Annotated in this window: 42 protein-coding genes and 1 pseudogene; 21 read left to right on the top strand and 22 right to left on the bottom strand. The window is 70.3% G+C overall.

All coding sequences use genetic code 11. The features are described 5' to 3' along the window. Positions 1-861 precede the first annotated feature (861 nt). Both FV227_RS14620 and rnd read right to left on the bottom strand, forming a co-directional pair. Positions 862-1,152: a hypothetical protein gene (locus FV227_RS14620; RefSeq protein WP_147728089.1), complete on the bottom strand. Its 291-nt coding sequence runs from the start codon at positions 1,150-1,152 to the stop codon at positions 862-864. Between the two features lie 127 nt (positions 1,153-1,279). After that, the gene (gene rnd / locus FV227_RS14615; protein ID WP_147728090.1) at positions 1,280-2,434 is read right to left on the bottom strand and encodes a ribonuclease D; all 1,155 of its coding nucleotides are present in this window, start codon (positions 2,432-2,434) and stop codon (positions 1,280-1,282) included. Positions 2,435-2,664: 230 nt separating this feature from the next. Between rnd and aspS the strand changes: the two genes are divergently transcribed. The 4 genes from aspS to FV227_RS14595 all read left to right on the top strand — a co-directional run bounded on the left by aspS (position 2,665) and on the right by FV227_RS14595 (position 6,828). Further along, positions 2,665-4,479 (top strand): aspartate--tRNA ligase, encoded by a 1,815-nt coding sequence (aspS, locus tag FV227_RS14610; RefSeq protein WP_147859286.1) that lies wholly within the window; start codon positions 2,665-2,667, stop codon positions 4,477-4,479. 68 nt (positions 4,480-4,547) lie between these two features. Next, positions 4,548-5,417 carry a glycosyltransferase family 2 protein gene (locus FV227_RS14605; protein WP_147859285.1) on the top strand — a complete coding sequence of 290 codons (870 nt, stop codon included), beginning with the start codon at positions 4,548-4,550 and terminating at the stop codon, positions 5,415-5,417. Next, positions 5,414-6,493, top strand: a complete 1,080-nt coding sequence (locus tag FV227_RS14600; protein ID WP_147859284.1) for an acyltransferase — start codon at positions 5,414-5,416, stop codon at positions 6,491-6,493. Before FV227_RS14605 ends, FV227_RS14600 begins: the two co-directional genes overlap by 4 nt. Next, positions 6,490-6,828: a hypothetical protein gene (locus tag FV227_RS14595; RefSeq protein ID WP_147859283.1), complete on the top strand. Its 339-nt coding sequence runs from the start codon at positions 6,490-6,492 to the stop codon at positions 6,826-6,828. The genes FV227_RS14600 and FV227_RS14595 overlap by 4 nt, the downstream gene beginning before the upstream one ends. Here the strand turns inward: FV227_RS14595 and FV227_RS14590 are convergent. Beyond that, on the bottom strand, positions 6,798-7,049 hold the full coding sequence (locus FV227_RS14590) for a DUF3297 family protein (protein WP_147726094.1): 252 nt from the start codon (positions 7,047-7,049) through the stop codon (positions 6,798-6,800). The two genes, FV227_RS14595 and FV227_RS14590, sit on opposite strands and share 31 nt — an antisense overlap. A gap of 53 nt (positions 7,050-7,102) precedes the next feature. Next, positions 7,103-7,723: a CatB-related O-acetyltransferase gene (locus FV227_RS14585; RefSeq protein ID WP_187274811.1), complete on the bottom strand. Its 621-nt coding sequence runs from the start codon at positions 7,721-7,723 to the stop codon at positions 7,103-7,105. Between the two features lie 54 nt (positions 7,724-7,777). Here FV227_RS14585 and FV227_RS14580 point away from each other — a divergent pair, with 54 nt between their 5' ends. Continuing rightward, entirely contained in the window at positions 7,778-10,108 is a 2,331-nt protein-coding gene (locus FV227_RS14580) for an NADP-dependent malic enzyme (RefSeq protein ID WP_147726093.1), read from the top strand. A gap of 65 nt (positions 10,109-10,173) precedes the next feature. Then, a complete protein-coding gene (locus FV227_RS14575) occupies positions 10,174-11,619 on the top strand; it encodes an acetamidase/formamidase family protein (RefSeq protein ID WP_147859290.1) in 1,446 nt (481 codons plus the stop codon). A 42-nt stretch (positions 11,620-11,661) separates the two neighbouring features. Here the strand turns inward: FV227_RS14575 and ppx are convergent, their stop codons facing one another. From ppx to FV227_RS14555, 4 genes are all read right to left on the bottom strand, one after another. Beyond that, positions 11,662-13,203: an exopolyphosphatase gene (ppx, locus tag FV227_RS14570; RefSeq protein ID WP_147859282.1), complete on the bottom strand. Its 1,542-nt coding sequence runs from the start codon at positions 13,201-13,203 to the stop codon at positions 11,662-11,664. Between the two features lie 109 nt (positions 13,204-13,312). Next, positions 13,313-15,673, bottom strand: a complete 2,361-nt coding sequence (locus FV227_RS14565) for an RNA degradosome polyphosphate kinase (RefSeq protein ID WP_147859289.1) — start codon at positions 15,671-15,673, stop codon at positions 13,313-13,315. Between the two features lie 145 nt (positions 15,674-15,818). Then, positions 15,819-16,529: a hypothetical protein gene (locus tag FV227_RS14560; RefSeq protein ID WP_147841664.1), complete on the bottom strand. Its 711-nt coding sequence runs from the start codon at positions 16,527-16,529 to the stop codon at positions 15,819-15,821. A gap of 47 nt (positions 16,530-16,576) precedes the next feature. Next, positions 16,577-17,668, bottom strand: a complete 1,092-nt coding sequence (locus FV227_RS14555; RefSeq protein WP_147859281.1) for an AI-2E family transporter — start codon at positions 17,666-17,668, stop codon at positions 16,577-16,579. A gap of 181 nt (positions 17,669-17,849) precedes the next feature. Between FV227_RS14555 and purM the strand changes: the two genes are divergently transcribed. Both purM and purN read left to right on the top strand, forming a co-directional pair. Then, on the top strand, positions 17,850-18,917 hold the full coding sequence (purM, locus tag FV227_RS14550) for a phosphoribosylformylglycinamidine cyclo-ligase (RefSeq protein WP_147859280.1): 1,068 nt from the start codon (positions 17,850-17,852) through the stop codon (positions 18,915-18,917). Then, entirely contained in the window at positions 18,917-19,573 is a 657-nt protein-coding gene (gene purN, locus FV227_RS14545; RefSeq protein ID WP_147859279.1) for a phosphoribosylglycinamide formyltransferase, read from the top strand. The genes purM and purN overlap by 1 nt, the downstream gene beginning before the upstream one ends. A gap of 56 nt (positions 19,574-19,629) precedes the next feature. Here purN and FV227_RS14540 read toward each other — a convergent pair whose 3' ends face one another. Further along, positions 19,630-19,992, bottom strand: coding sequence for a hypothetical protein (locus FV227_RS14540; protein ID WP_147726087.1), 363 nt, complete (start codon positions 19,990-19,992; stop codon positions 19,630-19,632). A gap of 178 nt (positions 19,993-20,170) precedes the next feature. After that, entirely contained in the window at positions 20,171-20,593 is a 423-nt protein-coding gene (gene ndk, locus FV227_RS14535) for a nucleoside-diphosphate kinase (protein ID WP_147726086.1), read from the bottom strand. A gap of 230 nt (positions 20,594-20,823) precedes the next feature. Here ndk and FV227_RS14530 point away from each other — a divergent pair, with 230 nt between their 5' ends. Further along, the gene (locus FV227_RS14530; RefSeq protein ID WP_147726085.1) at positions 20,824-21,330 is read left to right on the top strand and encodes a DUF2147 domain-containing protein; all 507 of its coding nucleotides are present in this window, start codon (positions 20,824-20,826) and stop codon (positions 21,328-21,330) included. Between the two features lie 64 nt (positions 21,331-21,394). Here FV227_RS14530 and FV227_RS14525 read toward each other — a convergent pair whose 3' ends face one another. Continuing rightward, on the bottom strand, positions 21,395-22,030 hold the full coding sequence (locus tag FV227_RS14525; protein ID WP_147726084.1) for a glutathione S-transferase N-terminal domain-containing protein: 636 nt from the start codon (positions 22,028-22,030) through the stop codon (positions 21,395-21,397). A 243-nt stretch (positions 22,031-22,273) separates the two neighbouring features. Between FV227_RS14525 and FV227_RS14520 the strand changes: the two genes are divergently transcribed. The 6 genes from FV227_RS14520 to FV227_RS14495 all read left to right on the top strand — a co-directional run bounded on the left by FV227_RS14520 (position 22,274) and on the right by FV227_RS14495 (position 26,982). Continuing rightward, the gene (locus FV227_RS14520) at positions 22,274-22,573 is read left to right on the top strand and encodes a hypothetical protein (protein WP_147859278.1); all 300 of its coding nucleotides are present in this window, start codon (positions 22,274-22,276) and stop codon (positions 22,571-22,573) included. A gap of 59 nt (positions 22,574-22,632) precedes the next feature. Then, the gene (locus tag FV227_RS14515; RefSeq protein ID WP_147729875.1) at positions 22,633-23,073 is read left to right on the top strand and encodes a DUF4345 domain-containing protein; all 441 of its coding nucleotides are present in this window, start codon (positions 22,633-22,635) and stop codon (positions 23,071-23,073) included. Next, a complete protein-coding gene (locus FV227_RS14510; RefSeq protein WP_147859277.1) occupies positions 23,070-25,103 on the top strand; it encodes an FUSC family protein in 2,034 nt (677 codons plus the stop codon). Before FV227_RS14515 ends, FV227_RS14510 begins: the two co-directional genes overlap by 4 nt. A 25-nt stretch (positions 25,104-25,128) precedes the next feature. Next, complete coding sequence (locus tag FV227_RS14505; RefSeq protein WP_147729829.1) at positions 25,129-25,323, top strand: DUF1656 domain-containing protein; 195 nt, start codon at positions 25,129-25,131, stop codon at positions 25,321-25,323. After that, on the top strand, positions 25,323-26,381 hold the full coding sequence (locus FV227_RS14500; RefSeq protein WP_147859276.1) for an HlyD family secretion protein: 1,059 nt from the start codon (positions 25,323-25,325) through the stop codon (positions 26,379-26,381). The genes FV227_RS14505 and FV227_RS14500 overlap by 1 nt, the downstream gene beginning before the upstream one ends. 103 nt (positions 26,382-26,484) lie before the next feature. Continuing rightward, a complete protein-coding gene (locus FV227_RS14495; RefSeq protein ID WP_147859275.1) occupies positions 26,485-26,982 on the top strand; it encodes a DUF3280 domain-containing protein in 498 nt (165 codons plus the stop codon). A gap of 447 nt (positions 26,983-27,429) precedes the next feature. Here FV227_RS14495 and gatB read toward each other — a convergent pair whose 3' ends face one another. The 5 genes from gatB to FV227_RS14470 all read right to left on the bottom strand — a co-directional run bounded on the left by gatB (position 27,430) and on the right by FV227_RS14470 (position 31,467). Next, positions 27,430-28,902: an Asp-tRNA(Asn)/Glu-tRNA(Gln) amidotransferase subunit GatB gene (gene gatB, locus FV227_RS14490; RefSeq protein WP_147859274.1), complete on the bottom strand. Its 1,473-nt coding sequence runs from the start codon at positions 28,900-28,902 to the stop codon at positions 27,430-27,432. A gap of 64 nt (positions 28,903-28,966) precedes the next feature. Next, entirely contained in the window at positions 28,967-29,269 is a 303-nt protein-coding gene (locus FV227_RS14485; RefSeq protein WP_147859273.1) for a hypothetical protein, read from the bottom strand. Continuing rightward, positions 29,266-30,756, bottom strand: a complete 1,491-nt coding sequence (gene gatA / locus FV227_RS14480) for an Asp-tRNA(Asn)/Glu-tRNA(Gln) amidotransferase subunit GatA (protein ID WP_147859272.1) — start codon at positions 30,754-30,756, stop codon at positions 29,266-29,268. Before gatA ends, FV227_RS14485 begins: the two co-directional genes overlap by 4 nt. A gap of 97 nt (positions 30,757-30,853) precedes the next feature. Next, complete coding sequence (gene gatC / locus FV227_RS14475) at positions 30,854-31,141, bottom strand: Asp-tRNA(Asn)/Glu-tRNA(Gln) amidotransferase subunit GatC (RefSeq protein WP_147727679.1); 288 nt, start codon at positions 31,139-31,141, stop codon at positions 30,854-30,856. Positions 31,142-31,275: 134 nt separating this feature from the next. Next, positions 31,276-31,467, bottom strand: coding sequence for a hypothetical protein (locus FV227_RS14470; RefSeq protein ID WP_147859271.1), 192 nt, complete (start codon positions 31,465-31,467; stop codon positions 31,276-31,278). A gap of 117 nt (positions 31,468-31,584) precedes the next feature. Here FV227_RS14470 and FV227_RS14465 point away from each other — a divergent pair, with 117 nt between their 5' ends. Next, entirely contained in the window at positions 31,585-32,166 is a 582-nt protein-coding gene (locus FV227_RS14465; protein WP_147859288.1) for an SMI1/KNR4 family protein, read from the top strand. Positions 32,167-32,188: 22 nt separating this feature from the next. Then, positions 32,189-32,680 carry a Holliday junction resolvase RuvX gene (gene ruvX / locus FV227_RS14460; protein ID WP_147727677.1) on the top strand — a complete coding sequence of 164 codons (492 nt, stop codon included), beginning with the start codon at positions 32,189-32,191 and terminating at the stop codon, positions 32,678-32,680. Between the two features lie 29 nt (positions 32,681-32,709). Here ruvX and dprA read toward each other — a convergent pair whose 3' ends face one another. The 4 genes from dprA to FV227_RS14440 are packed head-to-tail and all read right to left on the bottom strand — an operon-like array spanning position 32,710 to position 36,802. Then, positions 32,710-33,888 (bottom strand): DNA-processing protein DprA, encoded by a 1,179-nt coding sequence (gene dprA, locus FV227_RS14455; RefSeq protein ID WP_147859270.1) that lies wholly within the window; start codon positions 33,886-33,888, stop codon positions 32,710-32,712. Between the two features lie 21 nt (positions 33,889-33,909). Next, a complete protein-coding gene (plsY, locus tag FV227_RS14450; RefSeq protein WP_147859269.1) occupies positions 33,910-34,542 on the bottom strand; it encodes a glycerol-3-phosphate 1-O-acyltransferase PlsY in 633 nt (210 codons plus the stop codon). Then, a complete protein-coding gene (locus FV227_RS14445) occupies positions 34,539-35,849 on the bottom strand; it encodes a dihydroorotase (RefSeq protein ID WP_147859287.1) in 1,311 nt (436 codons plus the stop codon). Before FV227_RS14445 ends, plsY begins: the two co-directional genes overlap by 4 nt. 5 nt (positions 35,850-35,854) lie before the next feature. Continuing rightward, a complete protein-coding gene (locus FV227_RS14440) occupies positions 35,855-36,802 on the bottom strand; it encodes an aspartate carbamoyltransferase catalytic subunit (RefSeq protein ID WP_147859268.1) in 948 nt (315 codons plus the stop codon). Between the two features lie 143 nt (positions 36,803-36,945). Between FV227_RS14440 and FV227_RS14435 the strand changes: the two genes are divergently transcribed. The 3 genes from FV227_RS14435 to topA all read left to right on the top strand — a co-directional run bounded on the left by FV227_RS14435 (position 36,946) and on the right by topA (position 41,676). After that, a complete protein-coding gene (locus tag FV227_RS14435) occupies positions 36,946-37,800 on the top strand; it encodes a cytochrome b/b6 domain-containing protein (RefSeq protein ID WP_243983517.1) in 855 nt (284 codons plus the stop codon). Next, a complete protein-coding gene (locus FV227_RS14430; RefSeq protein ID WP_147859267.1) occupies positions 37,797-38,708 on the top strand; it encodes a molybdopterin-binding protein in 912 nt (303 codons plus the stop codon). Before FV227_RS14435 ends, FV227_RS14430 begins: the two co-directional genes overlap by 4 nt. A gap of 205 nt (positions 38,709-38,913) precedes the next feature. Continuing rightward, positions 38,914-41,676 (top strand): type I DNA topoisomerase, encoded by a 2,763-nt coding sequence (gene topA / locus FV227_RS14425; RefSeq protein WP_147859266.1) that lies wholly within the window; start codon positions 38,914-38,916, stop codon positions 41,674-41,676. Positions 41,677-41,727: 51 nt separating this feature from the next. Here the strand turns inward: topA and FV227_RS14420 are convergent, their stop codons facing one another. Further along, the gene (locus FV227_RS14420; RefSeq protein ID WP_147729298.1) at positions 41,728-41,913 is read right to left on the bottom strand and encodes a hypothetical protein; all 186 of its coding nucleotides are present in this window, start codon (positions 41,911-41,913) and stop codon (positions 41,728-41,730) included. A gap of 278 nt (positions 41,914-42,191) precedes the next feature. Between FV227_RS14420 and parE the strand changes: the two genes are divergently transcribed. Beyond that, entirely contained in the window at positions 42,192-44,312 is a 2,121-nt protein-coding gene (gene parE / locus FV227_RS14415; RefSeq protein ID WP_147729297.1) for a DNA topoisomerase IV subunit B, read from the top strand. A gap of 155 nt (positions 44,313-44,467) precedes the next feature. Here the strand turns inward: parE and FV227_RS14410 are convergent. After that, a pseudogene (locus FV227_RS14410) lies at positions 44,468-44,706 on the bottom strand (porin family protein); the annotation flags it as partial.

Genomic DNA, 44,706 nt, shown 5'->3' with positions numbered 1-44,706 from the left:
CTTGACGTTGCCCGCGTTGATCTGGTCGAGCTTCGAATAGCGCGTGTTGGCGTAGTCGACCGTCTGCAGCACCTGCTCGGCCGGGTTCGCCAGATGCTTCATCAGATCGTCGTTCGCGATCGCCGGGGCGGCAACCGCAAGGCTCGCGCCAAGCGCGAGAAGATGAACCGCTCTCATGTGTGTTCCTCCGACAAGTCTTGATGCCTTCCGGACACGACGCAGACCGCGTCGAGAAGACCTGACCTGACTCTTTGCGACAGGGATCGATTTGCTTCGGTAGCGGGCAGGAAATCGACGACTTTGGGTCGCCGAGCCAGAGGCCGCCATCCCTGAGGCGGCCCCCTCGAAACCGAAGCTTGAACGAACTCTAAGAGATTTTTGAGCCTCGTCAACTCGGTTCGAGCGCCTCCGATAGGGTTGTGCGCAAGTCGCCGCACCTTCGCGGGAAGACCAGCGTCGTTGACGCGCCGCAAAAACTTATTGTGCATCGCACAAAACGGCGTCGTACCGAGGTGTTGTGCTTCGGCATGAGCGGCAAACACATGCGCCGTTTGCAGCTTGAGCTTCGGCATTCGCGTTTTTCATGCGTTCGGTGCACGGTGCGCTGCCGCTTCGCGCGGCATGACGCGGCATCGCCTTGGCAATGGGCAGATGCGCTGCAAAATCCGGTCGCGACACCGCTGAGGATGCTTCGCGGTCAAGCTTCGGTGATTTCCTGCCGCTTCTGCGCGCTCTGGTCGCATGAAACCGCCGTCGGCGACTCAGAACGGCATTTTTCTGCGCCGAGCGATGTCGAGAATCGCCGTCTCAACGGTGATCATCCGGGAAGGAGGATTGCCTCGCGAGCCGGCCGCGACGATCTCAGGCGAGGGTCCCGACGGCGCCGGTGCTCTCGAACTCGGCGGCGTCGCCGACGAGGTCGGTGAGCGAGATCGCGAGGGTCCGGCCGGTCTTCAGGCGCAGGGTGGAGTCCGGGATCAGCCAGATCGGGCGCAGGCCGGCATGGCTTCCGTGAAGGCTGCCATGGGCCGTGACGACGGATGCCCGCCGTTCCACGATCACCCGGTAGCGGACGCGGACGGTTCCGCAGCCCTCCGCCGAGACGGTGCCCCGCCCGGTCAGCGTCTGGAGGACTTCGTTGGGTTCGTGCATCGGATGCGACGTGGGGCCCTGGGACGTTTCGGCAATCGCATTGCCATTTAGTCCCGGTCCGTCCCTGTGTCACGGGTTCGCCTGCGATGGTCTCGCGTCGATGACCGGATGCCGGCCGATCGCCGGTTCAGGCCAGCGACCGCACCACGATGCGCCCGCCCTCGGCGGAGAGCGCGAGGCGACCGTGCTTCAGGTCGAGCGCCTTGCTGCCGAAGAGCTCGCGGCGCCAGCCCTGGAGAAGCGGCACGTCGGCCGCGTCGTCGTCGGCCACCGCTTCAAGATCGTCCACCGTGGCGATGATCTTCGGCGCGACGCCCTCGGTCTCGCACACCGCCTTCAGAAGCACCTTCAGCAACTCGACCAGCGCCCCGTTGCCGCCGCTGCGGCCGCGGCCGCGCTCGGGCAGCGCGATCTCGCCGACGTCGCGGGCGAACCCGCGCTCGACGGCGGCGAGGATGTCGGTGCCGGTGCGCGAGCGCTCGAAGCCCGCCGGGATCGAGCGCAACCGGCCGAGTGCCTCGACGCTGCGCGGCGCCGAGGTCGCGACGTCGATCACCGCCTCGTCCTTCAGGATGCGCCCGCGCGGCACGTTGCGCGTCTGCGCCTCGCGCTCGCGCCAGGCCGCGACCTCCATCAGCACCGCGATCTCGCGCGGCTTGCGCATCCGCCCCGACAGGCGGCGCCAGGCCTGAGCCGGGTCGGCGCGATAGGTGTCGGGCGAGGTCAGCACCGCCATCTCCTCGTCGAGCCACTGCCCGCGGTCGTCGCGCACGAGGTCGGCGACCAGCTTCTCGTACACGGTCACCAGATGGGTGACGTCCGACAGGGCGTAGGAGAGCTGCGCGTCCGAGAGCGGGCGCCGCGACCAGTCGGTGAAGCGCGAGGACTTGTCGATCTTCGCCTTGGCCACATCGTTGACCAGCTGCTCGTAGGACACCGAGTCGCCGTAGCCGCAGACCATCGCCGCGACCTGGGTGTCGAAGAACGGCTGCGGCAGCAGCCCGCCCATCAGCCAGATGATCTCGAGATCCTGGCGGGCGGAATGGAACACCTTCACCACGCCCTCGTCCGCCATCAGGTCGACGAAGGGCTGGAGGTCGATGCCGTCCGCCAGCGGATCGACCAGCACGCCGGTCCCGTCCGGCGCCGCCATCTGGATCAGGCAGAGCTTGGGGTAATAGGTCGTCTCGCGCATGAACTCCGTGTCCACGGTGACGAAGCTCTGCGCGGCGAGGCGGTCGCAGGCGTCGCGGAGCGCCTGCGTCGTACTGATCAGATCCATGCCCCCGGCTATATCGGAGGTTTCTTGTAAAGGGGAGCCGGATGCGCCGGCATCCCCATCGATCCTCAGGTTCGACGTCCCCGAGGACCTGCGCCGTCTTCGCTGGGCCCGCGGTTCCGCCGGGCATCCGCGACGGCGAGGCTCGGCACCCGGCCGCCCGGTCCCGCGGCGCGCCTTGACTTCGCCCCCCTCGCGTGAATGGTGCCGCGCTTCCATTCCAAGGTTTTGCGATGCACTGTTACCGGACCCATACCTGCGGGGCGCTGCGCCCATCCGATGTCGGCGCATCCGTCCGCCTCTCCGGCTGGTGCCACCGCATCCGCGACCATGGCGGCGTGCTCTTCATCGACCTGCGCGACCATTACGGGCTGACGCAGTGCGTGGTCGATTCGGATTCGCCGGCCTTCAAGGCGGCCAACACCGTGCGCTCGGAATGGGTCGTGCGCCTCGACGGGCGCGTCCGCACCCGGCCGGCCGGGACCGAGAACGCCGAGCTGCCGACCGGCGCGGTCGAGGTCTACATCGACGAGCTCGAGGTGCTGGGCGCGGCCGCCGAGCTGCCGCTGCCGGTCTTCGGCGACCTCGAGTACCCCGAGGAGACCCGCCTGCGGTACCGCTTCCTCGACCTGCGCCGCGAGAAGCTGCACGCCAACATCATGAAGCGCGGCGCGATCGTCGACTCGCTGCGTCGGCGCATGCGCGAGGGCGGGTTCTTCGAGTTTCAGACGCCGATCCTCACGGCATCGAGCCCCGAGGGCGCACGCGACTACCTCGTCCCCTCCCGCGTCCATCCCGGGAAATTCTACGCGCTGCCGCAGGCGCCGCAGCAGTTCAAGCAGCTGACGATGATCGCCGGCTTCGACCGCTACTTCCAGATCGCGCCTTGCTTCCGCGACGAGGATGCGCGCGCCGACCGCTCGCCGGGCGAGTTCTACCAGCTCGACATCGAGATGAGCTTCGTCACCCAGGAGGACGTGTTCCAGGCGGTCGAGCCGGTTCTGCACGGGGTGTTCAAGGAGTTCGCCGGCGACAAGCGCGTCACCGACGTGTTTCCGCGCATCACCTACGCCGACGCGATGCTGAAGTACGGCGTCGACAAGCCCGACCTGCGCAACCCGCTGCTCATCGCCGACGTCACGGCCGAGTTCGCCGAGGACGCGGTCGAGTTCAAGGCGTTCAAGGGCGTGATCAAGTCCGGCGGCGTGGTCCGCGCGATCCCGGCGACGGGCGCGGCGACGCAGCCGCGCTCGTTCTTCGACAAGCTCAACGACTTCGCCCGCGCCGAGGGCGCGCCCGGGCTCGGCTACGTGGTGTTCGAGGAGGTCGACGGCGCCCTCACGGGCAAGGGCCCGATCGCCAAGTTCATCCCCGCGCCGATCCTGGCGCGGATCGCCGAGAAGACCGGGACGAAGGCGGGCGACGCGGTCTTCTTTTCCGCCGGCACCGAGGCGAAGGCCGCGGCGCTCGCCGGCAAGGCGCGCATCCGCATCGGCGACGACCTCGGCCTGTCCGACAAGGACCAATTCGCGTTCTGCTGGATCACCGACTTCCCGATGTTCGAGTGGAACGAGGACGAGAAGCACATCGACTTCTCGCACAATCCGTTCTCGATGCCGAACTTCGACCACGACGCCTTCCTGGCCCTCGGCGAGGGCGACGACGCCAAGATCCTCGACATCAAGGCATTCCAGTACGACATCGTCTGCAACGGCATCGAGCTGTCGTCGGGCGCGATCCGGAACCACAAGCCCGAGATCATGGAGAAGGCGTTCGCGATCGCGGGCTACGGGCGCGACGTGCTCGAAGCCAAGTTCGGCGGCATGCTCAACGCGCTGCGCCTCGGCGCCCCGCCGCACGGCGGCATCGCGCCGGGTGTCGACCGCATCGTGATGCTGCTCTGCGAGGAGCCGAACATCCGCGAGGTGGTGCTGTTCCCGATGAACCAGCGCGCCGAGGACCTGATGATGGGCGCGCCGTCCGAGGCGACCCCGAAGCAGCTTCGCGAGCTGCACATCCGCCTGAACCTGCCTGAGAAGAAGGCGTGACCCCACGCGTCCTTCCCTCCCCCCGCAGAGGGGGGAGGGAAAAGCGGTCGCCACGGGGAGTCCGTTAAGTGCCCAGCCTCGTCGCCGTCGTCGTCGCGCATGACAGCGCCGAGGCTCTGCCGGCCTGCCTGTCGGCGCTCGCGGCCGAGCATGTGCCGGCGATCGTCGTCGACAATGCGAGCCGCGACCGATCGGCGGAGATCGCGGAGGCGGCCGGCGCGCAGGTGGTCCGCAACGCTCGGAACGAGGGCTACGGCCGCGCCAACACCCTCGGCGTCCGCGTTGCCGCGCAGGCCCGCTACGTGCTGATCCTCAACCCCGACGTGATCCTGCGGCCGGGCGCGGCCGACGCCCTGCTCGCCGCCGCCGAGCGCTGGCCGGAGGCCGGATTGTTCGCGCCGCGCATCGTCGAGCCGGACGGCCGGTTCTTCTACCAGCCGCGCTCCCTGCTGGCGCCGTACCTCACCAACCCGCGCGGGCGCCGCGACCTGCCCGCGGGCGATGCCTGCGCGCCGTTCCTGTCCGGCGCGTGCGTGATGATCGAGCGGACGTTCTTCCTGGCGCTCGGCGGCTTCGACGAGCGGATCTTCCTGTTCTACGAGGACGACGACCTCTGTCGCCGCATCGCCGATGCGGGCCGCGCCCTCGTCCACGTGCACGGCGCCGAGGTCCTGCACGGGCGCGGGCGTTCCTCGGCGCCGGAGCGCGGCCGGGTGTTCCGCACCCGCTGGCACCAGGCGTGGTCGCGCGCCTACGTCGCCCGCAAGTACGGGCTCGCCGACCCCATCCTGCCGGGGCTCGCGGCCAACGCGCTCAAGGCCTGCCTGTCCCTGCTGGTCCTGCGGCGTGCCGGCGTCGAGCGCTACGGCGGCTCGGCCGCGGGCGCCTGGGCCGCGCTGCGGGGCCGGTCCGCGCTGGCCCGCGAGGGCCTCGAATGACCCGCGCCGCGACGGTGGCGGACGCGCTGGCCCGCCCGCACAACGGCTTCTCCGGCCTTCGCCTGGCACTCGCGCTGGCGGTGGTGGTCTCGCATGCCTTCAGCGTCACCAGCGGCAACGCCCTCGACGAGCCGCTGGCGCGGGCGACCGGCTTCACTCTCGGCGAGCACGCGGTGAACGGCTTCTTCGCGGTGTCGGGCTTCCTCGTGACGATGAGCTTCGACCGGCGCGGCCTCGTCGACTACCTCATCGCACGGACCCTGCGCATCCTGCCGGGGCTCGTCGCCGCGACGCTGCTGGTCGCCCTCGTCCTCGGCGCCGCGATGAGCACGCTGCCGCTCGGCGAGTATCTGCGCGATGGCGGCGTCTGGCGCTTCGTGCGTGGCACGCTGACCACCTTCAAGAGCAACGCGTCGCTGCCGGGCGTCTTTCCCGACAACCCGTATCGCAGCCCGCTCGGCACGGTCTGGACCCTGAAATACGAGACCCTGTGCTATCTGGGCGTCGTCGCCACCGGCCTCGTCGGCGCGTTGCGGACGCGCTTGGTGGTGCCGCTGATCGCCGCCGGCTTCGCGATCGCGCTCCTGATCGCGGATGCGAGGCATCCCGACCTGCCGAAGGGCCTTGAGACGGCGTTGCGGCTGCCGCTGATCTTCGCGATCGGCGCGGCGCTCTACGCCGGAAGGGCATCCGTGCGCCTCTCGGTCGTCCCGCTCGCGATCCTGGCGCTGGCCTGCCTCCTGGCGCGCCACACCCCGCTCTACCGCACGCTGCTGTTCACAGCGGAAGGCTACGGCGCAATCTGGCTCGGGCTGTCGCCCTGGCTGGCGCGCAAGGCCTTCGACCCGGCCGCGGACCTCTCCTACGGGATCTATCTCTACGGCTGGCCGGTGCAGCAGAGCCTCCATGCTTCGTGGCCCGGTGCTTCCCCGGCGCTGCTGCTGATCCCGGCGCTCGCGCTGACGATCCCGGTGGCCGCGGCCTCGTGGTACGCCATCGAGCGGCCGGCACTGCGGCTGAAGACGCGGACCCTGGGACGCCGCGCCCTCGGCACCATCGAGCCGGCCGGTCCGTGACCGGCTCGGGCGCACGCGCCCTGCCCCCGGCCGCGGCGCTCGCGCACGCGGCGCGGCTTCTCGCCGAGCACGGTTTCCGGGTGACCGCGCGCAACGAGCGCGGTGACAGCCTGTACCTCCAACGCGCGGGATGCGGCTTCGCCCTGCGGCTCTCGAACCACGCGCGGACGGCCAAGCAGCGGCAACGCCGCACCGACGTGCTGGCGAGCCTCGTGGTCCGGGATGCGCGCAGCCCGGAGCAGGTCGCGGCCCTGGTCGCGGGTACCCTGCGCGATTTCGACCTGGCGCGCGGCCGGCGCGAGGCTCAGGCTTCGGGTGCGGCGTCGCGGAAGTAGGGCTCGACCGTGCCCTTGAGCTTCACCGTCATCGGGTTGCCGGCGCGGTCCAGGGTCTTGCCGGCGCTGAGGCGGACCCAGCCCTCGCTGACGCAATATTCCTCGACGTTGGTCTTCTCGACGCCCTTGAAGCGGATGCCGATGCCGCGCTCCAGAATGGTTTCGTCGTAGAACGGGCTGTTCGGGTTCACGGCGAGGCGGTCGGGGGGCGTCTGGGACATCGGTCGGACCTTCGGGCGGGCGCTCAAGTGCGATCGGCCCGCGCGTAAGGGATTCAGGCAGGCGGTGCAACGGCGCGGGCGGCGGCGATCAGCTCGGGGATGCGCCCGCTCTGCAGCAGCGGCACCAGCGTCGCCACCGCCGCATGCGGCAGGTCCCACCAGGCGCAGGCGACGAGGTCCGCCACCGTCGCCGCGTCGAAGCGGGTGCGCACGACCCGGGCCGGGTTGCCGGCGACGATTGCGTAGGGCGGCACGTCGCGCGTGACCACGGCGTGCGCCGCCACCACCGCGCCGTGCCCGACCGTGACCCCGGACAGGATCAGGCAGCCCGAGCCGAGCCAGACGTCGTGCCCGATCGATACGTCCCCGCGCGAGGCGTGGTACCCGGCCGGCGCGTCCGCATCCGGCCACAGCCCGCGCATTGCGGCGAAGGGATAGGTCGAGGCCCAGTCGAGGCGATGGTCGCCGCCGAGCAGGATCTCGACCTTGTCGGCGATGGAACAATAGCGGCCGATCGTCAGCCTCCGCCCGGATTCGGCGAATCGCACCTTCGGGCGACCGTACGAATAGGCACCGATGGAGAATCCGTGGGCGCGCACCAGCTTTTCCAAGTGGATCCGCGTCTCGTTGTTCGGGTTGCGCCCGCTGCGCAGCCGGTGCAACAGGGCCTTCATGCGAGGGCGTTCGGCGCCACACGACGTACGCGCCTGATCGAGGGAGAATGGGCCATGGGCGACAACATGTCCGAGGATCTCAAGTCAGGGGCTCTCGTCTATCACCGCCTCCCGCGCCCCGGAAAGCTCGAGATCCAGGCGACCAAGCCGCTCGGCAACCAGCGCGACCTGGCGCTGGCCTACTCGCCCGGCGTCGCCGCCGCCTGCGAGGCGATCGCGGCCGACCCGCAGGAGGCCGCGACCCTCACCATCCGCCAGAACCTCGTCGCCGTGCTCACCAACGGCACCGCCGTGCTCGGCCTCGGCAACATCGGCCCGCTCGCCTCGAAGCCGGTGATGGAGGGCAAGGCGGTCCTGTTCAAGAAGTTCGCCGGCATCGACGTGTTCGACATCGAGGTCGACCAGCTCGACGTCGCCAAGCTCGTCGACGTGGTGTGCTCGCTGGAGCCGACCTTCGGCGGCATCAACCTGGAGGACATCAAGGCGCCGGAATGCTTCGAGGTCGAGGAGCAGTGCCGCGCCCGGATGAACATCCCGGTCTTCCACGACGACCAGCACGGCACCGCGATCATCGTGGCGGCGGCCGTGCTCAACGCGCTCGAGCTCGCCGGCAAGCAGCTGTCGGACGTCCGCATCGTCACCTCGGGCGCCGGCGCGGCGGCCCTGGCCTGCCTCAACCTGCTGGTCTCGCTCGGCGCGACCCGTGAGAACATCACGGTCACCGACATCAAGGGCGTGGTCTACAAGGGCCGCACCGAGCTGATGGACCGATGGAAGGACGTCTACGCCCAGGAAACAGAGGCGCGGACGCTGGCCGAGGTCATCCCCGGCGCCGACGTGTTCATCGGCCTCTCGGCCGGCGGCGTGCTCAAGCCCGAATACCTCGAGAAGATGGCCGAGAAGCCGCTGATCATGGCGCTGGCCAACCCCTATCCCGAGATCATGCCCGACCTGGCACAGGAGAAGCGCCCCGACGCGATGATCTGCACCGGGCGCTCGGACTTCCCGAACCAGGTCAACAACGTCCTGTGCTTCCCCTACATCTTCCGCGGCGCGCTCGACGTCGGCGCGCGCAGCATCAACGAGGAGATGAAGAAGGCGGCGGTGAAGGCCATCGCCGCGCTCGCCCGCGAGACCCCCTCCGACGTGGTGGCCCGCGCCTATGGCGGCGAGGCCCGACCGTTCGGGCCGCGCTCGCTGATCCCGAGCCCGTTCGATCCGCGGCTGATCCTGCGCATCGCGCCGGCCGTCGCCCAGGCGGCGATGGATTCCGGCGTCGCCGGCCGCCCGGTCGAGAACATCGCGGCCTACGCCGAATCCCTCGATCGGTTCGTCCACCGCTCCGGCTTCATCATGAAGCCGCTGTTCTCCAAGGCGAAGGAGAATCCCAAGCGCGTGATCTACGCCGAGGGCGAGGACGAGCGCGTGCTGCGCGCGGTCCAGGCCATCGTCGAGGACGGCGTCGCCAAGCCGATCCTCGTCGGCCGCCCGCGGGTGGTCGAGACCCGGCTCAAGCGCTTCGGCCTTTCGATCCAGGAGGGCCGCGACTTCGAGCTGATCGATCCCGAGGACGATCCGCGCTACCGCTCCTACGTCCAGACCTACCTCGACATCGCCGGGCGCCGCGGCATCACGCCGGATGCGGCCCGCACGCTGGTGCGCACCAACACCACGATCATCGGCGCCATCGCCGTGCGCCGCGGCGAGGCCGACGCGCTGATCTGCGGGCTCGAAGGCCGGTTCGAGACGCGCCTGCGCATCATCCGCGACATCATCGGGCTGTCGCCCGGCGTGACGCAATGCGCCGCGATGAGCCTGATCGTCACGAAGAAGGGCGCCTACTTCCTCGCCGACACGCATGTGCGCCAGGATCCGAGCGCGGAGGAGATCGCCGAGCTCGCCGTCGCCTGCGCCGGGCACGTCACGCGCTTCGGCATCACCCCGAAGATCGCGCTGCTTAGCCATTCCGACTTCGGCCAGTCCGACACGCCCTCGGCGATGAAGATGCGGGCAGCTCTGGGCCTGATCAACGACCGTGCGCCCGAGCTTCAGGTCGACGGCGAGATGCAGGCCGATTCCGCGCTGTCCGAGATCGTCCGCGATCGGGTGCTGCCGGGCTCGCGCCTGAAGGGCGCGGCCAACGTGCTGATCTTCCCGAACCTGGACGCGGCCAACATCGCCTACCAGTTCGCCAAGGTGCTCGCCGACGCCCTCCCGGTCGGCCCGCTGCTGATCGGCCCGGCCAAGCCCGCCCACATCCTGACGCCGTCGGTCACGGCGCGCGGCATCGTCAACGTGACGACCGCGGCGGTGGTCGAGGCCCAGGCGGGCGGCGGCCAGATGCTCGACTCGGCCGAGCCCGGCGCGGGCATGCTGTCGGAGTAGCGGCCCGGGACTCTGGCCGTGTCCTTGCATTTCCCGATCCGAGTGGGATGCCGGGGGTCGAGACGATGTGCCAGGGCGACGATCCGAACTGCGCGGCGTTCGCAGAGCACCGCCGCCGCTTCCTCGGCGATCTCGCGCCCGAGCGACGCGCCTTCCTGAAGAGCGGCTTCGTCGCCACGGGCGGCGCTGCCGCGCTCGCGGCCGGCGGCTTGTCCCTGGTCACGCCCGCGCTCGCCCAGACCAGCGCGGCGCGCGGACCGCGGCAGGCGACGCACCAGGTGCTGCTGGCCAACGCCGACACGGTGCACTGGGGCTACTTCAGCAAGAACCTGAAGCCGCAGGTCGAGATCGCGTCGGGCGACTTCGTCACGATCGAGACCCTCACGCACCAGGCCAGCGACGATGCCGAGCGGATGATCCAGGGCGATCCGGGTGCCGAGAGCGTCTATCTGTGGACCAAGGACAAGAAGGGCGTCGCGCGGCGCGGGGCGGGCCCGGAGGATGCCAAGCTCGGGCCGGGCGGCGGTCTCGGCGTCCACATCTGCACCGGCCCGGTGGCGATCCGCGGAGCCGAGCCGGGCGACGTGCTGGAGGTCCGCATCCTCGACGTCGCGCCGCGGCCCTGTGCCAACCCGAAGTTCAAGGGCCTGGCGTTCGGCAGCAACGCCGCCGCCTGGTGGGGCTACCACTACAAGGACCTCATCACCGGCGACCGGCCGCGCGAGGTGGTGACGATCTACGAGGTCGACGCCACCGGCACGCGCGACTGGGCGAAGGCGGTCTACAGCTTCCGCTGGCCCGGCGTGACCGACCCGAACGGGATCGCGCACCCGACGATCGACTATCCGGGGCTGCTGGTCGATCACACCAAGACCGAGCGCAACTTCGACGTCCTGAAGGGCATCCGCGTGCCGATCCGCCCCCATTTCGGGACGATGGGCCTGGCGCCGGCCGAAGCCGACATGGTGAACTCGATCCCGCCGAGCTACACCGGCGGCAACATCGACAACTGGCGCATCGGCAAGGGGGCGACGATGTACTATCCGGTCGCCGTGCCGGGTGCGCTGTTCTCGGTCGGCGATCCGCATGCTAGCCAGGGCGATTCGGAACTCTGCGGCACCGCGATCGAGTGCTCGCTCACCGGCACGTTCCAGTTCGTGCTGCACAAGAAGCAGGACCTGCCCGGCACCGCGCTCGAGAGCCTCGACTTCCCGATGATCGAGACGCGCGACGAGTGGGTCCTCTCGGGCTTCAGCTATCCGAACTACCTCAAGGACCTCGGGCCGGCCGCGCAGGACGCGATCTTCCAGAAGTCCTCGATCGACCTCGCGATGCGCGACGCCTTCCGCAAGATGCGGCAGTTCCTGATGCACGCGAAGGGACTGACCGAGGACGAGGCGATCTCGCTGATGTCGATCGCGGTTGATTTCGGCATCACGCAGGTGGTCGACGGCAACTGGGGCGTCCACGCCATCGTGAAGAAGGCGATCTTCGCCGAGCGAACGGCTTGAGCCCCGACCGGAGCGCCACGCTCCGGTCCCGTACCCGGATTGTCACCCGACGCGGACGCGCCCTTCCAGGCCGGCGATGCGGGCGAGGCCCCGGACCCGGTTGAGCAGGCGGTCGCCGTTCAGCGCGTCCCATTCGGGCGGCAGGCTCAGGACGACGCGGCCGTCCTCGATGCTGAGCGGCATGCGGCGGAGCGCGCCTTCCATGCCGGCGGTCATCGGGAAGGCGACGCGCAGCAGCGCGCCGATGAGGCGGGCGCGCTCGAACAGGCGCGGGCCCGCGAGCACCCGCAGCATGGGGGTCGCCTTCTCCGGGGCGACGCCCTCGTGGCGGAAGTAGATCGCCAGGGCGAGGAAGCCGCGGCCGGGATGGTCGATGCCGACGAAGGCCGCGTTCTGGATGATCGCGATGCTCTGCTCGCCGCGGTAGTCGGGATGCGCCCGCCAGCCGATGTCGGACAGGAGGCAGGCGGCGTGGCGCAGCCGGCGCTCGTCGGCGGTCTCCGGCCCGTCCAGCGCCGCCACGAACCGATCGGTCCAGGCGATCAGCTCGTCGGCGTGGCGCGGCGAACGCGCGCGCAGCTGATTCAGCTCGGCGCAGGAGGCGAGCAGCGGATCGAGCGCCCGGGTCTCGCGGTCGACCTGCTCGTAGAGCAGGCCCTCGCGCACGCCGGAGGCCGAGATCGCGACCTCGCGCGGGCGGCCGACGCGGATGATCTCCTCCAGCACCACCGCGCCGTAGGCCAGGAGCGGTCGCCGCGCCTCGGAGATCGCCTCGACGTCCTGCAGCGTCGCGGCGTCGGATTGCTCGACGACCTGGAGGAAGCTCAGCTCGTCCGTCGGCTCGACGCTGTAGCCGTGCATCACGTGGACGGGATATTGCCGCGCGGCCTGGTGCAGGCGGGCGAGCGCCCGCCAGGTGCCGCCGACCGCGTAGAAGGTGCGGCCGCGCAGGGTCTCGAGCTGCGGCGCGGCCTTCTTCATGTGCTCGCGCACGATCTTGCCGGCCTTCTTCAGCGAGCCGCCGGAGAGGTCCTGCAGCGCGAGGCCGCCGAGCGGCATCGTCACGCCCTGCCCGACCACGGCGCCGCGCACGTCGACGAGTTCCAGCGAGCCGCCGCCGAGGTCGCCGACGACGCCGTCCGGCGCATGGAAGCCCGAGACCACGCCGAGCGCCGACAGCTCGGCCTCGCGCCGCCCCGACAACAGCTCGATGCGCGTGCCGCAGGCCGCCTCGGCGGCCTCGAGGAAGGCGGGCCCGTTGGAGGCGTCGCGGGCCGCGGCGGTGGCGAGCACGAACAGGCGCGAAACCCGCATGGTCTCGCACAGCACCCGGAAGCGGGCGAGCGCGGCGAGCGCCCGGCGCACCGCCTCGTCGTTGAGGCGGCCGGTGGTGAGGACGTTGCGGCCGAGCCCGCACAGGACCTTCTCGTTGTAGAGCGGCGTCGGGGCCCGGCTCAGGCCGTCATAGGCGACGAGGCGGACCGAGTTCGAGCCGATGTCGATGATCGCGACGGGCGCGTTGACCAAGGCCGGCTCCCGGTCGGCGGAATGGGCGAGCGTGAGGTTGGCGCGATGGGGACCCAAGCAACGACCTCGCTGTATGATACCGATCGGCTCGTCGAACGCACGTCTGGATGACCCGGCGGCGCGATCCGCACCGCCCGATCCGTGTATCCGGCCGGGGGCCGGACGATCAGCCCCGCTGCGCGCGACGGCTGAGAGCCCGCGGGCTCGACTTCTTCGACGACTTGCCGCGACCGGACAGGCTCGGGTTCGTCATGAAGTACTTGTGCGCGTTGAACGGTTCCTCGCCCTCGGCGGGGTGGATGCGCTCGGCGCCGCCCGATGCCAGTACACGCCAGCTCTGGCGGTTGTCGAGAAGGTTGGCCAGCATGATCTGGTCGAGAACCTGTTGATGGACCGTCGGGTTGCTGATCGGCAGCAGCGACTCGACGCGGCGGTCCAGGTTGCGGCTCATCAGGTCGGCCGAGGAGATGTAGACCGTCGCCTTCGGGTGCGGCAGCCCGACGCCGTTGCCGAAGGCGTAGATGCGCCCGTGCTCGAGGAAGCGCCCGACGATCGACTTCACGCGGATCGTCTCGGACAGGCCCGGCACGCCCGGCCGCAGGCAGCAGATGCCGCGGACCACGCAGTCGATCTGCACGCCCTCCTGCGAGGCATCGTAGAGCGCGTCGATGATCTGCGCGTCGACCAGCGAGTTGCACTTGATCCAGATCGCGGCCGGCCGGCCCGCCCTGGCGTGGGCCGCCTCCGCCTCGATGTCGGCCAGCAGCCGCGCCTTGGCGGTCAGGGGCGAGACCGACATCCGCTCCAGCTGCGCCGGCTCGGCGTAGCCGGTGATGAAGTTGAAGATCCGCGAGACGTCGCGCGCCACCGCCGGGTCGGCGGTGAAGAACGACAGGTCGGTGTAGATGCGGGCGGTGATCGGGTGATAGTTGCCGGTGCCGACGTGGCAGTAGGTCACGAGCTTGTCGCCCTCGCGCCGCACCACCATCGACAGCTTGGCGTGGGTCTTCAGCTCGACGAAGCCGAACACCACCTGCGCGCCGGCCTTCTCGAGGTTGCGCGCCCAGCGGATGTTGGCCTCCTCGTCGAAGCGCGCCTTCAGCTCGACCAGCGCGGTGACCGACTTGCCGAGCTCGGCGGCCTCGGCGAGCGCCGCGACGATCGGCGAGTTCGACGAGGTGCGGTAGAGCGTCTGCTTGATCGCGACGACGTTCGGGTCGCGGGCGGCCTGGGCCAGGAACTGCACCACCGAATCGAACGATTCGTAAGGGTGGTGGACGCAGAAATCCTTCTGGCGGATCGCCGCGAACACGTCACCGCCGCTCTCGCGGATGCGCTCGGGGAAGCGCGGATTGTACGGCTTGAACTTGAGGTCGGGCCGGTCGATCCCGACGATCTGCGACAGCTCGTTGAGCGCCAGCATGCCCTCGACGATGAACACCGCGTCCGCGCCGATCTCGAGCTCGTCGCAGACGAAGCTGCGCAGGTCCTCCGGCATGCCGGACTCGACCTCGAGGCGGATGACGATGCCGCGGCGGCGCTGCTTCAGCGCGGTCTCGAAATGCAGGACGAGGTCCTCCGCCTCCTCCTCGATCTCGAGGTCCGAATCCCGGATCACCCGGAAGGCGCCCTGCCCCTTCACCAGGTAGCCCGGGAACAGGCGCCCGGTGAACAGCACGATCACCTGCTCGATGGCGATGAAGCGCGCGACCGTGTCGTCCTCGATCGCCGGAAGCCGCACGAAGCGGTCGAGCACGCCCGGCATGCGGATCAGCGCGCGCAGCACGCGGCCGTCGCGCGGACGCATCAGCATCAGCGCGATGGTGGTGCCGAGGTTCGGGATGAACGGGAACGGGTGGGCCGGGTCGATCGCTAGCGGCGTCAGCACCGGGAAGACGTGGTTGAGGAAGTACTCCTCCAGCCACGCGGCGTGCTCCGGGCGCAGCGCGTCGGGCTCGACCAGGGCGACGACGCCGTCGAGCTCCTCGCGCAGCTCGCGCCAGCGCGCCTGCTGGTCCTCCGCGAGCTTCGACACGCCGGTGCCGATGCGCGCGAACTGCTCGGACGGCGACAGCCCGTCCTGCGACGGCAGCGTCAGCCCGGCGCGGACCTGATCGTGCAGGCCGGCGACGCGGACCATGAAGAACTCGTCGAGGTTGTTGGCCGAGATCGAGAGGAAGCGCAGCTTCTCCAGCAGCGGATGCGACGGGTTCGCGGCCTCTTCGAGGACGCGCCGGTTGAACTGCAGCCACGACAGCTCGCGGTTGACGAAGCGCTCCGGCGAAAGCCGCAGGGCGCGGCCGGCCTCGAGGATCGTCTCGCGCGCGGCCTTGTCGTCGTCGGCCGCCGGCGGCTCGGGGATCTCGGCGGTGGTCGGCCACTCGTCGGCGGCGGCCTCGGATGCTGAGGGACGGCGCGAGGTCCGTGCGGATGCCGCCGCCCGGCGCGGCGCGCGCTTCGGCGCCGCGTCGTCTCCGGCTTCGGTGACGTCGTCCGCACGATCGAGGGCGTCCACGTTCGATTCGATGTCCGACAACCCTGCCACTCCTCACCTGCCGCCTGTCGCGGCGTCCCTAACATGGGTGCTCTGCCGGAATGCGACACTGCCGTGACGGTCGGCGACGGGCGAGCCCGTTCCTCGGCGATGGCCGGCGGCGTCCGACCGATCGCGATCAGTCGTCCTCGTCGTCGCCGCCATCCGCGATCCCGAGGCGTTCGAGGACGGCGAGCGCCAGCGGCCGCGTGATGCGGCGGCCGCGGCCGAGGGCGTCGCGGTCGAGCTCGGTCACCACCTCGCGGGCGCGCCCGAGGGAGCGGTCGATGCGCAGGGCGACGGCGTCGATCACCCGAAGATCGACCACGAGCTGCCGATCGACGAACAGCTTGACGATGACGGCGCGCAGCAGCGCGTCGTCGGGCTCGCGGATCGCGACGCCCGGCGCCAGCCTCAGGCGCGAGCGCAGGTCGGCCACCGTCAGGCCGATCTGGTCGATCACCGCGCCGCTGGTCAGCAGCACCGGGCATTTTCGCTCGCGGGCGAGGTTGAGCAGGTGGAACAGGGCGGCCTCGTCGCGGCCCGGGCGGTCGATGTCCTCGATCACCAGGGCGCCGTTCGAGATGCAGTGGGTCACGGTCTCCGCCGTGACCTCGGCCGCCGGCACGGTCCAGGCATGGGCCCGCGTCGCCCAGATCGAGGCGAGATGGCTCTTGCCGCTGCCCGGCGGGCCGGTGAGCACGAGCACGGTGTCCGGCCAATCGGGCCAGGCCTCGATCGACGCGTAGGCGGCCTCGTTGGCCGTGCCGACCAGGAAATCCTCGCGGCCGTAGCGCGGATCGAGCGGCAGGTCGAAGGCCAGTTGCTTCGGGGGGGCGTTCTCGCGCATGCGGCGCCCAGGGTGACCGTGCCGGCCCGACAGTCAAGCGCCAAGGCTCAAGGCCGCGGCACCTCGATCAGCGCCGGCTGCTCGGCGTGGTAGAGCCGGCTCTGCAGGTAGCGCGACAGGGCGAAGCGCACGACGACGCCGATCGAGGCCGCAACCGGCACTGCGAGCAGCAGCCCGAGGAAGCCGAACAGCGAGCCGAAGGCGAGCAGCGCGAACATCAGCCAGACCGGATGCAGGCCGACGGATTCGCCGACGAGTTTGGGCGCGATCACGTTGCCCTCGAGGAACTGCCCGACGAGGAACACGCCCACCGTCAGCCCGAGATGCAGCCAGTCCGAGCCCGGCCAGAACTGCACCAGCGCGACGCCGACCGAGAGCAGGAAGCCGGTGAGCGTGCCGACATACGGGATGAAGGTGAGGAAGCCGGCGATCAGCCCGATCAGCACGCCGAAGTTCAGCCCGACGAGCCAGAGGACGACCGCGTAGAAGGTGCCGAGGATCAGGCAGACCAGCGTCTGGCCGCGGACGAAGCCGATGATCGCGCGATCGATCTGCGCGGCGAGCCGGCGCACCGTCGTGCGGTGGCGCGGCGGCACCCAGGTGTCGAGCGTCGCGATCATCCGGTCCCAGTCGACGAGGATGTAGAACGCGACCACCGGCGTCACCACCAGCAGCGAGATCACCGAGATCACGGCCTGCGAGCCGGACCAGATCGACTTGAGGAAGGCGAGCAGCCACGCGCCGCCCTGCGTCGCGAGGGTCCCGACGGAGGATTGCAGCTCGTTGACCACGTCGGCGCCGCCGAGCCGCTGCAGCACCGGGCCGGCCCGCTCGGCGATGATGCCCTGCAGCCGCCCGATCATGCCGGGCAGGCTGTTGATCAGCGCCGCGACCTGGTTGGCGGCGAGCGGCACCAGGATCAGCAGCGACACGATCAGGCCGGCGACGAACATCGCCAGGATCAGCAGGCTCGCCGTCAGCCGACCGAGGCCGAGGCGCTCGAGCCGGTCGGCCAGCGGATCGAGCAGGTAGGCGAGCGCGATGCCGGCCACGAAGGGCAGCATCACCTCCCGCAGCAGGTAGACCACGATGCCGAGGCCGACGAGCGCCGCCAGACCGATCACAGCCCTGCCGCGCATCGACGCCCTCCCCTGCGAACTCGCGTGGGACAGTGGGAAGGCGGTTCCGAACGGTCAAGGCGGCCGCCGGTGCCTGCCCTGCCGTGGAGCGGCCGCGGCGCGTCATTTTCTTGTGGCCTGACGGGTTCGGTCGGCGCGAATCTCAGCTAAAGCAGCCCCGGACCACAGGAACGGGACGCCGATGACGGCCGAGACCACGAACGGGCTGACCTACGCGCATGCGGGCGTCGACATCGATGCCGGCAACGCGATGGTCGAGACCATCAAGCCGCTGGTGCGCGCCACGCGCCGGCCCGGCGCCGACGCCGAGATCGGCGGGTTCGGCGGCCTGTTCGACCTCAAGGCCGCGGGCTTCAAGGACGCGATCCTGGTGGCCGCCAACGACGGCGTCGGCACCAAGGTGAAGATCGCGATCGAGACCGGTCGGCACGACACGATCGGCATCGACCTCGTGGCGATGTGCGTCAATGACATCATCGTCCAGGGCGCCGAGCCGCTGTTCTTCCTCGACTACTACGCCACCGGCAAGCTCGTGCCGGGCGTCGGCGCCGACATCGTCCGCGGCATCGCCGAGGGCTGCCGCCAGGCCGGCTGCGCCCTGATCGGCGGCGAGACCGCCGAGATGCCGGGCCTCTACGACGGCGCAGACTACGACCTCGCCGGGTTCTCGGTCGGCGCGGCCGAGCGCGGCACCCTGCTGCCGAAGCCCGGCATCCGCGCCGGCGACGCGGTGCTCGGCCTGCCCTCTTCCGGCGTGCACTCGAACGGCTTCTCGCTGGTCCGCCGCATCGTCGCGCGCACCGGCCTGGCCTGGGACGCGGCCGCGCCGTTCGCCACCGGAAGGACGCTGGGCGAGGCGTTGCTGGAGCCGACGCGGATCTACGTGAAGCCGCTGCTCGCGGTGCTGAAGGCGACCGACGGGATCAAGGCGCTCGCCCACATCACCGGCGGCGGCTTCCCGGACAACCTGCCCCGCGTCCTGCCCGACGACGTCGGCATCACGATCGACCTCGACGTGGTCCGCCCGCCGCCGGTCTTCGGCTGGCTCGCGCGGGAGGGGGGCGTCGCCGAAGCCGAGATGCTGCGCACCTTCAACTGCGGCATCGGCATGGTGCTGGTGGTCGCCGAGGACCGCGCCGGGGCGGTGATTCGGGCCCTCGCCGAGGCCGGCGAGGCACCGGTGCGGCTCGGGGCGATCACCGCCCGCGGCCCGGAGCCCGTCGCGTTCACCGGCCGCCTCGCGCTCTGATGTCGGCGGGGCCCAGAACGCGCGTCGCGATCCTGATCTCGGGCCGCGGCTCGAATATGGTCTCGCTGATCGAGGCGGCGAAGGCGCCGGATTACCCGGCCGAGATCGTGCTGGTGCTCTCGAACCGGCCGGAGGCCGGCGGCCTCGCCCATGCGCGTTCCGTCGGCATCCCGGCGCACGCGATCGACCACACCACGTTCTCGGACCGCGCGACCTTCGACGCCGCTCTCGATGCCGAGCTGCGCGCGGCCGGCGTCGAGCTGGTGTGCCTCGCCGGCTTCATGCGGATCTTCTCGGCGGGCTTCGCCGAGGCCTGGGCCGGGCGGATGATCAACATCCACCCGTCCCTGCTGCCGCTGTTCAAGGGCACGCACACCCACGCGCAGGCGCTCGCCGCCGGCGTCCGCCTCCACGGCTGCACGGTGCATTACGTGGTGCCGGAACTCGATGCCGGCCCGATCGTGGCGCAGGCGGCGGTCCCGGTGCGTTCGGGCGACGATCCCGACAGCCTCGCGGCGCGGGTGATCGTGCAGGAGCACAGGCTCTACCCGGCAGCGCTAGCGCTGGTGGCGGGGGGGCGTGCCCGGTTGGAGGGCGAGCGCGTCGTGATCGACGACGATCGCGGCGCGGCCGACGCGGCCCTGCTGAGCCTGTAGCGTTCCGCGCCTTCCCTCCCCCCGCAGAAGGGAGAGGGAAGGCCTCGTACTTGTTTCTAGACCGGCCGCTGCAGCTTGCACGAATCCAGTGCGTTCAGCGCCTTGGCGCGGGCGGAATCGTTGAAGTAGCCGGTGGCGCGGTAGGCCTCGATCTCGGACTCGTCGAGCGAGCGCATGGTCTGCTTCGCGTAGCAGCCGCAGGGGCGCTCCAGCGAGGCTTCCGGCGCGTTGGTGATGCGGGCCTGGACCACGGCGCAGGCGTGGCGCACGCGGCCTTCGAGGTTGGCCTTCGGCACCGTGCGCAGCGCCGGGTCGGGCTGGTACTGATCGAACGGCGCGGAGGACCCGCTGGCGAGGGCGGCGGTCGCGGCGAGCGAGAGCAGGCCGGCGGCGATCAGGGACAGGCGGCGGGTCGTCATGGCAGGTCCATTGGCGAGATCTGGAAATCCGACGCCGTTGGACTCTCTGGCCGCCTGCTTCGTCAATGACGGTGCGGCCACACCGCCCTCCATTCCGGGCGATGTGGCGTTCTACCGAGCCGAAGGCGTCCCCGGTGTGTTCCGGCGACCACCCTCGGGCACGTGGTTCCCGCGTTCCTCAGCCGACGATGTCGGAATCCTGGAAGAACTGCGCGATTTCCATCTTGGCGTTGTCGGCACTGTCGGAGCCGTGGACGGTGTTCTCGCCGACCGATTCCGAGAAGGTCTTGCGGATGGTGCCCTCGGCGGCCTGGGCCGGGTTCGTCGCACCCATCACCTCACGGTACTTCGCGACGGCGTTCTCGCCCTCAAGCACCTGAACCACCACCGGGCCCGAGGTCATGAAGGTCACGAGCTCGCCGAAGAACGGGCGCTCCTTGTGGATCTCGTAGAACTTCTCGGCCTGGGCCTGGCTCATCTGGATGCGGCGCTGGCCGACGATCCGCAGGCCCGCCTTCTCGATGACCGCGTTGACGGCGCCGGTGAGGTTCCGCTTGGTCGCGTCGGGCTTGAGGATGGAGAAGGTGCGCTCGGTGGCCATGGTCAGTCCGCTTCGGATAAAAATGAAAAACGCCAGCAAGCGCGTCGCGAAAAACGCTTTGGCGCCGGGCTTATAGCGAGGGCGCCGGACACCCTCAACCCGAGCCTGCCCGATGCTTGGCCATGGCAACGCTGCAACACTGCCGAAAAATCGCCCGAATGCGGTGGCTGAGTGATCTCACGAACTCCACCCGCCCCGCGCCGTCAGGCGCCAGCTTCGGAGCTACCTGCATGCGTCTCGCCCTCGCCGCCACCCTCCTCCTCGCCGGCATCGCCTCGTCCCACGCCCAGTCGAGCAAGGATCCCTCCGGCACTTGGCTGACCGAGGACGGCCGCGCGAAGATCCGCATCGACCGCTGCGGCGCCGGCCAGGCTCAGGTCTGCGGCAAGGTGGTGTGGCTCAAGGTCGCCACCACGGAAGCCGGCGCGCCGCGCACCGACATCAAGAACCCCGATCCGAAGAAGCGCTCGCGCCCCGTACTCGGCCTGCCGCTGATCGAGGGCCTGCAGCCGGACGAGGCGAAGTTCTCCGGCAGCATCTACAACATCGAGGAAGGCAAGATCTATCAGGTCAGCCTCGAGCGTGAGAACGCCTCGGAGCTGTCGGTCTCGGGCTGCCTGCTCAAGGTGCTGTGCGGCTCGCAGACCTGGACCAGGGTGCCGGACGTGAACCAGCAGGCCGCGAATGTCGGCGCCGAGCCGGCGCCGCAGAAGCCGGCCAAGCCCGCCGCCAAGTAGGCGGGACCACTCCCCTGCGGACGCCGTCGATGGCGGCGTCCGATCAGCATGCCGGCGCGCCCGATCAGATCGCGGAGAGGCCTCTCTGCACGGCGGGCCGTGCCAGGACCCGGTCGAGCCACGCCTTTACGTTCGGCAGCGCCCCGAGGTCGACGCCCTGCTTGCCGGTGAACTTCGCCCACGGCACCGTCGCCATGTCGGCGATGGAGTAGTCCCCGGCGAGGTACTCGCGATCCGCCAGCCGCCTGTCGAGCACGCCGTAGAGCCGGTTGGTCTCGGCGGTGAACCGCTCGATCGCGTAGGGGATCTTCTCCTTCGCGTAGATCTTGAAATGGTGGGTCTGGCCGAGCATCGGCCCGAAGCCGGCGCATTGCCAGAACAGCCACTCGTCGACCGCGACGCGCGCCCGCTCGTCGGCCGGATAGAAGCGGCCGGTCTTGCGCCCGAGGTATTGCAGGATCGCGCCGGATTCGAAGATCGAGACCGGCTCGCCGCCCGGCCCGTCGTGATCGACGATCGCCGGGATCTTGTTGTTGGGCGAGATTTCGAGGAACGCGGGCGCCATCTGCTCGCCCTTGGCGATATCGACCGGGACGACCCGATACGGCAGGCCGCACTCCTCCAGCATGATCGGGATCTTCCAGCCGTTCGGCGTGCTCCAGGTGTGGAGATCGATCGGTTTGCCGGTCACGGCCGCCATCGCTTGCCTTCGCTCTCAACGGATCGGCCGGCCGTCACGACGGGCCCCGTCTGCCGACGGTAGCTACCTCGGAACTCGGCGCGTACTCAAGGGCGCCCGATCACCGCTCACGTTTTCGAGAGATCACCGGGTCGCCTGTTGCCGCTCGGTCGTTCGACCTTGTCCTCGGCCAAGCTTGGCGATGTGGTGGGGCGAGGTAGCGCACGTCGCGATTCGACGTGCCGCCCCGGAGGGTCCGCCGTCATGTTCGCCCGTTTCCTCGCGATCGCCGCCTTCGCCGTTCCGCTGGCCCTCGCACAGCCGGTCCTGGCCAAGGATCCGCCCGCGGCCAAGCCGACCGAGACGCCGATGGCCGCGCCGGCCGCGCCAGCGGCCAAGCCCGACGCCGCCCCGAGCGCGGGGCAGATGGCGGCGCGCCAGCGCCAGAAGACCTGCGGCGCGCAGTGGCGGGCGCTAGCCGACGCCGAGAAGGTGTCGCAGGGTCCGAAGTGGCCGCAATACTGGAGCAAGTGCAACAAGCGCCTGAAGGGCGAGAAGGCCTGACGGATCGTCCTGCGTTCCGGCGGGTTGTGCGTTCTGGTACTCAAGCGTAACCGAACGCGATGATGACGGAACGACAGGCGCTGCAGCGCACGGTGGCGGTCGCGGCGATCGTTCCGATCGCCGCCGGATTGTATGGCGTGGTCTTCGGCATGAACGGCCTGGAGGCCGGCCTGCCCGACATCTCGGCCGACAGCCATTTCCGCTACCTGTCCGGCCTGCTCACCGGCATCGGCATCCTGTTCCTGACCTGCGTCGCCGGGATCGAGGAGAAGGGCCGGCTCTTCCGGTTCCTCACCCTCGTCGTCGTGCTCGGCGGGCTCGCGCGCCTGCTCGGCCTGTGGCTCACCGGCGTCCCGTCGCTGACGATGCTCGCGGCGCTCGGCATGGAGCTCGGCGTCACGCCGCTGCTCTGCCTGTGGCAGGCGCGGATCGCCGGGCGGGCGCGGGACGCCGCCGCGATCGTGGAGACAGGGGCCGCCCCCGGCACGCCGGCGCGATGAGCGAGGCCGCCACCGAAACCACGCCCTGGCTCGGCCGGATGGTCGACCGGCTCGACGCGATCGTGCCGAAGCCGGCCGCCTGGGCGTTCGCCCTGCGGATCTGGCTGGCGATGATGCTGGCGCTTTACGCCGCGTTCTGGTTGCAGCTCGACAGCGCGTCGTCGGCCGCCACCGGCGTGGCAATCCTGGCGCAGCCGAAGCGCGGGCAGGCGATCTCGAAGGCCGCCTACCGCTTCCTCGGCACCGTGATCGGCGGCATCGTCGCGATCGTGTTCATGGCGCTGTTCGCGCAGGACCGGGTGACGCTGCTGGTCGCGTTCGCGGTTTGGATCGGGGTCTGCGTCTTCATCGCCCAGTACCTGCAGGACACCCGCGCCTACGGCGCGATGCTGTCCGGCTACACCGTGGCGATCATCGCGCTCGCACATATCGATGCGCCCCAGACGACGTTCGACGCGGCGGTCGGGCGCCTGGCCGCGATCACGGTCGCGATCGTCACCATCACCTTCATCAACGACGCCCTCGCCTCGCCGAGCACGTGGCGAACGTTGCTGCCGACGCTGGCCTCGGCCTACACGGGCACCAGGACCTTCGCCCGCGAGGCGTTCACCTCGGGCGATCCCGGGCCGCTGCGCACCGCCGCGCTGATCCGGACGATCGCGCCGATGCGGGCGGATGCCAGCGCGATCGCCGGCGAGCTCGACGACGGCCCCTACCGGGCGGCCGGCGCCCGCAGCGCCATCGCGGCGCTCTACGTGATGGCGGCGGCGAGCCGTGCCGCGGCGAACGCGGCCGCGTCCCTGCGCCATCCGAGCTCGGCGGTCGAGGAGGCGATCGGGCTGTGCCGCGAGGTCGCGTCCGGCGGGGTCGGCGAACCGGATGCCGGCCGCCTCGACCGGATCGATGCACGCCTGCGCGACCTCGTCGACGCGGCGGTCCGCGATGGGCGCCGGCCGCTGGACGAGCTGGTGGCGCTCCAGCGCTGCCTCGACTTCGTCAACGCCGCGACTTTCGCCGACGACGGCCTGCGCGCCCTCGCCGACGGCCACGTGCCGCTGCGCGACGTCAAGCTTCCGACCCACCGCGACTTCCCCGTGGCCCTGCGCGCCGCGTTGCGGGTGGCGATCGGCTTCGGGCTCACAGCCGCCTTCATGGTCCTCTCGGGCCTGCCGCAGACCTCGTTCGCGCTGGTCCAGGTCGCTTCGACCTGCGCGCTGTCCTCGACCGCGCCCGATCCGAAGAAGTTCGCCGTCGGCGTCCTCATCGGCATGCCGCTGGCCTCGCTGTTCGCCGGCATCGTGCTGTTCGGCTTCCTCAACGGGAACCAGGGTTTCCCGCTGCTCGCGATCGCGATGATCGTGCCGGTGTTCGTCGCCTGCTTCCTGTCGCTGAACCCGTCCACCTTCGGCATCGGCTTCATCGCGCTGGTGTTCACGCCCGTGCTGATCGCGCCCGAGAACCCGCAGAGCTACGACCCGCAGACCTTCCTGATGAACGCGGTGCTGGTGATGGCCTCCGCGGTCATCCTGTTCCTCGCCGTCCGGCTGGTGCTGCCGATCTCGGCCTCGCAGCATCGCGCCTTTGCCCTCGATTCCGCCAAGCGCGCCCTGGCGGAAGCGCTGGCGGGCGAAGGCGGCGACGCGACCACGCGGACCAGCCTGAACGCCGACCGCTTGTTCCAGTTCGCCGGATACACCTCCGGCAGCCGCGCCGTGCGGCACATGGCGATGGTGCACGCCTTCGCCCTGTCGCAGCTCGAATCCGCGGCGGCGCGTGCGCACGCTCAGATGCGGCTGCTGACCGGCACCGAGGCGATGCGTGCCCCCGCTGCGAAGGGCCGCGAGGCTTTGGCGCGCGGCGATGCCTGGCGCCTGCAGGACGCGGCCCGCGACCTCCTCCGCGCCGCGGCCGATCACGAGCGCGGCACGCGCATGACGGTCGCGCGCGCGGCGACCGACCTGGTGGCCGCCGCACGCGTTATCGAGCGTCATCGGCGCTTCCTCGTGCGCCTCGACATGCCCGGTTTTTGAAACGAAGGGGTCCCGGAAGGCGACGATGCGTCACGAACTGCAAATCGGCGGGATCCTGGTCTCGCCCTTCGTCGCCTATGCGCTCGGCGCCTTCGCGATCCTGATCGCGCTACGCTTCGTCTTCGCGCGCATCCGCTTCAGCCGTTACGTCGCCAACCCGCCGCTCGCAGAGGCCGGGATCTACGTCTGCGTGCTCGCCCTCCTGATCGTGTTGCTGTGATGGCCGACGAGGACGACCCCAAGGCCTCGACGGCCGATCGCGCGGACGCGACGCGCGCCGACCCGCCGGCGCTCGCCGACGACCGCCCGGCCCGTGCCCGGCGCGGGCGCATCGGAAAGGTCTTCCGGCTCGCCGCGACCGGGGTGATCCTGCTGCTCGCGTTCCTCGCCGCGGCGGTGGTCTGGTCGTACTACGTCACCGCGCCGTGGACGCGCGACGGGCGGGTGCGGGTTCAGGTCGCCAGCATCGCGCCGCAGGTGTCGGGGCAGATCGTCGAGCTTCGCGTCGGCGACAACCAGACCGTGAAGCGCGGCGACGTTCTCTACGTGATCGATCCGTTCGACTTCGAGGTGAACGTCGCCTCGGCCGAGGCCGAGGTGAAGAACCGCGAGGCCGACCTTTCCGTCAAGAACGCCCAGTCGGCGCGGCGGCAGGCGCTGACCACGGTCTCGACCTCCGTCGAGGAGAAGCAGCAATACGCGGGCACCGCCAAGATCGCCGAGGCGGCCTTGGAGACCGCCAAGGCGCAGCTGTCGCAGGCCAAGACCAACCTCGCGCGCACCCAGGTGAAGTCCACCGTCAACGGCCGCGTGACCAACCTGCTGCTGCGCACCGGCGACTACGCCTCGACGGGCACCTCGAACATCTCGGTGATCGACACGGACTCGTTCTGGGTCGACGGGTATTTCGAGGAGACCAAGATGGAGAACATCCATGTCGGCGACCCGGCCGAGATGGCGCTGATGGGCTATTCCGGGCACCTGCGCGGCACGGTCGAGAGCATCACGCAGGGCATCTCCACCGCGAATGCGGCACCGAGCACGCAGGGCCTCCCCAACGTCGATCCGGTCTACACCTGGGTGCGGCTGGCGCAGCGGGTGCCGGTGCGGATCCGCCTCGGCCACGTGCCGCCGGGTGTTCCCCTGGTCGCCGGCATGACCGCGACGGTCGTCGTCGGCGAGGGCGGCACGCCGCCGCCGGCCTGGTTCATGAATCTGCGCCGGCGCATCACCGGCGAGCCGGCGCCGACCCGGGAGGCGGAGGCCGAGAAGCGCTGAGGCCGGCGCCGTCCGAGCCCGCCGGGCCGTGTTGCAGAAAGTTGCGGCCTGCCGCGTGTCCCTGTACCGGCGCGCCCGGATGCGCGGGCTCGCGAGGAACGCCATGACACGCCGCCCCCTGCACGTCCTCATCGCCGCCGCCGGGCTGGCGCTGGCCGCGACCGGCGCCCGGGCCGCGCCAGCCAAGGCGGCGGTGTTCGACGTCCAGTTCGCGAACCGGTCGCCCGTCGCCCCCGACGCGGCCGAGATGGGGCGCCTGAAGCGCATCGGCACCGTGTTTCGCGACCTTCTGCAGAAGAAGGGCCTGTTCACGGTGGTCTCGGCCGAGCCGGACCAGGAGGAGGTCGCCAGGAGAGCGGACCTGCGTCGCCGCAACAGCTGCGCCGTCACCGTCGCGAAAAGGCTTGGGGCCGACACCGCGATCACCGGCGAGGTCCAGAAGGTCTCGAACCTGATCCTCGACCTCGATGTCTACGTGAAGCCGGTCGCCGACGACGCGCCGAAGCAGGCCTGCAGCGTCGACCTGCGCGGCAACACCGACGAATCGTTCGATCGCGCCGTGCCCCACATGGTCGAGAACAACATGAGCGACGGGCCGTAGGACCGGTCGATCTTAAGGATCTCGCAGAGCTTGCGACGCCGACCCGATCGATGTCGCGACGCATCAAGAGGTCGCTCATCATCGTCCAGGCGATCTTTTGCGGTGCGATCGACTATTCGCACATGCGAAGACTGGAAAGAGCAGCCGAAATGCACGCTTGACGTCATGGTCTGTCGGGATCAGTCTATCTCCGTGCTTCGCCGATGGCGAAGCCGAGGCCGACCGGTGGGGTGAGCCTTCCGCCGGAGCAGGCAGGAGGAGACGAGCATGACTCCACCGCAGCGCGACGCCGCCACGACGACTTCGTGACCTGTTCGGCCCGAGGTCCAGCGGCATCAGACGGACGACGGACGGAAGCGGCCTCAGGGGCGCAGAAGCGGCCGGCACGGCTCGCCTTCGAATGCGCGAAATGCCCCGGCTCGGCCGCTTCCGCCCGGTTCTCAGATTCTACTCGATCCCGAGCTTGCTCTTGAGCAGGGCGTTTACCGCCGCCGGGTTCGCCTTGCCGCCGGTGGCCTTCATGGTCTGGCCGACGAACCAGCCGAGCAGCGTCGGCTTCTCCTTCGCCTGCTGAACCTTGTCGTGGTTCTTGGCGATGATGTCGTCGACCGCCGCCTCGATCGCGCCGGTATCGGTGACCTGCTTCATGCCGCGGGCCTCGACGACCGCGCGCGGGTCTCCGCCTTCCGTCCAGACGATCTCGAACAGGTCCTTGGCGATCTTGCCCGAGATGACGCCCTCGCCGATCAGGTCGATGATCCGGCCGAGCTGGTCGGCGGAGACCGGCGTCGCGTCGATGCCGATGCCTTCCTTGTTGAGGCGGCCGAACAGCTCGTTGATCACCCAGTTCGCGGCCGCCTTGCCGTCGCGCCCGCGCGCCACCGCCTCGTAGTAGTCGGCCGACGCCCGCTCGGCCACGAGCACGTTGGCGTCGTAGGCGCTGAGCCCGAAATCGGCGACGAAGCGCGCCTTCTTGGCGTCCGGCAGCTCGGGCAGGCCCTCGGCGAGGGCGTCGACGTAAGCCTGGTCGAACTCGAGCGGTAGCAGGTCCGGATCGGGGAAGTACCGGTAGTCGTGCGCCTCTTCCTTGGAGCGCATCGAGCGGGTCTCGCCCTTGGCCGGATCGTACAGGCGGGTCTCCTGGGAGATCGTGCCGCCATCCTCGATGATCGCGATCTGGCGCCGCGCCTCCGACTCGATCGCCTGGCCGATGAAGCGGATCGAGTTGACATTCTTGATCTCGCAGCGGGTGCCGAGCGGCTGGCCGGGACGGCGCACCGAGACGTTCACGTCGGCGCGCAAGCTGCCCTTCTCCATGTCGCCGTCGCAGGTGCCGAGGTAGCGCAGGATGGTGCGCAGCTTGGTCATGTAGGCGCGGGCCTCCTCGGAGGAGCGCAGGTCCGGCTGCGAGACGATCTCCATCAGCGCGACGCCGGAGCGGTTAAGGTCGACGAAGCTCTGGGTCGGGTTCTGGTCGTGCAGCGACTTTCCGGCATCCTGCTCGAGGTGCAGCCGCTCGATCCCGACGGTGATCGACTCGCCGTCGAGCAGGTCGACGACGACCTCGCCCTCGCCGACGATCGGGTCCTTGTACTGCGAGATCTGGTAGCCCTGCGGCAGGTCCGGGTAGAAGTAGTTCTTCCGGTCGAACACCGAGCGGTGGTTGATCCGCGCCTTCAGGCCGAGGCCGGTGCGCACCGCCTGGGCCACGCATTCCTCGTTGATCACCGGCAGCATGCCGGGCATCGCCGCATCGACCAGCGAGACGTGGTCGTTCGGCTCGGCCCCGAACTCGGTGGAAGCGCCGGAGAACAGCTTCGAGCGGCTGGTGACCTGGGCGTGGATCTCCATGCCGATCACGACCTCCCAGTCGTGCTCGGCGCCCTTGATGAGCTTCTTGGGGTTCACGGGAGCCGTCATGCTCGGACTTTCATGCAACGGGGCGCCGGGGCGCCGCGGAGTGTCGTGGCGGTGCGGGGACCGGTCAAGGCGCGTGCGGCCGCAGGATTCGCCGGGCGGTGAAGCCGAGGATCGACCACAGGATGGCCGCGCCCACCCGCACCGGGAAGAAGGTCGGCCCGTCGTGGCTGACCGGCGCCGGCCACGGGATGCCGATCGCGGTGACCGCCCAGGAGAACAGCACCGCGGCGACGAAGCCGGCGATGACCGCAACGAACAGCTTGCCGAACTGATCGGCCGACCAGCCGAGATAGAGGCAGACCGCGATCAGGAGCGGGTCGAACCCGGCCCAGATCCAGACCGTCCAGGGATAGTAGGGGACCGTCACCACCAGGCCTTCGGCAGGACCGTGCGTCCGGCGGCGCGCTCGATCACCTCGGCGGTGGCGAACAGGGTCTCCTCGTCGAAGGGGCGGCCGATGAGCTGGAGCCCGAGCGGCAGGCCCTGGCCGTCGAGGCCGGCCGGCACCGCGATGCCGGGAAGACCGGCCATGTTCACCGTCACGGTGAAGACGTCGTTGAGGTACATCTCGACCGGGTCGGCCGAGGCCTTCTCGCCGATGCCGAAGGCGGCGGACGGCGTCGCCGGCGTCAGGATCGCGTCGACACCGGCCGCGTAGGCCTCCTCGAAGTCGCGCTTGATCAGCGTGCGGATCTTCTGGGCGCGGACGTAGTAGGCGTCGTAGTAGCCGGCCGAGAGCACGTAGGTGCCGATCATGATCCGGCGCTTGACCTCGCGGCCGAACCCAGCCGCGCGGGTGTTCTCGTACATCGCGGCGATGTCCTTGCCGGGCACCCGCAGGCCGTAGCGCACGCCGTCGTAGCGGGCGAGGTTCGAGGAGGCCTCGGCCGGCGCGACGATGTAGTAGGCCGGCAGCGCCAGCTTGGTGTGGGGCAGCGAGATCTCGCGGATCGTCGCGCCGGCATCCTTCAGCCAGGCGGCGCCGTCGTCCCAGAGCTTCTGGATCTCGGCGGGCATGCCCTCGACCCGATACTCCTTCGGAATGCCGATGGTCAGGCCCTTCACCCCGCGCGAGACCGCGTCCTCGAAATCCGGCACCGGGAGGTCGACGCAGGTGGTGTCGCGCGCGTCCGGGCCGGCCATCGAGCCGAGCAGGATCGCGCAGTCGCGCACCGTGCGGGCGATCGGGCCGGCCTGGTCGAGGGAGGAGGCGAAGGCCACCGTGCCCCAGCGCGAGACGCGGCCGTAGGTCGGCTTGATGCCGACGGTGCCCGTGAAGGCGGCCGGCTGCCGGATGGAGCCGCCGGTGTCGGTCGCGGTGGCGCCGAGGCAGAGATGCGCGGCGACCGCCGCCGCCGAGCCGCCCGACGAGCCGCCCGGGACGATCTTGGCGTCGGAGAGGACGCCGTTTTCCTGCCGGCGCCACGGCGAGATCACGTCGCCGTAGGCGCTGGTCTCGTTCGAGGAGCCCATCGCGAACTCATCGAGGTTAAGCTTGCCCAGCATCACCGCGCCGTCGCGCCAGAGGTTGGCCGAGACGGCGGATTCGTAGTGCGGCTCGAAGGTCTCGAGGATCCTGGAGCCCGCGGTCGTGACGACGCCCTCGGTGCAGAACAGGTCCTTGATGCCGAGCGGCAGCCCTTCGAGCGGGCCGGCGTCGCCCTTGGCGATCTTCGCGTCGGAGGCGTCCGCCATCGTCAGGGCGCGGTCGGGCGTCTCCAGCAGGTAGGCGTTGAGGACCCGCGCCTTCTCCAGCGCCGCGATGTGCGCCTGCGCGATCTCGCGGGCGGAGAAGGTCTTGGCCTTCAGGCCGTCGCGCGCCTCGGCGAGGCTGAGTTCGTTGAGGTCTGTCACGCTGTTCGTCCTCGGCCGTTCGGCCGCGATGCGGGTCGGGGGCGTTCCGTCGGGCGGGGCCGGCGGGCGCGGCAGGCGTCCTTCGTGGAAGTTGCGCCTACTCGACGACTTTCGGGACCAGGAAGTAGTGGTCCTCCGTCTCGGGCGCGTTGGCGACGACGTCGACCGCGCGGCCGCCGTCGGTGACCACGTCCTTGCGCTTCTTCATCGCCATCGGCGTCACCGAGGTCATCGCCTCGACGCCGGTCACGTCGACTGCGCCGAGCTGCTCGACGAAGGCGAGGATGGCGTTCAGCTCGCCCTGCAGCGGCGCAACCTCGTCTTCGGCGACCGCGATGCGGGCCAGATGCGCGATGCGCCGGACTGTCTTCTCGTCGACCGACATGCTGCCTGTTCGTCTCGGCTGTTCGTCCCGAAGGACCCGGCGCGCCGCGGCGGAGATGCGCCGCGTCGGCCCGGTCCCTCGACGGTCCGGGCGCTATAGCACCGGGCTTCGCGACGCCGCAACGCGCCGGGGCGTCAGGTGACGACGTGGTTCGGCGTCACCGTCGTCTCGATCACGATGCCGGCCGGGCGGATCGGGAAGCACGCGGCCAGGGTGAAGCCGAGCACCAGGACCTCGAAGGCGACGAGCAGCATCACCTTGTGCCGCCGCGGCAGCGGGCGGCGAGGAGGGGACGCGTGGGAGACGAGAGAACCGATGGCGCGCACGATTGCCTCCGCAGCGGGCTTAACGAAACCTTAACCATCGTTATGAGGGAAGCGCTGCGTTGTCGGCCACGGCAAACTCGCGACGCGGTTAACGGCTGTGGATGGAGCGTGAGCGCGATGTGGAACACGGTGTTCGAGCGGCTTCATCCGGGCGCACGCTCGAGCGACGCCGAGATCGCGCGGGCGGAGGCCGAGCTCGGCTTCGCGCTGCCCGAATCGTATCGCAGCTTCTGCCGTGACTGCGGCGCCGGCCTCGCCAACGGCCATTTCCGGATCGCCACGCCCCTGCCCTATCCGGCGGCCGACCTGGTGACGCGGGCGGAGATCATCGCCGACAGCATCAACGCGGCGATCGCGGCGCTCTCGGCCGCCGACGCGCCGCACCGGTTCGCGATCGAGGACGGCGACCTGTCGCGGCTCGCACGCGCCTGCTTCTTCGGCGAGGGCGAGGACGGCAGCTTCCTGTTCTGGGACGTCGCCGGCGCGGGCGAGTACCCGATCTGGGTGATGGCCGCGGATCTCGAAACCGTCCGCTTCGGCGGCGACAGCCTCGACGCGTTCTTCCGGCGCACGCAGGGCCTGACGATCCTCGACGTGCTCGGCGACGGCACCCCGCCGCTGGCCTCGACCTTCGAGGGCATCGAGGCGGCGGTGCTGGCGCGGGCTGGCGAGGCGAGCCCGCCCGGCGAGCCGGCATAGGGCGCGAGCGGAACGGGATACGATGGACGAGGACACGTTACGCGCCTTCGCCGAGGCCTCGCGCGGCGGGCCCCGGCTGATCGGCATCGATCTCGGCACCAAGACGATCGGGCTCGCCCTGTCGGATCTCGGCCGCCAGATCGCGTCGCCCTTGGAGACGATCAAGCGGGTGAAGTTCACGCCCGACGTCGCGCGGCTGCGCTTCCTCTGCGAGCAGCACGCGGTCGGCGGGCTAGTGATCGGGCTGCCGCTCAACATGGACGGCAGCGAGGGCGTGCGGGTGCAATCGACGCGCTCGTTCGTGCGCAACCTCAAGCCGCTCCTCGACCTGCCGGTCCTGTTCTACGACGAGCGCCTTTCGACCGCCGTCGTCACGCGTGCGCTGATCGCGGCCGACACCTCGCGGGCCAAGCGCGGCGCGCTCGTCGACAAGCTCGCCGCCGCCTACATCCTGCAGGGCTGCCTCGACCGGATGCGGGGGCTGGTCGAGTCCGAGGACGACGACCCGTTCTGAGCGCTTGCGCGCGTCTCGCCGGCTGCGGCTCAGCCGATCAGCGACACCATCCCGCTGCCGTGCCGCTCGATCCGCCCGTCGAGTTCGAGCTCGAGCAGCGTGGTCTGGACGCGGCGCACGGAGAGCCCGGTGGCACGCGCAAGCTCGTCCGTGCCGACCGGCGTCGGGCTGAGCGCGGCGACGAGCGTCTCCCGGTCGCCCACCGGCTCTGCCGGTTCCGGCGCCTCGAACGGCGCAGCGGGCATCGGCGCGGCGCCCTCATCGAGGTCGATCTCGTCCCAGAAGTCCGGCTGGTCGGCGAGGTCCGGTCGCGGGAGCGCCAGCACCTGGTCGGGGTCGTCGCCGCGCTCGATCAGCGGTGCGATGGCGGCGAGGACGTGCTCGACCTCGGCGACGAGCGTCGCCCCCTGTCGGATCAGGTCGTTGGTGCCCTCCGCCCGCGGGTCGAGCGGAGAGCCCGGCACCGCGAAGACCTCGCGACCCTGCTCGAGGGCGAAGCGCGCGGTGATCAGCGAGCCCGAACGGCGTGCCGCCTCGACCACCACGGTGCCGTAGGCCAGCCCCGAAATGATGCGGTTGCGCCTCGGGAAGTCGCGCCCGCGCGGCACCCAGCCCATCGGCATCTCGGCGATCACCGCCCCGCCCGCCTCCAGGATCGCCTCGACGAGGCCGGCATGGTTGGCCGGATAGATCTTGTCGTGGCCGCCCGCGAGCACCGCGACGGTGCCGGTCGCGGCGGACGCCTTGTGCGCGCGGGCGTCGATCCCGCGGGCCAGGCCGGAGACGACGACGAGCCCCGCTTCGCCGAGACCGCGCGCCAGCCGCTCGGTGAAGGCGAGCCCGGCGGCCGAGGCGTTGCGCGAGCCGACGATCGCCACCGCCGGCCTTGAAAGCGCGTCGGCGGATCCGCGCACCGCGACGAGGGGCGGCGCGGAATCGGCCGCCTGAAGGATCTTCGGGTAGCCCGCCTCGCCCATCGCGACGATGCGGGCACCGAGGCGGCACGCTGCCGCGATTTCCGCCTCGGCCTCGGCCCGCGCCGGCGGCACGACGCGCCGTCCCCGGCGCGCGGTCAGGTCCGGCAGGGCCGCGAGGGCGCCGGCCGCGCCGCCGAAGCGGTTGATCAGGCTGCGGAACGTGCGCGGCCCGACCCCTTCGGTTCGGATCAGGCGGAGCCAGTCGAGCCTTTGTGCGTCGGTGAGCTGCACGGGCCTTCCCCCGAAGGGGTCTCAGCCCTTCTGACCGATCCGTCCCTCGGTGCCGTCGACCAGCCGGCGGATGTTGGGCGCGTGCTTCCACCATAGCAGCAGGCCGAGGACGAGGAAGAGGCCCGCGCGCGCCGGATCGTTCAAGGCCCACAGAATGATAGGGGTCGCGGCCGAGGCTGCGAGCGCCGCGAGCGACGAGTAGCGCAGGGCGAAGGCGAGGCCGAGCCAGATCGCCGCGAAGGCGAGCAGCGCCGGCGGGCTCAGGGCGAGCAGCACCCCGAGGAAGGTCGCGACGCCCTTGCCGCCCCTGAACCCGAGCCAGACCGGGAAGAGATGCCCGAGGAAGGCGCCGAGCCCGGCCGCGAGCGCCGGCCACGCGCCGGTCCCTTCGCCGGTCCCTTCGCCGAACCGCTGCGCGATCAGCACCGCCGCGGTGCCTTTCAGGGCGTCGCCGAGCAGCGTCGCGGCGGCGAGCCCCTTGCGGCCGGTGCGCAGCACGTTGGTCGCGCCGATGTTGCCCGACCCGATCGCCCGCACGTCGCCGAGGCCGGCAAGCCGCGTGAAGACGAGCCCGAACGGGATCGAGCCGAGGGCGTAGCCGAGCGCCAGGCAGCCGAGGACGACCGGCCAGGCCATGTCCGACAGCGCGCTCATGCGGCCCCCGCGAGGTCGGCCGAGCGGTGGACGATCCGGCCGCCGACGAGCGTCAGCACCGCGGCGCCCTGCATCTGCGCCTCGTCGAACGGCGAGTTCTTCGAGCGCGACTTCAGGGTCCGCTTGTCGAGCACGTAGGGCACGTCCGGATCGATCAGCACGAGGTCGGCCGGGGCGCCGACCGCGAGCCGACCGGATTCGCGCCCGAGGATGCGCCCCGGATTCGCCGACAGCGCCGCGAGCAGGCGCGCGAGCGTGACGTCGCCGGCGCGCACGAGGCGGAGCGCGGCGCCGAGCAGGGTCTCGATCCCGAGCGCGCCGTCGGCAGCCTCGGCGAAGGGCAGGCGCTTGGTCTCGACGTCCTGCGGGTTGTGATCGGAGACGACGACGTCGATCACGCCCTCGTTCAGCGCCGCCGCCAGCGCCTGCCGGTCGGCCTCGCCGCGCAAGGGCGGCGAAAGCTTGCAGAAGGTGCGGTAGTGCCCGATGTCGCCCTCGTTCAGGACGAGGTTGTTGATCGAGGCGCCGCAGGTCACCGGCAATCCGTCGTGCTTGGCCCGGCGCACGATCTCGACCGAGTCGGCGCAGGAGATCATCGCCGCGTGGTAGCGTGCGCCGGTGAGGCGGACGAGGCGGAGGTCGCGCTCCAGCATCATCGTCTCGGCCTCGCGCGGGATGCCCATGAGCCCGAGCCGCGAGGCCAGCTCGCCCTCGTTCATCACGCCCTCGCCGACGAGGTCGGGCTCCTCGACGTGCTGCATCAGCAGCGCGCCGAAGTCGCGGGCGTAGGTCATCGCCCGCCGCATCACCTGCGCGTGCGTGACGGCGCGGAGCCCGTCGGTGAAGGCGACGGCGCCGGCTTCCTGGAGCAGGCCGAACTCGGTCATCTCGTGGCCGGCAAGCCCCTTGGTGATCGCCGCCGCCGGCAGGACGTTGACGCAGGCCGTGTCGCGGGCGCGGCGCAGCACGAAGTCGACGATCGCCGGGCCGTCGATCACCGGATTGGTGTCCGGCATGCAGACCAGCGTCGTGACCCCGCCGGCCGCCGCCGCGGCGCTGGCGCTCGCCAGGGTCTCGCGGTGCTCGGCGCCGGGCTCGCCGACGAAGGCGCGCATGTCGATCAGGCCCGGCGCCAGCACGTGGCCGGCGCAGTCGATCGTCCGAGCACCCTCCGGCAGGCCGGGCGCCGCGCCCCAGGCGATGTCGGCGATGCGGCCGTCGCGGATCAGGACATGGCCCGGCCCTTCGCGGCCGTCGGCCGGGTCGAGGAGGGTGGCGTTGGTGAGGATCTGAGCTTGTTCGGTCATGGCCATCACGCGTTCGGCAGATGCGAGGCCAGCGCTTCCATCACCGCCATGCGCACGGCGACGCCCATCTCGACCTGCTCGCGAATCAGCGACTGCGCCCCGTCGGCGATGTCGGAGGCGATCTCGACGCCGCGGTTCATCGGGCCGGGATGCATCACCAGGGCGTCGGGAGCGGCGAGCGCGAGCTTGTCGGCGTCGAGGCCGAAATAGCGGAAATACTCCTTCACCGAGGGCACGAACGAGCCGTTCATGCGCTCGCGCTGCAGGCGCAGCATCATCACGATGTCGCAGCCGTCGAGGCCCTTGCGCATGTCGGTGAAGACCTCGACGCCGAAGCGCTCGATGCCGGCGGGCAGGAGCGACGACGGGGCGATCACGCGGACGCGCGCACCCATCGCCTGCAGCAGGATCAGGTTCGAGCGCGCGACACGGCTGTGCAGCACGTCGCCGCAGATCGCGACGCGAAGCCCCTCGATCCGCCCCTTGTTGCGGCGGATGGTCAGCGCGTCGAGCAGCGCCTGCGTCGGGTGCTCGTGGGCGCCGTCGCCGGCATTGACCACCGAGCAGTCGACCTTCCGCGCGAGCAGGTGCACGGCGCCGGCCGAATGGTGGCGCACCACGATGATGTCGGGCCGCATGGCGTTCAGCGTCGCCGCGGTGTCGATCAGCGTCTCGCCCTTCTTCACCGAGGACGAGGCCACCGACATGTTCATCACGTCGGCGCCGAGGCGCTTGCCGGCGAGCTCGAACGAGGATTGCGTGCGGGTCGAGGGCTCGAAGAACAGGTTGATCTGGGTGCGACCGCGCAGCGTCGCGCGCTTCTTCTCAACCTGACGGGAGATCGCCACCGCCGCGTCCGCCCGGTCGAGCAGCCCCTCGATGTCGGGGCGCGACAGGCCCTCTATCCCGAGGAGATGCCGGTGGGGATAGTTCGGGTGCGTCGGCTGGCTCATCGCCTCGCGTGATAGGTCGCGCCCGATGCGACGGCAAGCGCGCGGCGCGGGACCGGGCTGGCAACTTTCGGCGGCGGCGATACGTAACCAGCCGAGACGAGGCGGCGAAGTGGTCGCCACTCGGACAATCAGGTGACACTCCCTTGGCAGCTTCCCCGGCGATTCCCTCCGGCACCGCGACGCCCCGCCGCGAGGCGATCTACCGGCATCCGCTGGTGATCCGCGTCGCGCACTGGCTCAACGCCGCCTCCCTGCTGATCCTGCTGATGAGCGGGCTGCAGATTTTCAACGCGCATCCGGCCCTGTACTGGGGCGCGAAGTCGACCTTCGACACCCCGGCGCTGGCGATCACCAGCGACACCGACGCCAAGGGCAACGCCCGCGGCATCGTGACGATCGGCGGCCGCACCTTCGACACCACCGGCGTGCTCGGGCTCTCGAAGGACCAGGGCCAGATGACCGACCGGGCCTTCCCGTCGTGGAGCACGATCCCCTCGGGGCAGGATCTCGCCACCGCGCGGCGCTGGCACTTCCTGTTCGCCTGGGCGCTGGTGATCAACGGGGCGATCTACCTGCTCTACGGGCTGGTGTCGGGGCAGCTTCGCCGGCGGGTGATCCCGGACGGCGACCAGATCCGCGACTTCGGCGGCTCGGTGCGCGAGCATCTCACGCTGCACTTCCCCAAGGGCGAGGAGGCCAAGCGCTACAACGTGCTGCAGAAGCTGACGTACCTCGCCGTGATCGCCGGCCTTCTGCCGGTGATGGTGCTGGCCGGCCTCGCGATGTCGCCGGGCATGGATGCCGCCTGGCCCTGGCTGGTCGACGTGTTCGGCGGCCGGCAGTCGGCGCGCACGATCCACTTCATCGTGGCCAACCTCCTGGTGCTGTTCGTGATCGTGCACGTGGTGCTGGTGCTGGTCTCGGGCTTCTGGAACAACATGCGCGGCATGGTCACCGGCTGGTTCGCGATCGAGAAGGACGGAGCGACCCCGCGATGAGCAACCTCGACCGCCGCCGCTTCCTCACCACCGTCGCCGCGCTCGGCGGCACCGCGATGCTCGCCGGCTGCGACCGCTTCGCCGGGTCCGCCTACGGCCCGCGGACGCTGAAGGCCGGCGAGGACGCCAACCTGTTCGTGCAGCGCCTGTTGCTCTCGAACGCCTCGCTGGCGAAGGAATTCCCGGATTCCGAGATCTCGGCGGTGTTCAAGCCGAACGGCACGATCGACCCGCCGGACAAGGCCTACAAGGCGCTTGCGGCCTCGAACTTCTCGACCTTCAAGCTCGAGGTCGGGGGCCTCGTCGAGCGACCGCAGAGCTTCGGCCTCGCCGACCTCCGCGCGCTGCCGTCGCGGACGCAGACAACCCGGCACGATTGCGTCGAGGGCTGGAGCTGCATCGGAAAATGGTCCGGCGTGCCGCTGGCTGAGGTGCTGAACCGCGCCGGGCTGAAGCCGCAGGCGCGCTACGTCGTGTTCCACTGCGCCGACACGCTCGAATATGCCGGCGGCGGCCTCGAAGGCGGCAAAGACGGCGCGTTCCTGCAGCCGGAGTACCCGAGCGCGGTGCGCCACGTCCAGGTGGCGGCCGCGGGCAACGATGCCGACGCCTGGGGCGGTGCCCCGGCCGAGGAGCCCGAGGAGACGCGCACGCCGATCCGCTACTACGAGAGCATCGACCTCACCGACGCCTTCCACCCGCAGACGATCCTCGCCTACGACCTCAACGGAAAGCCGCTCCCGGTTTCGAACGGCGCGCCCCTGCGCCTGCGGCTCGAGCGGCAGCTCGGCTACAAGCAGGCCAAGTACGTGATGCGGATCGAGGTAGTCGAATCGCTGGCCAGGATCGGCGACGGCCAGGGCGGCTACTGGGAGGACCGCGGCTACGAATGGTACGCCGGCATCTGAGACCGGCCCCCTCCCCCGCAGAGGGGGGGAGAATGCCCACCCGTACGCGCCTCGCGGCAGGCGCCCCGAACAGCCCCCCATTTGACAACCCGCGGGGCATGAACCACTTCATGCCCCGCGCAGGTCCGGCCCGGCCGCGGCGCGAAACCCAACAATTGGTGCGTTCCTGCCGCTGCTCGGGCTTTGACGAGAGGCTGTTTCGTCCATGAAAGTCGTCGTCGTCGAGTCGCCGGCCAAAGCCAAGACCATCAACAAGTATCTTGGCCGCGACTATGAAGTCATCGCCTCGTTCGGGCACATCCGCGACCTTCCGGCCAAGGACGGGTCGGTCGATCCCGAAGCCGATTTCAACATGATCTGGGAGCTCGACGCCCGCGGCTCGAAGCAGGTGTCCGAGATCGCCCGCGCCGTGAAGGGCGCGGACAAGCTGATCCTGGCGACCGACCCGGATCGCGAGGGCGAGGCGATCTCCTGGCACGTGCTGGAGGCGCTGACCGCCCGCAAGGTGCTGAAGGGCATCCCGGTCGAGCGCGTCACCTTCAACGCGATCACCAAGGCGTCGGTCGAGACGGCGATGCGGCAGCCGCGCCAGATCGATCAGGCGCTGGTCGACGCCTACCTGGCGCGCCGGGCGCTCGACTACCTCGTCGGCTTCAACCTGTCGCCGGTGCTGTGGCGCAAGCTCCCCGGCGCCCGCTCGGCCGGCCGCGTGCAGTCGGTGGCCTTGCGGCTCGTCTGCGAGCGCGAGGTCGAGATCGAGCGCTTCAAGCCGCGCGAGTACTGGTCGCTGGTCGCGACCCTCTCGACCGCAGACGGCGGCGTGTTCGAGGCTCGCCTCGTCGGGGCCGACGGCAAGCGCATCCAGCGCCTCGACGTCGGCAACGGCGAGGATGCGGCCGCGTTCAAGCGCGACCTCGAGCTCGCGACGTTCCAGGTCGCCTCGGTCGAGGCGAAGCCCGCCAAGCGCCATCCGCAGCCGCCCTTCACGACGTCGACGCTGCAGCAGGAGGCGTCGCGAAAGCTCGGGATGGCGCCGGCGCAGACCATGCGCGTCGCCCAGAAGCTCTACGAGGGCGTCGACATCGGCGGCGAGACGGTGGGCCTGATCACCTACATGCGGACCGACGGCGTCGACATGGCGCCCGAGGCCATCGCCGACGCGCGCCGGGTCATCGGCCGCGAGTTCGGCGACAAGTACGTCCCGGGCGTGCCGCGCCGCTACAGCGCCAAGGCCAAGAACGCGCAGGAGGCCCACGAGGCCGTGCGCCCGACCGACATGGGCCGGCTGCCGAAGCAGGTCGCGCGGATGCTCGATCCCGAGCAGGCCAAGCTCTACGACCTGATCTGGACGCGGACCGTCGCCAGCCAGATGGAGTCGGCCGAGCTGGAGCGCACCACGGTCGACGTGACCGCCAGCGTCGGCCCGCGCCGGATCGACCTGCGCGCCACCGGCCAGGTCGTGAAGTTCGACGGCTTCCTCACCCTCTACCAGGAGGGCAAGGACGACGAGGAGGACGAGGACGGCAAGCGCCTGCCGCCGATGAAGGCCGGCGAGGCGCTGAAGCGCGAGCGCATCGCCTCGACCCAGCACTTCACCGAGCCGCCGCCGCGCTTCTCCGAGGCCAGCCTCGTCAAGCGCATGGAGGAGCTCGGCATCGGCCGGCCCTCGACCTACGCCGCGGTGCTCCAGACCCTGCGCGACCGCGAATACGTCAAGATCGAGAAGAAGCGCCTGCAGCCCGAGGACAAGGGCCGGCTCGTGACCGGCTTCCTCGAGAGCTTCTTCAAGCGCTACGTCGAGTACGACTTCACCGCCGACCTCGAAGGCCAGCTCGACCGGGTCTCGAACGCCGAGATCGACTGGCGCGACGTGCTGCGCGACTTCTGGCGCGACTTCTCCGCCGCCGTCGGCGGCACCAAGGAGCTGCGCGTCACCGAGGTGCTGGAGGCGCTGAACACGCTTCTCGGCGACCACATCTTCCCCGAGAAGGCCGACGGCTCGAACCCGCGCACCTGCCCGACCTGCGGCTCGGGCCAGCTCTCGCTGAAGCTCGGCAAGTTCGGCTCCTTCGTCGGCTGCTCGAACTACCCGGAATGCAAGTTCACCCGGCAGCTCTCGGCCGCGGGCATCGAGGGCGAGGGTGACGGCTCATCGCCGGACGGCAGCCCGCCCGGCACGCGGGTGCTCGGCAACGATCCGGTGACCGGATTGCCGGTGACGATCCGCGACGGCCGGTTCGGCCCGTTCGTCCAGCTCGGCGAGGCCTCGACCGAGAAGGACGCGGCCAAGCCCAAGCGCTCGTCGCTGCCGAAGGGTGTGACGCCGTCGATGGTCGACCTGGAGAAGGCGCTGCGGCTGCTGTCGCTGCCGCGCGAGGTCGCCCGGCACCCGGAGACCGGCGAGCCGATCCTGGCCAATCTCGGCCGGTTCGGGCCCTACGTCCAGCACGGCAAGACCTACGCGAACCTGGGCAAGGACGACGACGTGCTCGAGGTCGGCGCCAACCGGGCGATCGACCTGATCGTCGCCAAGGAACAGGGCGGCGGCCGCGGCCGCCCGTCCTCGGATCCCGGCCGCCCGATCGGCAAGGACGAGGCGACGGGTCGCGAGCTGGTGGTCAAGGCCGGCAAGTACGGCGCCTACGTCACCGACGGCGAGGTCAACGCGACCCTGCCGAAATCGATGGCCGCCGAGGCGCTGACGCTCGCCGAGGGCATCGACCTCGTCAACGCCAAGCGCGCGGCCGGCGGGGGCAAGCCGAGCCGCGGCCGCAAGGCCGCGCCGGCGCGGGGTGCGAAGGCCACGGCGCGCAAGCCGGCAAAGGCGGCCAAGGACGGCGAGGTCGGGACGGTGAAGACCGCTTCCAAAACCTCCGCCAAACCCGCCGCGAAGAAGCGCGCCACGCCGAAGGCCGCTGCGGGCAAGGCCGCTGCGAAGCCGGCTTCGAGCAAGAAGGCCAGCGGCTGAACCGCCGGCGGCGCAGCTTGCCGGCGGTCCGCGCCAGGCGCGTCGCAGGTCTCAGACGAGGTAGCTGATCGTCGCGGCGAAGGCCGTCGCGAAGGTCGCCAGGGCGACCGTCGTCGGATTGACGAAGGCCGCGCGAGAGACGGGCGCAGCGTCCTGCTCGCATCCGAAGGCTTGCCCGGCGGCGCGCTCGAGGCGGGCGAGGATCAGGGTTCGGGCTTCGATCGAAGCAGTCGTCATCGTCGGCGTCCCAGCCCTCGTTACGGCAAAGATCTTGTGATATAATGCATGATCATGCCGCCGGTTCCGCGCGAAATTGCAGCGTGAGGCGATCTTAACCGGATCTGCGCATCACCCCGATGACGGTTGCATCGCAGCGTTTGGAGGGTTCGCGCTGCACATGCGAAGCTGCATAGCGGATTCGGCCTGCGATCGCCTTTGATGTTTCCGTTTTGTTCCGGTATCGTGAGCGGATGAAAGCCCATGCGAGACGTGACCCGAAGCCTGGAGCCCGTCGGTTGAGCGACGCCCCCATCGACCTGTTCGGGCCGGGCGCGAAGGCCGCTGCCCATTCTTCGCCAGCCCATTCTTCGCCGGCCAAGCCTTCGGCCACGGATCCCTCGCCCGCCGCGCCCCTGCCCTCTTCCGAGCGCCGGCGCAAGCCGACGGCGCCGATGGCGGCGCTCGAGCCGCTCGCCGGTCCGGAGGCCGGCTACACCGCATCCGACATCGAGGTGCTGGAAGGGCTGGAGCCGGTGCGGCGCCGGCCCGGCATGTATATTGGCGGCACCGATGAGCGGGCGCTGCACCACCTGTTCTCGGAGGTGATCGACAATTCGATGGACGAGGCGGTGGCGGGCCACGCCAGCTTCATCGAGGTCGAGCTGGAGGAGACGGGCGCGCTCGTCGTCACCGACAACGGCCGCGGCATCCCGATCGACCCGCACCCGAAGTTTCCCGGCAAGTCCGCGCTCGAAGTTATCATGACGACGCTGCATGCGGGCGGGAAGTTCGACTCGAAGGTCTACGAGACCAGCGGCGGCCTGCACGGCGTCGGCATTTCGGTGGTGAACGCGCTGTCCGACCTCCTGGAGGTCGAGGTCGCGCGCAACCAGACGCTCTACCGCCAGAGTTTTTCGCGCGGTCATGCGCAGGGCGGGTTGGAAACCGTCGGGCGGGTGCAGAACCGGCGCGGCACGCGCATCCGCTTCCATCCCGACGCGCAGATCTTCGGCTCGCTGGCGTTCGACCCGCGCCGCCTGTTCAAGATGGCGCGCTCGAAGGCCTACCTGTTCGGCGGCGTCGAGATCCGGTGGCGGTGTGCGCCGGCGCTGATCGAGGGCACCGACATCCCGGCCGAGGCGGTGCACCGCTTCCCCGGCGGCCTGCGCGACTACCTCGCCCGCGACATCGAGGGCAAGGAGCTCGTCACCGACGCGATCTTCTCCGGCAAGATCACAAAGCCCGGCTCGCACGGCTCGCTCGAATGGGCCGTGGCCTGGATGGTCCACGACGACGGCGTCTCCGCCTCGTACTGCAACACCATCCCGACGCCCGAGGGGGGCACCCACGAATCCGGCCTGCGCGTCGCGCTGCTGCGGGCGCTGCGCGAGCACGCCGAGCGGGTGAACCAGGCCAAGCGCATGACGGCGGTGACCACCGACGACGTGATGGCGACCTGCGCCTCCATGCTGTCGGTCTTCATCCGCGAGCCGGAGTTCCAGGGCCAGACCAAGGACAAGCTCGCCACCGTCGAGGCGTCGCGCATCGTCGAGACCGCGATCCGCGACGCCTTTGACCATTGGCTCGCCGCGTCGCCGGCCCAGGCCAACAAGGTGCTAGACTGGGTGATCGACCGGGCCGAGGAGCGCCTGCGCCGACGCCAGGAGAAGGAGGTCGCGCGCAAGACCGCGACGCGCAAGCTGCGGCTCCCCGGCAAGCTCGCCGATTGCTCGGCCGCCGGCACCGCGGGCTCGGAGATCTTCATCGTCGAGGGCGACTCGGCCGGCGGCTCGGCCAAGCAGGCGCGCGACCGGGCCACGCAGGCGATCCTGCCGCTGCGCGGCAAGATCCTGAACGTTGCCTCGGCCAGCCGCGACAAGCTCGGTGCGAACCAGCTTATCGGCGACCTCACCCTCGCGCTCGGCTGCGGCACCGGCGGTCAGTACCGCGACGAGGAGCTGCGCTACGACAAGGTGATCATCATGACGGACGCCGACGTCGACGGCGCCCATATCGCCTCGCTGCTGATCACCTTCTTCTACCGGCAGATGCCGAAGCTCATCGACAAGGGCCACCTCTACCTCGCGATGCCGCCGCTCTACCGGCTGCAGCAGGGCACCAAGACGGCCTACGCCCGCGACGACTCGCATAAGGAGCAGCTGATCAAGACGGTGTTCAAGAACGGCAAGGTCGAGATCAGCCGCTTCAAGGGGCTGGGCGAGATGATGCCGGCGCAGCTGAAGGAGACGACGATGGACCCGAAGAAGCGCATCCTGATGCGCGTCGCCGTCCTCGACGAGGCGCGCGAATCGACCGGCGACGCGGTCGAGCGCCTGATGGGCAACAAGCCGGAAGCCCGCTTCACCTTCATCTCCGAGCGAGCCGCCTTCGCCGAGAAGACCGACCTCGACATCTGAGCGGCCCGGCACGGCGGTCCGATCGGAGCCCGGCCGCGAGGCCGGGCTTTTTCATGCCCGCGATCCGACGACGAAAAAAGCCCGGCCTTTCGGCCGGGCTTCTCGGGTCGGGTCGAACCGCGGCTCTGGGCGAGCCGCGGCGGATCCGGCAGGTCCTAGTACGAGCCGAACTTGTAGTTCAGGCCGGCGCGCACGACAGCGAACTCGGTGCTGTTGTTGCGGTTCAGGCCGCTCTGCACGACGGTCACGCCCGGCGAGGTCAGGGTCACGGTGCCGGTCGAGTTGGAGGCGAAGGCGCCGTTGTTGCGGCCGCCCTGGTCGAGGTTCACGTACAGGCCTTCCACCTTCAGCGTCACGGCCGAGGAGCGGAAGAAGTTCAGGAACGAGTCGGTCG

The sequence above is a fragment of the Methylobacterium sp. WL119 genome, assembly GCF_008039875.1.
Lineage (GTDB): Bacteria > Pseudomonadota > Alphaproteobacteria > Rhizobiales > Beijerinckiaceae > Methylobacterium.
The sequence above is the reverse complement of the archived record's forward strand: the minus strand, read 5'-3'. Positions and strand labels throughout refer to the sequence as shown.

What these genes read in the sequence shown, in the direction of transcription:
- rnd (WP_147728090.1), bottom strand. Translation starts at nt 2,434, where the DNA reads ATGGATCTGATCAGTACGACGCAGGCGCTCCGCGACGCCTGCGACCGC.
- FV227_RS14505 (WP_147729829.1), top strand. Translation starts at nt 25,129, where the DNA reads ATGCGTCACGAACTGCAAATCGGCGGGATCCTGGTCTCGCCCTTCGTC.
- FV227_RS14600 (WP_147859284.1), top strand. Translation starts at nt 5,414, where the DNA reads ATGACCCGCGCCGCGACGGTGGCGGACGCGCTGGCCCGCCCGCACAAC.
- aspS (WP_147859286.1), top strand. Translation starts at nt 2,665, where the DNA reads ATGCACTGTTACCGGACCCATACCTGCGGGGCGCTGCGCCCATCCGAT.
- FV227_RS14620 (WP_147728089.1), bottom strand. Translation starts at nt 1,152, where the DNA reads ATGCACGAACCCAACGAAGTCCTCCAGACGCTGACCGGGCGGGGCACC.
- FV227_RS14585 (WP_187274811.1), bottom strand. Translation starts at nt 7,723, where the DNA reads ATGAAGGCCCTGTTGCACCGGCTGCGCAGCGGGCGCAACCCGAACAAC.
- FV227_RS14420 (WP_147729298.1), bottom strand. Translation starts at nt 41,913, where the DNA reads ATGACGACTGCTTCGATCGAAGCCCGAACCCTGATCCTCGCCCGCCTC.
- FV227_RS14510 (WP_147859277.1), top strand. Translation starts at nt 23,070, where the DNA reads ATGAGCGAGGCCGCCACCGAAACCACGCCCTGGCTCGGCCGGATGGTC.
- FV227_RS14525 (WP_147726084.1), bottom strand. Translation starts at nt 22,030, where the DNA reads ATGGCGGCCGTGACCGGCAAACCGATCGATCTCCACACCTGGAGCACG.
- FV227_RS14500 (WP_147859276.1), top strand. Translation starts at nt 25,323, where the DNA reads ATGGCCGACGAGGACGACCCCAAGGCCTCGACGGCCGATCGCGCGGAC.
- gatB (WP_147859274.1), bottom strand. Translation starts at nt 28,902, where the DNA reads ATGACGGCTCCCGTGAACCCCAAGAAGCTCATCAAGGGCGCCGAGCAC.
- FV227_RS14515 (WP_147729875.1), top strand. Translation starts at nt 22,633, where the DNA reads ATGATGACGGAACGACAGGCGCTGCAGCGCACGGTGGCGGTCGCGGCG.
- ndk (WP_147726086.1), bottom strand. Translation starts at nt 20,593, where the DNA reads ATGGCCACCGAGCGCACCTTCTCCATCCTCAAGCCCGACGCGACCAAG.
- purN (WP_147859279.1), top strand. Translation starts at nt 18,917, where the DNA reads ATGTCGGCGGGGCCCAGAACGCGCGTCGCGATCCTGATCTCGGGCCGC.
- FV227_RS14520 (WP_147859278.1), top strand. Translation starts at nt 22,274, where the DNA reads ATGTTCGCCCGTTTCCTCGCGATCGCCGCCTTCGCCGTTCCGCTGGCC.
- FV227_RS14495 (WP_147859275.1), top strand. Translation starts at nt 26,485, where the DNA reads ATGACACGCCGCCCCCTGCACGTCCTCATCGCCGCCGCCGGGCTGGCG.
- FV227_RS14440 (WP_147859268.1), bottom strand. Translation starts at nt 36,802, where the DNA reads ATGAGCCAGCCGACGCACCCGAACTATCCCCACCGGCATCTCCTCGGG.
- FV227_RS14445 (WP_147859287.1), bottom strand. Translation starts at nt 35,849, where the DNA reads ATGACCGAACAAGCTCAGATCCTCACCAACGCCACCCTCCTCGACCCG.
- FV227_RS14590 (WP_147726094.1), bottom strand. Translation starts at nt 7,049, where the DNA reads ATGTCCCAGACGCCCCCCGACCGCCTCGCCGTGAACCCGAACAGCCCG.
- FV227_RS14540 (WP_147726087.1), bottom strand. Translation starts at nt 19,992, where the DNA reads ATGACGACCCGCCGCCTGTCCCTGATCGCCGCCGGCCTGCTCTCGCTC.
- FV227_RS14530 (WP_147726085.1), top strand. Translation starts at nt 20,824, where the DNA reads ATGCGTCTCGCCCTCGCCGCCACCCTCCTCCTCGCCGGCATCGCCTCG.
- FV227_RS14560 (WP_147841664.1), bottom strand. Translation starts at nt 16,529, where the DNA reads ATGCGCGAGAACGCCCCCCCGAAGCAACTGGCCTTCGACCTGCCGCTC.
- topA (WP_147859266.1), top strand. Translation starts at nt 38,914, where the DNA reads ATGAAAGTCGTCGTCGTCGAGTCGCCGGCCAAAGCCAAGACCATCAAC.
- ruvX (WP_147727677.1), top strand. Translation starts at nt 32,189, where the DNA reads ATGGACGAGGACACGTTACGCGCCTTCGCCGAGGCCTCGCGCGGCGGG.
- plsY (WP_147859269.1), bottom strand. Translation starts at nt 34,542, where the DNA reads ATGAGCGCGCTGTCGGACATGGCCTGGCCGGTCGTCCTCGGCTGCCTG.
- FV227_RS14575 (WP_147859290.1), top strand. Translation starts at nt 10,174, where the DNA reads ATGTGCCAGGGCGACGATCCGAACTGCGCGGCGTTCGCAGAGCACCGC.
- gatC (WP_147727679.1), bottom strand. Translation starts at nt 31,141, where the DNA reads ATGTCGGTCGACGAGAAGACAGTCCGGCGCATCGCGCATCTGGCCCGC.
- FV227_RS14580 (WP_147726093.1), top strand. Translation starts at nt 7,778, where the DNA reads ATGGGCGACAACATGTCCGAGGATCTCAAGTCAGGGGCTCTCGTCTAT.
- purM (WP_147859280.1), top strand. Translation starts at nt 17,850, where the DNA reads ATGACGGCCGAGACCACGAACGGGCTGACCTACGCGCATGCGGGCGTC.
- FV227_RS14465 (WP_147859288.1), top strand. Translation starts at nt 31,585, where the DNA reads ATGTGGAACACGGTGTTCGAGCGGCTTCATCCGGGCGCACGCTCGAGC.
- FV227_RS14430 (WP_147859267.1), top strand. Translation starts at nt 37,797, where the DNA reads ATGAGCAACCTCGACCGCCGCCGCTTCCTCACCACCGTCGCCGCGCTC.
- FV227_RS14555 (WP_147859281.1), bottom strand. Translation starts at nt 17,668, where the DNA reads ATGCGCGGCAGGGCTGTGATCGGTCTGGCGGCGCTCGTCGGCCTCGGC.